The sequence below is a fragment of the Winogradskyella ouciana genome, from assembly GCF_009709615.1.
GTDB classification, from domain to species: Bacteria; Bacteroidota; Bacteroidia; order Flavobacteriales; family Flavobacteriaceae; genus Winogradskyella; species Winogradskyella ouciana.
This window is the reverse complement of sequence record NZ_WJYA01000008.1, coordinates 1-57,671: the sequence shown is the minus strand read 5'-3', so window position 1 is coordinate 57,671 and position 57,671 is coordinate 1. Positions and strand designations below refer to the sequence as shown.

The following is a 57,671-nucleotide window of genomic DNA, read 5'->3' as shown; positions in this document are numbered from 1 at the left end:
TATATCTCATTGTCATAAGCCTTTTTTATCAATTCAGCTTTACTGTTAATCTTAAGGGCTTTATAGGTGTTTTTGATATGACTTCTTACTGTGTCTAGTGAAACAAACAAATCATCAGCTATCATTTTGTAACTTTTTCCTGCAACGATACCATCAACGATTTCTTTTTGGCGTGGCGTTAAAATCTCAATTTTGTTTCGTTTTGGTGCAAACCGGTTAACTATTTTTCGGGCAATGGAAGGAGACATATAAGAACCACCTTTATGCACAACCTCAATAGCTTCCTTTATTTTTTTTAGTGGTGTTTTTTTGGATAAATATGAACAGGCGCCAGCACATAATGCTTTAAAAATACTGTCATTATCTTCAAAAGTCGTTAGCATAATAATATCGGTGTCTGGCAATTTATCCAATAGCAACGGAATACCTTCAATACCAGATATGCCCAATAGATTTATATCCAAAAGGATAATTTCCGGTTGATGTTCTAATTCTGAAATGTATTCTAAAAAGTGCTCAACGGAAGCAGAGGTCTGTATGCAATTGATATTATCTTGGGCATTAAAAAAGTCGTTCAAGCTATCTTGAATCAGTAAATCATCTTCTATAAGTGCCAATCTTATCATATTTATTCTCTCGGAAGTAGAGATCTTTTTAGGTTCTAGCTTTAGGCTTGGATGCATTGAGCTTGTAAAGGCATAAAGTTAGTACATTATACGATACTTAAAATCACATTAAGATGTGATATTACATATTAAAAGGTAAATCCAAACAGACTTCAAAACCATTACCGTTTTTTAAATTAAGTGTTCCTTTTAATTTTTCAGCACGCATGGCCATATTAGATAAGCCTAATCCAGAGGATTTATAAGTCGTTTTTTCGCTACCATTATCCTTAATAATAAGTTGACAGCCTTTTGAGCGATTAGTTAAGTAAATTTCAACAAAATCAGCATCAGAATGTCTAACGATGTTATTGATGGCTTCTTTAAAAATTAAAAAAATATGCTGTTTGGTTTGGGCTGGTAGTTTCTTGTCTAAATTTTTGATGCTAGATGCGTCTATCTCAAAGGCAATGTCTTTAGGCAACAATAATTCCTCGGCCAATTCTCTCATACGCTCAATTAAATCAGCAATAGTTTCGCGTCTGCTGTCAATACTCCAGACCAGATCGCGCATTTGTGACACGGCATTTCGGCTTATCGTAGCTATTTTATGGAGTCTGGTTCTATCAGCCTCGCTTGCTGTAGCCTCCATAAGTTCAGTTTGCATAGCTAGACCTGAAAGTAACGAACCGACATCATCATGTAAATCGCTAGAGATTTTTGTGCGTAGACGTTCCATAGCCAATGCTTGCTGTAAGCGGTATCTAAATATGGCATAAACAAATGCGGAGACAACCAGCAGTACTAAAACAATGAACCACCAACGTTTATAAAAAATTTGTTTTACAGTTATAGGAATGGACAAAATATTTGCACTTTCACTTCCTCTAGAATCTGCGCCTTTCACTTTTAATACATAATCACCAGCGGGTAACTTATTATATCGGACTGAGGTTGCATTGCCTTGATAAAACCAACGATCTTCAAAACCTTCTAATTTGGTACTAAAGGTATTTTTATTATTCTGAAAATAACTTGGTAAAGACCAACTAACCTCAAAATATTGATCGTATGGTGATGCTGTAAACTCTTGTAATTCCGTTTGGGCAAAATCCTTTTCATAACTTTCTTTGGTTCTGCTGTTATAACCTGAAATACCCAAGAATTGTATAGCTGGTGGTCTTACCGATTTTTCCAATGTTTTAGGGTTAAAAACGTTGATGCCATTCATACCACCAAAATAGTAGAGGCCTTCACTATCTTTAAAAAAGGACGAATAGTTGAACTCATTATGCGATAACCCATCTTCGGTATAAAAATTCTTAAATTCTTTGGTGGTTTTATCAAATAGGGCTAATCCGTTGTACGTGCTAATCCACAATTTATTATTTCCATCTGGAATGATACCAACAACGTTGTCATCTGGCAAACCATTAATTTTGGTGAAGTTGGTTAACGTTTTTTCATCGGTAGAAATATGGCTAAGTCCACCACCATAAGTCCCAACCCAAATACTACCATCGTTATCTTCTTTTAGGCAAAGCACATGGTGTTTGCCGAGTTTTGGCGTCGTATTGGAATTGTAGGATTTTAAGATGGTTCCGTTGAGGTTTATTTTTAAAATACCGTCGTTCTTGGTGCCAATCCAGATGCAATTCTCGTCCCTACTTTCTTCAAAAAATTGAAGATCTGCGATATTGTTTTGTTCATTGAGATTCTTAAAAACGGAGTGACTTTCTTCAGTTTTTGGATTAAATACTGTGAGAAATTCTAAAGTATATCCAAACAACAAACGTCCATCATTCAGTTTTATTAAAGCATTGGGTCCGTAGACTTTATTATGGTTGCTAAATTGACTGTATACTTTAGTTTGACCTGTTTTTAAATTTATCTTATAAATACCTCTGCCAGCTGCATAAGCATAGGTTTTTGTATTATCCGTAAATAAAAAACTGGAGTCGTACATTAGTGACAACGGCTTCCCGTTTTCAGTTTTTAAGGGTAAGGAATCTATTTCACCATTTTTTGTTTGATACCAAAGTTGGTGCTTGCTTTCACAAAGGCTAAAAATACGTCCATCTGCACCCTCAAAAATACCTCGCATGGAATTTCCCCAGCCTTCCTTTTCTGATTTAAAAAGATTGGAAAACAACTGTTTTTCGGTTTTTACCTTAAACAAACCATTGTCGGTTGCCACCCATAACAATCCGTTTTTGTCTATAAACAGATTGTTAATTGTTGAATAGTCTAGTTTTGATTTGAGCAATTCGGTATAATCGCCAAAATGTCCTTTGGTATCCATACGATACAAGGTCTTGTTGCCAGCAAACCAGATATTATGGTCTTGATCCTCAATAGCACGCCTAATGATATCGTCCGTATTGAAAATAAATTTTGAGGTTTTTAAAGTCGAATCAAAAATAGCGATACCACCTCGTGAGGATGGAAAATAATAATGGGTATTATTACTACTAACAAACTGTGGAACGTAATGTATGAGGTCACCATTCCAGTTGTAGGTGTCCAGTACATGACTTTCAAGCAATTCGCCTTCGAGTGTGTATTTATTGGTGCCTCTTGTGGTTGTCCACCAGATAAAACCTTCAGCATCAGAAATTAATTGATTAAAGCCACGCTTATACCTATCCACTGAAACCACAATTTTAAATTTGCCATCTTCAAACTTTTGAAGGTATTGCTTAGCCTTTCCTTTTTCAACATTCCAGTAATCATCGGTAATCGCCCAAATGGAATCATCTGGAGCTTTAAAAATATCCAATACCTGCCCTTTTAGGTTATGATTCCCATTATAGGAATGTATGGAATCTGTGGCTATATCAAGTTGAAATAATTTGTCGTTGGCCAAAAACCATACAGAATTGTCCAATTCGTTGTAGAGCATATTGGACTTTATAAAATCTTCTTCAATAAAAAACGGATTCTGTATATCGCTGGTGTAGGCTTTAAAATGTTGGCCATCATAGCGATTCAGGCCTTGCGCTGTGCCAATCCAGAGCAGTCCCTTATTGTCTTGTACTACATCAGAAACGTCTCTAAATAACAACCCATCTTCTGTTGTGAGCACATCGATTTGTGATGGGTTTTGAGCATCAATCTGCAAATGTATTAAGCACAGAAAAAGACTCAAGAGTCCATATAAAGAATTTAAAAATGACCTCAAGGTATTGATGTTGGTTAATAGCTAATACCCAAATATACAAAATGATAGCGTTGGATTTCACATTAAGATGTGATTGACTACTATGATGATAGACGATATCTTGCTGATGCTAAAAAAATAATAAGAATCAAAGTGGTTATGAAAATCATTGGTGTATTGCTTGTAAGTCTTCTCATGCTGGTTTCAAACGTTGCGTATTCGCAAGATGTAACCGTAAAGATTGGTCACAAAGACAGTTTGTATTCAAGCATCTTAGATGAGACTAGAAATCTTGTTGTTACACTTCCAGATGACTATGAAGCAACAGGCAAAAGTTATCCTGTTCTATACCTTTTGGATGGCACTGAGAATAATCTTATCGATGCACGACTAGTAGCGTATAATTTAAAGCTAGAATTTATTATCGTAGCCATCGCTAATACCAATCGGGATAGAGATATGATGCCATTGAGCAGGCCGTCTTATAAAGTTGAAAATCCACAAGCACATCACTTTTTGTCGTTTTTGGGTGAAGAATTGATTCCATATATCGAAACTAAATATAGAACTTCCGAAGAACGCACCATACGTGGTAGATCCCTTAGTGGCCTATTTGTGATGTACGCTTTTTTGGCAAAGCCAGAACTGTTCAACAATTACATTGGTACATGTGCTGGTTGGTTTGCAGATATGGGTGATTATTTTACTGAGTTGTCAAACAAAGCCTTTAAGGATAAAAATAGTTTTAATGGTAGGACACTGTTTGTCGCTAATTCTTTGTCCGATCCATTGGACCCGAAACAAGAAATTCATCAGTCTTTGGTAGATTTTTCAAAAAAAATAAAATCTGCTTTGGGAGATCAGGTGAGATTTAAATATAAAACCTATGAGAATGCAGGACACGTACCATTTGCAGCTTTTTATGATGGCATGAAATTTATTTCTGAATCTGAAAAAGATGAATAAAACAATAATCTGAAAATTCTATTAACCAATTAAATATAAATATTATGAAACCATTAAAAACCATTATTGTAATGCTATTACTGTTGAGTATATCAACATATAATTGCAATGCCCAAGATGTAAAAGCTGATGTAGAAAAGATGCATCAACTGTACATAGAAATGATTAACAATTCTAATCTTGAAAACATAGATAAATTGTACACGGCGAATGCTTCTATTAGAAATTCTGATGCAACAATGATTAATGGATTGGAGAATATTAAGAATCAATATAAAGCAACTTTTGATTCCGGAACCTTTACTATTTCGTTAGAAACAACTGATGTATCACAGTTAGATGATAATCATATGTTTGTCAGCGGAACATTTGTTTACAGTAAAACTGATGAGCCTAAAGGCGTGTTAAAAGGAGAGTTTGTAAATACACTTAAAAATGTTAATGGAGACTGGAAAATCTTAAAAAGCTATCGCTACCTCGAAACAACAGATAATGCTAGTATTATTAATTCTGTTTATGAGCTGTTTTCAAAAGGAGATATTCCGGCAGTTTTGGCCTTAATGGATGATGAGATTGTGTGGAACGAAGCTGAAAGTAATTCACTGGCAGATGGTAACCCTTACATTGGTCCTGATGCTGTATTGAACGGTGTTTTTGCTCGAATTGGAGAACGCTACAAATCCTTCACTTTAAAAGATGTGAAACTTCACGAAATGAGTAACAATCAAGTGTTGGCAACTTTACACTATGTACTTGAAATGAAAAATGGTAAGACTTATACCATACAGGCAGCCCACCATTGGACGCTTAAAGATGGAAAGATTGTTGGATTTCAACAATATGCTGATACCAAGAAATTGGCAGATTCTGAGAAAATATAAATGAACTAATTATTACTGTGCGTCATTCAATTATTTGGCTATCAGTAAAATATAATGACTATATTTATAACAGTTAGTAGTTTGAAAACCTACTAACAAGCTATAACCAATAACCAACCATTATGCAATTAAAAACTTCATTACTGGTTGCACTTGTTCTAAGTGCAATTGGGTTAGTTTCTTGGGAACTCTACTGGCGTTCTCAAGGCTATGAACCAACATTAGATGACAATAAACATCTATGGGCAGTAGAACGTGACAAGGTCAATTCACTGACAGAAAACGACGTCGTTTTAACCGGATCTTCACGTGTGCTTTTTGATATTCAATTAGATGAATTTGAAAAAGTTACAGGTATTAGACCAATTCAATTGGCTTCGGCAGGAAGTTCTCCATTACCAATTTTTCATGACATTGTGGAGAATACGGATTTTAATGGAACAGTCATCGTAGGTGTGACTCCACCTTTGTTTTTTTCAACTACATTTCCTCAGGCAGGTCCATGGAGACGTCCACAACTTCGAGTGGACCACTACCATAAGCGAACTTATGCCAATCGCGTTAATCATTGGCTGTCCATTCCACTTCAAGAAAATTTAGTCATGATGTCTGGTCATGAAGAAGAAGCGGATGAAAACATTGACCTTAAAGGTCTATTAAGGCGCATTAAACTTGCCGAACGTACTGGGAAACCACAATACCCACCTTTTTTTGAGTTCGGCACGATTGATAGTGATAGAAACACGAGAATGACTGAGCGTACAGCAACAGATACGGCATTTGCTAATGTGATTACAAACGCATGGAAATTCATAATAACCAGTGACGGACCTCCTCCAGATGTAGAAGGAACCACCAAATTCTTTGCTGCAGATGCCAAAAAGTTTATGGAACGTGGTGGCAATCTTATTTTGGTGAGACCACCATCTAGTGGGATGTTTAAAGGTGGCGAAAGTAAATTTTTCCCCAGAGACAAACTCTACGATGAACTAGTGAAAATTACGGGAGCCAAAAGCTATCATTACGAAGATTACGATGAGCTTAAGGATATGGTATGTCCGGAATGGTCACATTTAAGTGCGGAAGATGCGGATATATATACACGTGTTTTGGCACAAGAGATGATAAAAGATAATGCACTAACTAAACCAACCAACTAATTATGTTATTCAATTCTTTAAGTTTTATCGTCTTTTTAGCGATAGTACTCGTGTTGTACTATGCTAAACTATTCAACTGGACCAATAAAAAACGAATGTTGCTTTTAGCGAGTTATTTGTTTTATGCCATGTGGAATCCACCTTTGGTCATTCTACTTTGGATTTCAACAATCGTAGATTACACAGCAGGTAAAAAATTAGCGGTATTAGAAAATCAACGTCAGCGTAAAATGTGGTTGCTGTTGAGTATGTTTGTCAACTTAGGCTTCCTTGCTTTTTTTAAGTATGGCGATTTTCTACTAGAGAATTTTGTCACGGCATTGAATGCCGTTGGAATGGATTTTCAGGCACAACCCATGGATATTATTTTACCAATGGGTATTTCATTCTACACCTTTCAAACCATGTCTTATACCATAGACATGTACAAAAGGAAAATAGAACCAGCACGTACATTTTTGGACTTCGCTTTATATGTAACCTTCTTTCCACAATTGGTTGCTGGTCCTATCGTAAGGGCAAAAGAACTCATCACTCAGTTTTACGAGGAAAAAAAGGCAACGACACAGCAATTTCTTTGGGGAACCTTTTTGTTGACTATAGGATTGTTTCAAAAAATTGTATTGGCAGATACGCTATTGGCTGGCACATCTGATGACGTTTTCGGATCACGAACCATTTTACACGGTTTGGATGCCTGGACGGGAACCTTGGCATTTTCAGGACAAATTTTCTTTGATTTTGCTGGGTACTCTACCTGTGCTATCGGTATCGCTTTGATGTTAGGCATCATATTACCAGATAACTTTAGATATCCCTATGCAGCCATAGGATTTTCAGATTTATGGAGGCGTTGGCACATTTCACTTTCAACTTGGCTTAGAGACTACCTCTATATTCCATTGGGTGGAAATAGACACGGCATCACCAGCATGTATGCTGCATTAATGATAACGATGTTGTTGGGTGGTCTTTGGCACGGAGCCGCTTGGACCTTTGTTATTTGGGGAGCACTTCATGGTATTTATCTGGTTATAGAACGCTTGCTGCGTAACAAAATTCGCATAAAAATAAATACCTGGAATGGTGTTCTACTCGCATTGCTCACTTACACCTGTGTTAACATTACTTGGGTGTTTTTTAGGGCACGAGAATTCGAAACCGCGAAGAATATGTTGGCATCGATGTTTGGGTTGAATGACGGTGCAAAGATTCTGCAGTCTTTTGATATTATAAAAGTATTCACGGTGATTACCATTTTATTTATTTGTCATTGGGTAATGCGAAATACCTCTATGAAAGCCGTTTCCCTAAAAACACCACCAATAGTTTTGGGAATAGTTTGGGCCATATTGTTTGTACTGATATGTATAGCACAAGGCAGTGGAGAGCAGTTTATTTATTTCCAGTTTTAAATGGAACAAATTATATAGAGTAATGTGATAAAGTTTTTTAGACATATCCGCCAACGTTTAATAAGGGAAAACAGTTTCAGCAAATATCTGCTCTACGCCATTGGAGAAATATTTCTCGTAGTGATTGGTATCTTGATTGCATTGCAAATCAACAATTGGAATGACAATCGCAAAACTGAACGCGATGAAAAAAACTTTCACAGTAATGTTTTAGTGGATTTACAAAAGGATGAAGAAAAGTTAAAGTATTATGAACATTTTCACTTAAAACGGATTGAATATTTAGATACACTACTCACTTACGTCCGTAACCCACAAAAGACCATGGGTATAGAGAAATTCGGGAAATACGTAGAACCGATTTTTTATACTTCTAATCCAACATCGTATTCCACCACATTTGATTCGGCTAAATCCTCAGGTGCTTTTAATGAATTTAACGAGAAAGAACTTTTGAAGGAACTTGCACAGTATTATGCCGATTTTGTTTTGATTGAAAACACATTTGAGTCTTTAACCCGATTTGTAGAAAACCAGTATGAACCTTTTATGTACCAATTACCAGAAAATTATATGACAGCAGAAACTGGCGCTTTAGTGATAAACGAAGAAGATGTCGATGGTTTTTATCAGAAAATCGCATCAGTTGAAGATACACGGAACATTTCTGCCGATTACAATTCGTTGCTCAGAGCACCTAAAATGGAAAATTATATCATAGGAGATTTAGGTCGGAGCTATAATATTTTGGGGAAAATAAAATCGAGGCAACAGGTTGCTAAAAAACTCATGCATAAAATTAAAAACAATGATTAAGTTTTTTAGGCATATTCGCCAACGCTTCATTTCCGAAGGTAAAACTAAAAAGTATCTACTCTATGCTATAGGCGAAATTATTCTTGTAGTTATTGGGATATTGATTGCGTTGCAGATTAATAATTGGAATGAAAGCAGAAAAGAGCGTTTAGCCGAACAAAAAATACTAAAGCAGCTACATAAAGAATACACACAAAATCTAAAACAATTAGATGAGAAGATTTCGATGCGCCATAAAATGACGCACGCGAGTAATGTATTGCTGAACTATATAGATAATCCCAAAGAAATAGAAGATGATTCGCTGTTATACTGTCTTTTTAGATTGTCCCAAGATCCTACCTTCGATCCACTTGAGAACGATATCATAGTTAACGGGAAGCTAAGGCTAATTACCAACGACAGTATTTCTGAAATGCTTTCCAACTGGACGTCCGATGTTTACCAAGTTCAAGAAATTGAAGACAATTGGCAAATGTTCCGTAATCAAAATTACTACCCAGTATTAATTAAAGAGAGATTAATCCGAAATGTAGGCGCTTATATATTAAATAGCGGTTATTCGCCTGAGCATGCATTAGATAAAAATGATACTATATCTTTTGCTATTCATAAAAACAACATTGATTTACCTTCGATTATTATAGAAAATGCAACTGAAATCGAAGGAGTTGCAAGCACATGTATTATTTACAACAGTGTAATTAATGTACAGGCGTATGCGCTGAGGAAACGTATTGTAAGATTACTTAAGTTAATAAATAAAGACTTAAATCATGATTAAATTCTTCCGTCATATACGTCAATCTATGATAAATCAAAACAGAACCAAAAAATATCTGCTCTACGCCATTGGTGAAATTATCCTTGTGGTTATAGGGATTCTCATTGCACTTCAAATTAACAATTGGAATGAAGACCAAAAATCCCGGAAAGATGAACGCTATGTATTAACTGAAGTATTAAAAAATCTTGAAGAAGATGCAATTCTAGTCAAGGAAATTATCGCTCAGCGGCAAAAGGCAAAAACAGCTATAATCGAACTACAAAAATTTGTTAGCTCTGAATCTAAAGATACTGATTCCTTGAAATTTTATTTGGTAGACATACTCACCTTTGAAAGGTATTTTCCAATTAACAATGCATATGAAATACTTAAATCTAAAGGATTACAGCTCTCCAATAATGAGCTGACTACCGAAATCTCGAGATATTATGATTATGAACAGCCAAAAATGAGCAATAGTATTCTGGATATTGAAGTAACAATCCTCAAAGTTTTTAATGACAGAAACGGTTTAGTTCGATTTTTATCGCTTATAGAAAAAGATGAGCAAATGGTTGTAAAAAACCCTAATGATCCAAACTTTATAGAAGAATTATCTTTTTTCTTAATAGCCTTTCAAGATAACAATGGTGGCACTTTAAATAAATTATTGGTCTTTGAGGATATTAATAATAAGCTACGCGAGCAAATAATGAATGGATTAAAAAAGCTAAGCTAAATAGTGCATAATATGATAAAATTCTTCCGCCAAATAAGACAATCTATGATTAACCAAAATAGAACAAAAAAATATCTGCTCTACGCCATTGGTGAAATCATTCTTGTAGTAATTGGGATTCTCATTGCACTTCAAATCAACAATTGGAATGAAAATCGAAAATCAGCAAAACAAGAGAACCTTTACCTAAAAAGACTTCTATCAGAAAACAAAGAAGATATCAACACCTTTAAAAGTAATATTGCTGACTTAGAAAAAGGGATTGAAACGATAGAGAGCCTTTCTTTTGCTTTAAACTCTGTAAATTCTAGTGATGAAAAGCTGGTATTAGCAGCTAACGATTTTTTCGGTTACGGAAGCATATATCCCATTTTTACGTCTTCAACCTCAACGTTTGATGATTTATCCAGTACTGGTAATTTAAAGGATATACGTAATTCTAACTTGCGTGATGAATTGGTAAAACATTATGCCAAGCACAAACAAGTTGCAGAATGGATAAGAATTGGTACGGAATGGGCACTCCCTAATGATGCGCCATTTACTTACAACAATAGTATTATGAGGTTTGAGCCTGCATCAGCTTTTTTATTTGGAGAACAAAACCAATCAGAACTCGCTGTTCATTTGAAGGAAAAAAAAGAAGAATATATAAACAACGCAGCAGTTCATTATTGGATTAATAAAGATGCTATTGGCAAACTAGAAAATTTGATAGCAGATACAAATAGAATTATAGACTTAATACAACAAGAATTGAAAAACTAACACATGATTAAATTCTTTAGATTATCGAAACATCATTTTGCTGTCACATTGAGCGCAGTCGAAATGAAGCAAAATCAAAGGTCTGGTAGGCCTTTGGTTGAGATAGCCGCTTGCGGAAAAATCAGAAACTATGATTAAGTTTTTTAGAAAAATTAGATTCAAACTTATGAGTGAAAACAAAACAGGTAAGTACCTTAAATACGTTATTGGCGAAATAATCCTTGTAGTGACAAGGTAGATTCGACTATGGTGTTAATTGAACAAGAGATTAAAAATTAACGAAAGTAAAACCATAAAAAACGGGAAAGCCAAAAACCGAACAACCCAGGCACTAAATACAATTATTATGAAAACACTTAGCAAACAAATTAGTTTAATTACACTTTTTATCGCTTTAGCTTTTACAACTCAAAGTTGTGAGCAAAAAGAAAAAGAAACAACCAAAGAAGTTGAAAAGGAGGTCATTATCGAAGCAGAAAACCCTGAGTATTTTTTACTGCGCCCAGAGGTAGAAAAAGCCTATGGTTATTCGCACGCTGTTAAAATAGGCAATAGCATTAAAGTTTCTGGAGCTGTAAGTATGGACGATGAAGGCAACCCAACTGCCATTGGTGATTTAGAACAACAGATGAAAAATTGCTATGCAGATTTAGAAAAAATCCTAAAGCATTACGGTTGCACATTTAACGATGTGGTAAAAGAAGACATTTTCACAACCAATATGCCAAAGATGCTAGAGGTTGCAGGCTACAGAGCAGAAATTTACAAAAATCATTTTCCAACAGGTTCTTGGCTTGGTGTAAAGGAATTAGCGCTTCCGGAATTTATGATTGAAATAGAGTTGGAAGTGCATAAATCTAACTAAATGCATTTTTAAACAATTATTATAAAAAACATATAACCATGGGAATCTTCTGGGATTTATTACAACAAGACGAATTAGAGAAACAACAAGAACAAGCCGATAGTGTTGAAGAACGCGTAGATCAGTTAGAAACAGAATTAGCCAATACAAAGGCATTACTTAAAAAAACACTAATTGCCTTAGAAACGCATTTATCGCAAGATATAGATGGTGATGGTAAGGCAGGATAAATATAAAATTCAATTATAACAAAGCATATGGAAACTAATACAATAATCTATTTGGTGGCTTTCGCGCTCATATTAAGAATCATTGTGCGCTTGTTTGTTAAGTACAAACGAGAGCAAAAAAGTGATATAGATACCAATGATTAAATTCTTCCGTCATATACGTCAATCCATGATCAACCAGAACAGAACAAAAAAGTATCTGCTCTATGCCATAGGCGAAATTATACTTGTGGTTATTGGTATTCTCATTGCGCTTCAGATTAATAATTGGAATACGAATAAAAAAGATATAGATAAGGAATATCGTTATCTAATAGAAATAAGGGAAAATCTAAATGAAGACCTGCAGAAGATACAAGATGTATTGGATAAAAATAGATCTAAATTACAGAGTATCGATTCATCATTTTATTATTTATCTCAAATGGATAAATACCCCAAATTAGGTAAGGAATTTTCTCAATTTCTTCCCATCGTTACCAATTATTCATTATTTGAGCCTACAAACGTGGCTTTCAGCAATATCACATCAACAGGAAATATCGATATTATCAGATCTGATAATTTGAGAAAAGAAATTTCTCGATATTACTCAGATAATATGCTAGATGGTGTTCAAAATCAGCTAATAATAACTTCTCAAAGTTTTCTCGATAACGTCGCTCCAAAAATGATAAATAAGTCTATGCTTAGGTATGTAACAAAAAAAGAATTTGATGTTATCGCATTGGAAGAAATGGAGGTACATAAAGATCCCAAAGTATTATCTGGACTTTTTGTGATGTTAAATAAAACAAAGGAGCACAATCAGTTGGTAAATAAAATGAAAACTAAAATTGAGTTGTTAATTGAAATCATTGATAAATATATCGACGAATCATGATTAAATTCTTCTGCCATATACGTCAATCTATGATCAATCAGAACAGAACAAAAAAATGTAAAGATATTATAAACACGAAAGACAAAGAGTTAGCATCAGATGATTAAATTCTTTATACATACCGTTTAAAACATATTAATGTAATAATAAAAACCAACCTATTATGCTCACAAAATTCGGAGAAGTATCAACAAAACTATTTGAGAAATATATGCCAAATGCATTTGTATTCGCTATGTTACTTACCATTTTTACAGGATTTATTGCTTTTATCTGGCTAGATGCTTCACCCATGGAAATCATTAAAGGTTGGTACGATGGTTTTTATTCGTTGTTAGAGTTTGGGATGCAAATTGTATTGATTATAATCACAGGGTTTGCCATAGCACTTTCTCCATTTATAAATAAAGGCATAGACAAATTGACCATTCGCCTCAAAACACCAAGGCAAGTTTACCTCATGGTGGTATTAGTAGGGACACTGTTGTCACTTATAAGTTTTGGTTGGATTGTTATTACATGTGTGTTAGCGAGAGAATTAGCAATCCGAGTTAAAGGTGTAAACTACCCTTTTTTAGTAGCCTGTGTTTACTTTAGTGGTGGAAGCTGGGTAACAGGTCTTTCTAGCTCTATTCCATTACTGTTGGGAACAGAAAATAATTATCTAATTGAAGCAGGAATCTTAACAGATATAATTCCAACCACTTTTACATTGGGCTCTGCTTTAAACTTTGCTATGATGGCATTATATGTAATATTTGCGCCTTTAATGATTATTCTTCTTATTCCGAAAACGAAAAACATCAAACAACTCGAGGATATGTTAGAGGATAAAACGGCCCAAAAAGAACTTTCCATAAAGGATGAAGCAATTGGTTTAAACTTATCATATAAATCCGTTTCCGATAAATTAAATAATGGTGTTTTGCTCCTGTCTTGTATTGTTTTAATGGGATTGAGCTATATCATCTATCACTTTTACACCAATGGTTTTCAATTGAATTTTAATATTATGATTTTCATTTTCTTGATGATTGGCCTGGCATTGCATAAAACACCGATGCGATATGTCATTGCTATGAAACGATCTAGTAGTAATGTATCAGGTATTTTATATCAATATCCTTTTTATGCAGGTATTATGGGTATTATGCTGTACACAGGTTTAGGGGAGAAGTTGGCAGAAATTTTGGCCTCTGTTGCAACCATTGATACCTACCCCTTTTTCGCTTACCTCACTGGTGGAGTAATCAACTTTGCTATACCATCTGCAGGTGGCGAATTCGCTGTAGTTGGTCCAAGTATTATTGAAGCCGTTAAAGTAATTGGTGAAGGTTTGCCAACTAACGAAGTTACAGCAATGGTATCAAGAGCGTCTTTGTCCATCGCCTATGGAGAGAGTCTATCTAATGTGTTGCAACCCTTTTATTTATTGCTTGTATTTCCCATCATGGGAAAAGGCATTAAAATTCAAGCACGCGATGTCATGGGCTATTTGGTCCTTCCATTTATAGTTTTTTTTATCATCCAATCTATTTTAGTCATTTGGATGCCATTATAAAATTCACCAACAAAACAGATATAACTGAAACTAAAATCAATCGCAAGGGAATTGTTTTTGGTAACTCAAAAAAAATAAAGACCTATTAATGATAAAATTCTTCCGACATATACGTCAATCCATGATTAAACAGAACAAAACTAAAAAATACTTGCTTTACGCTATTGGCGAAATTATCCTAGTCGTGATTGGAATTTTGATTGCACTACAGATCAATAATTGGAATAATGACCGCATTAACGCTAACCGAGAAGCTAGTTATGTAATCAACATAGAACGTGATCTTAATAATCAAATAAAAGCTATCGATTTGCAAATTGACTTTGAAAAAGAAATTACAACCTCTTGTAGAATTGCTCTAAAACCCTATAACGAAACCAATACCTTTAAAATTGATAGTATTACAGCAAGAGCTTTGGGGACTATAACCAGTAGACGAACCTTTCTAAACACTAATCCTACATACACCGAGCTCATTTCGTCTGGCAATATTGAGTTATTAAAAAACGAAAACTTTAAGGATCAGCTTATTAATTATTACCAAGAGTTAGAGCGCATCGAAAAAGTTATCGATAAGAATAATACCTATTTTACAGATCAACAATTTATACCAGTCATATATCGATTAGGCACTATGGATTCCAGTAAAGAATGGGATAATATCTTTAGAGGGTTTATGAGACAATACAAAAGTGAAAATCCTTTAACTACTAAAAATTTAAAACGCTTAACAGATATTAGCAACACGCTTTTAAAACAAGACGAAAATGAATTGATATTTGCCAATTACCTGTCTGAAAGGGAAGGAATAGCCATATTACATATTTTTTTCTTACTAGAGTTTAAGGCCCAAACTAAACAATTATTAAAGGCTATAAAAGTGTATTAAATGAAAAAAAAATTCAGATTATCGAAACATCATTTTGCTGTCACATTGAGCGTAGTCGAAATGAAGCAAAATCAAAGGTCTGGTAGACCTTTGGTTGAGATAGCCGCTTGCGGAAAAATCAGAAACTATGATTAAGTTTTTTAGAAAAATCAGATTCAACCTTATGAGTGAAAACAAAACAGGCAAGTACCTCAAATACGCCATTGGCGAAATTATCCTTGTAGTCATTGGGATTCTCATTGCGCTTCAGATTAATAATTGGAACGAAGTACAAAAAGATAGAAACAGAGAACAAGCCATTTTAAAAAGCCTTAAAATTGACTTCAATACTAATATTAATAATGTTAATGATGCTTCTTCTAGTTTTATGGAAGCCTATGAAGCTTCAGTAAATTTACTCGAAATCATTAGGAATCATGATAGTATTGACGGTTCAGAAATTGAACAATTAGTAGATGATATTATTAATAAAACAAAATCACTTGATATCATAACCGGATCAATTGATGAAATGCTAAATACAGGATCCATTAACTTGATAAGAGATAAGAATTTAAAGAATAAATTATCTAATTGGTCTTATTTTCAGACTGATACAGAGGATGATATTGTAATTTATAGAGACTATTTATTTGACTTCTTTATTCCATCATTAACTAATAAAGCCCTTTTGAGAAATATGGCAGTTCCAGATTTTTTTGAAGACGATTTGAACTTAAAAAAAATTGCCAAATCAAATTTCAAAATTGATTATAATAAAACTATTCGGACCATTGAATTTGAAAATGAAGTTTACAACAATGCCTTAAATTATATGTATGCAATTAATTCTTACAAGGTGTTTAATGATTATTTAACCGATACTTTAAAACTAATTGAATCAAACATTAATGATTAAATTCTTCCGCCATATTAGACAACGACTTGTAAAGGAAAACAGGACTTCAAAATATCTGCTCTACGCCATTGGCGAAATCGTTCTTGTGGTTATTGGAATTCTCATTGCCCTTCAGATTAATAATTGGAATGAACAATCTAAAACAGAACAATCTGCGAAAGAACAATTAAAATTGTTGACACAAAATGTATCTGATGATATTCAAAAACTAAAAGAGCTTAATCAATCCATTACAGCTAAAATATCGGCAGGCGAACTATTATCTCATCAATTTCAGGAAATAAAACCTTACGATAGACTCACCACTAATTATTTGGTCGAAATATTATTTGAACAAAATTTTTATAATGACAGAACGGCCTACGATAAATTAATTTTAAGTGGAGAATATTCGGTTTTTCCCACTGAACTTCAAAATCAAATTTCTGAATATTATAGCTTATTAGACCGAGTAAAAGAGCGTGAAGAAATATCGAATACCTTTATAAAAAATGAAATAGAACCACACTATTTTAATACTTACAGTAAATATATTAGAAAAGGAAGCAATTTACATCCTTTAGTGGTTAACTATTATAAGAATGATAAGAGACAGCCTATCTCGTTAGATGTTGAGCAGATTAAAAATGATAGTAAAATGGAGGGATTGAATTTTGGTAGTCTATACCAATCGCGAACGCAGCAGGAGTTTTATGAAAAAGCAATTGAAAAAGGAAATCTCATCAAGAAATTAATAGATAATTATTTAAAAACTAATGTGAAAATATAGATGATAAAATTCTTCCGCCATATACGTCAGTCCATGATAAACCAAAACAGAACCAAAAAATACTTGCTTTACGCCATTGGCGAAATTATCCTTTTGGTGATTGGGATCTTGATTGCCCTTTCTTTAAATGGGTGGAAAGAAAAAAACGAGCTGAAGACCCAGGAATTAAATACATTAAAGCAACTTAAGGAAGAATTTAAAGCAAATCTAGAACAGCTGGATGAAAAAATATCGATGCGTACAGCAATGATCCACTCAGGAACAACCCTCTTAAAATACCACGACAACCCCAATCTTAGCAACCTCGATTCTGTGGCTATATATTTAGCACGTTCCTCGGTATCACCAACGTTCGATCCAATTACAAATGATCTTATAAGCGGGGGAAGATTATACCTTATCCAAAATTTAGAATTAAGAAGTAAACTTTCAAAATGGCCTAGTGATCTTGTACAGGTTACTGAAGAAGAGGTGGCATGGATTTTCATATTACGAAACACTTACATGCCCTTTTTATATGAGAATTATCCCGTTAGGGATTTAAATGCCGCAAAATGGAACAAACTTGATGTGGTACAAACACTGTTATTGGACAAAAATAATACCACTACCAAAGATTTTGGCCAATCGAAACATCCTTTTGATGTAAAGGCATTTCTTGCCAATCCTAAACTCGCAGATCAATTATCGACAGTTATTTCCAGTTCCATGTTTGCAAAAATACAGAGTGAAGCCCTTCGTAAAGATATCGTTTCCATCATTAAACTTATTGATAAAGAATTGCAGGATGATTAAACTCTTTAGAAATATACGAAAACGCTTAGTTGCTGAAAGTAAGTTCAGCAAGTATCTACTCTACGCCATTGGCGAAATTATCCTCGTGGTTATTGGGATTCTGATTGCGTTACAGTTTAACAACTGGAATACCGACATGCAAACCAAGGAGGTACAAATAAAGTATCTCCATGAAATTGCCAATAATTTAAAAGCAGATTTAGAAGATGTAAGATTTAATATAGGTTTTAATGAAACAAGGCTTAATGCAAGTCGAATTGTTTTAAATAGTCTTAATCACAATGTTACATATTCAGATTCATTAGATGTCTATTATGGGAGCTTACTTTATACAACAAGATCTGTGGTTAACTATAGTGCCTATGAAACGTTAAAATCTAAGGGGTTAGAAATAGTTACTAATGACAGTTTAAGAAAAGCAATTACAAAACTTTATTCTTTCTATTACCAAAATGTAATTGACTTTGAAATCCAAGATGACCATGCTATGCAATATCAGATTGTAATGCCAACTGTTTTAAGCAGAATTGAGGTCAGAAAAAAAGATAATAATTCCATAACTGGCGAACAGTTAGGACAACCAATCAATTTTGAGACACTTAAAAATGATGTAGAATTTAAAAATGCCATTGTAATGAATGAAGACCTGAGAGTGTATATGCTTAATAACTATAGGCAATTAGAGCAAAATATACTAGAATGTACTGCGCTAATCAATGATGAATTAGAAAATTTAAGATGATAAAATTCTTTCGACATATTAGACAACGACTCGTAAAAGAAAACAGGACTTCAAAGTATCTGCTCTATGCCATTGGAGAAATCGTCCTTGTGGTTATTGGGATTCTCATTGCGCTTCAGATTAATAATTGGAACGAAGAAAGAAAAACAAATGCCAATTTAAATAAAGCCCTCAAGGCTTTAAAAACAGATTTGGTTCAAGATTCACTTTTAATTGCCAATCATCTACCAGATGTAAATTATCAATATCAGCTCAATGAATCACTTAGAGAGCGTATGGCAATGCCAAAAGCAACGGTTGATACACTGTTGAAAATTACCCGAAATGAATTCAACCCAAATTGGAACAATCCAATCTTTTACAACACCAACGCCTATAAAAGTTTAAATGACACAGGACTCATTGATGTAATGAATGATTCCCTTAAAGCCCATATAAAAGATTATTACAATGGTAAATTTTACCGAGAAGGTATGGTTGAGAGCATTACCAAAGATTACAGGGCAAAGTTGGCGCAGTATGTCGATACATACACTTTTGGCTCTACCGACTTGCACGACCAAGGTAAGCTTATTGATTCGTTAGTTTGGAAAGATATTGACTTAGCGCATTTGGCTGCAGCATTTCAAGGAATTAGCAATTTTAAGCGAATTCTTTTTAGACTGACCAAAGACGAAATGGAATATTCCTTAAGTAACTCAAAAGGGTTAATTCAACATATTGATCAAAACCTAGATGCTAATGATTAAATTCTTCCGTCAAATACGATACAAGCTTATGAGTAAAAATAAAACAGGTCGATACCTCAAATACGCTATTGGCGAAATCATCCTGGTAGTAATAGGAATTCTCATTGCTTTGCAGGTTAATAATTGGAATGAGGAAAGAAAAGCAAATAACGAATTGCTGAATATTAAAGAAAACCTTTTACAAGAATTTGAAGCTAACCGTAATGAGTTACAAAACGTATTAAAGTCTGTAGACTATACAAAAAATGGAGGATTAGACATATTGGCTGTCATAGGTGAAGAAAAAATTAATGTTTCGGAAGAAGAATTTAATAAGATGATTGAGAAGTCTCTTTTTTTTCCTACTTGGAAGCCAAAAAATTTCACGCTTAATGAACTAAAAAACACAGGTAAATTAATATTGATTAAAAATGATACACTTAAAAGACTACTATTTAATTGGGAAAAGCATATAAGTATCATAGAAGAATGGAATCGAAGAGTAGAAAAAAGTTCTCAAGACATTATAGATTATATAAAAGCGTATGGCTCTATACGTAACATAAACCACAAGCGTATAGAAACCGAAGCATCCTCATTGAATGTGAGTAATATGGCACTGTTTGATGACGTGAGGTTTGAGAATCAAATAGACGAAAAAGTTTTATATGCACAATTTATGAAACAATATTTAGAGGAAGCTGACGACATTATTTCAGAAATTTTAGAAAAAGTGACACAACAATGATAAAGTTTTTCCGCCATATTCGCCAATCCATGATAAATCAGAACAGAACCAAAAAATATTTGCTCTATGCTATTGGTGAAATCATTCTCGTGGTCATTGGGATTCTTATTGCGCTGCAGATTAATAATTGGAATGAAAACAGAAAGCTCGTAAAGGCCGAAATAAAAGCGCTAAAAGAATTACAGGAAGGGTTCAAGGCAGATACTTTAGATTTGAATATAAATATTGAAGCCCTTACCAAGGCATCTAGATCTGGTACTATAATTTTAAAACAATTAAAATCCAATGCGCCTTATCACGATTCTTTAAGTCTCCATTTTGCATCGGCATTACAGCTCACCCGACTTATTAGCAATGATGGACCCTACGATATGTTAAAAACAAAAGGTTTAGATTTAATTTCGAATGATTCATTGCGAAAAAAAATTATCAATATGCACGATAACAGATATGAATCCTTGCGTATCTGGGAAAAAGGTTTCTTCGTCTCGGACCGCTACATTCAAGAACAATGTATCGAATTGTTTGATGTAGTCCAGTTTTTCGATTTAAGCCACGAAGGCATCATTGATGCAAGAATGGTTCCACACGATTATGAAGCGCTAAAAACCAATAAAAGGTATCAAACAATGATTAGAACGTATGCCACCCAAAGCAGATTGTTCTTGATGTATACAATGAGTATCAAGGCAAAATTAAAAGCCATAATAAATGATATTAATAACGAATTGAAAGCACTCTCCCAATGATAAAATTTTTCCGCCATATACGTCAGACTATGATAAACCAGAACAGAACCAAAAAATATTTGCTCTATGCGATTGGTGAAATCATACTCGTGGTTATTGGAATTCTCATTGCGCTGCAGATCAACAATTGGAATGAAAATAGGAAAAATCAAATTATAGAAACAAGCTATCTACAGAACTTATTAAAAGATCTAAAAAGAGATAGTGTTAGTTATGTTAACGGATGGGTATTGCGGTATGATTCTAAGCTCAATGGACTCCGTTTGGCAAAAGACTATTTTTATGGCGATTATAAGCCTAAGGACACTATTGAATTTGTTGGTTCGATAGGTAAAGGCGGTATTGGTAGCATAGGCGGAATACCCATGAATGACAACACATTCAGGGATCTTATAAGTACTGGTAATCTAAGCCTCATCCAAAATGAGGCTATTCGCAATAGCATTTCTGGTTATTATAGTTACATCGAATTTTCAAGATCATATCTTGATAATCTCAAAACAGATTATGCAGGCAGAATAAATTCTTTAATTCCATACGTTCCCTCTGATCCTAAAAACATGGATCCAAGAGATTTGAAATTAGTTTTTAAATCATTAAAACAACCAGACTTTATTGGACTTATAAATCAAGAAATTACCTATGGCCACGCACTAAACAGAAGATACGTCGTTCAATACAAAGAATCATTATCAATAAGAGACTCAATTGTAAACTATTTAAATAAAAATCGATGATTAAATTCTTCCGAAACATACGTCAAAGTCTCCTGTCTGAAAATAAATTCAACAAGTATTTAATTTACGCCATCGGCGAAATTATTCTGGTGGTTATTGGGATTTTAATTGCATTGCAGATTAATAATTGGAAAGAACAGCGTAATAATAGTGAGTTAGAAAATGAGATGCGAGCAAATTTTAACTCAGAGTTTAGCAATAACTTAATAAAAATTAAGAAAAGCATTCGCCAATATGAGGAGACAGAAGAGGCTATTCGGTATCTAATGTCAAAAATGAAGGCAGATGAAAAGGAACTTCAAAAAGAAAATATAGACAGCTTACTGGCAGCTGCAGTAGACGTTTTTGAATATCACCCAACACAGAATACCTTGACAGAAATCTTATCCACAGGCAACCTAAACCTTATTACAAATGATTCCCTTAGACACGAGCTTCTTAATTGGTCTGCTGAGTTTGACGAATTAGATGAGGCCTGGAAAACTTTAGATGACTTTAACCAGCATATGGTAATACCATATCTAACCGAAAATGCATCCATGAAAAATATTGACAAGTATTCTCTAATGGCTTGGGAAGAATCATCCAAGTTTAATGTGGATTATGTAAAGCTATTTAATGATATTGAATTTGAAAACCAATTAGATAACTTAGGATGGGCAGTAGTAAATTATAGATTGGTATTGAGCCGATTAGAGAAGTTGATAAATAAAATAATTCTATTAACGAATGATTAAATTTTTCCGTCAAATAAGATATAACCTCATGGAACAAAACAAAAAAGGAAAGTACCTTAAATACGCCATTGGCGAAATTATACTAGTGGTCATTGGTATTCTTCTAGCACTCCAAATCAATAATTGGAATACCAACAGGCTAGAAAGAAATGAAGAACAACAAATTCTTAAATCCCTTAAAGATGATTTTGAAGAGACCAGTACCAATTTAGATGAAACCATAAAGAAACAAACAAGAGTGGTTGAATATTGCCGACAACTTATTAGTGAGATGCGAAGAGGTAATACAGAAATTGACTTAAATACACTGGGTGAGTATATCTATAGAGGTGCTTTTTCCTATTGGCGGATAGAACCCGTTAATGGTACTTATGATGCCATGATAGGTTCTGGTAAAACGGGAACCATACAAAATCAAAACCTTGTACAACTGTTGGCAAAATTTTCCGCAGAAGTAAAATTTGGCTTTGAGGACGAAACCATGGCTGTGGCTCTTGCCACCGCATTGGTAGATAAATCCAGTCATTATTCAACAAAACTGTTTCCAGAAGTTTTGCATGGTTATCTTAAGTGGGAAGAACAATCAATTAGTGAAAGTGAAAAGCTAATGGTAATTGAGCAGCATATGAACAACGAAACATTTTTGGGTAATTTAATAATGAAGTTTGGTTTAGAGCAAAACAGGCTAGATTACCAAAATGCTATAAAGGAATTAACTAACAATATTCTCGCGGAATTGAATGAAGAATTAGCAAAATAACATGATTAAGTTTTTTAGATTATCGAAACTAAATTTTGCAAAGCAAAATCAAATGTCCTGTGGACATTTGGTTGAGATAGCCGCTTGCGGAAACAATAAAATAAGATAATTATGATTCAATTCTTTCGTAAAATCCGCAATAACATGATTAAAGAAAATCGTTTTTCAAAATACCTGCTCTACGCCATCGGAGAAATCATCCTTGTGGTTATTGGGATATTAATAGCGCTACAAATCAATAATTGGAATAATAACCGCTTAAACAAAAATCTTGAAAAAAGAACCTTAATTAGTTTAAAAAGCGACCTTAATCTTCAAGAGAAAATAATTCAAAGACAAATAGATAAGGAAAACTTTTTTATGGCCTATGCAGACTCTTGTCTTAATATGCTTAATTCTAATATTGAGGTTAAGAGACTTGCAGTTCTGCTAGACACCCTTTCTGTACGTCTAACGTTTGTGGCCAACAAGGCCACTTTTAATAATATGGGTACTGGAGGAAAGACAGCCGTAATAAGCAATCCGCAATTACATAAAGATATAGTGGAGTACTATCAGTTTTTGGATTATACCGAGTCGGTTGTAAATCATAACAATCTATATAGAGTGAATAGTCAGTTTGGGACCTATGTGCTAAATAATAAATTGGGAATTAATCTTAGGGATAACGGTACGCTTTATCTTAAAAACGATTTAATGCCAGATCAAAAATATGAATTGTTTAAGCAATTAGAGGGTAGGAGCTATAGTGCAGAAAATAGTAGAAATAAATGCGAACTTTTATTAGAGCGCACCAAATATTTAATTGATTTAATAGATAAAGAATTAGAAAACCGTGATTAAATTTTTTAGACATATCCGTCAATCCATGATAAATCAGAACAGAACCAAAAAATATCTGCTCTATGCCATTGGTGAAATTATTCTCGTGGTCATTGGGATCCTTATAGCTCTTCAAATTAATAATTGGAATGAAAACAGAAAGCTCGTAAAGGCCGAAATAAAAGCGCTAAAAGAATTACAGGAAGGGTTTAAGGCAGATACTTTAGATTTGAATATAAATATTGAAGCCCTTACCAAGGCATCTAGATCTGGTACTATAATTTTAAAACAATTAAAATCCGATGCGCCTTATCACGATTCTTTAAGTCTCCATTTTGCATCGGCATTACAGCTCACCCGACTTATTAGCAATGATGGACCCTACGATATGTTAAAAACAAAAGGTTTAGATTTAATTTCTAATGATTCATTGCGAAAAAAAATTATCAATATGCACGATAACAGATATGAATCCTTGCGTATCTGGGAAAAAGGTTTCTTCGTCTCGGACCGCTACATTCAAGAACAATGTATCGAATTGTTTGATGTAGTCCAGTTTTTCGATTTAAGCCACGAAGGCATCATTGATGCAAGAATGGTTCCACACGATTATGAAGCGCTAAAAACCAATAAAAGGTATCAAACAATGATTAGAACGTATGCCACCCAAAGCAGATTGTTCTTGATGTATACAATGAGTATCAAGGCAAAATTAAAAGCCATAATAAATGATATTAATAACGAATTGAAAGCACTCTCCCAATGATAAAATTTTTCCGCCATATTCGTCAATCCATGATAAACCAAAACAGAACCAAAAAATATTTGCTCTATGCGATTGGTGAAATCATACTCGTGGTTATTGGGATACTCATTGCGCTTCAGATTAATAATTGGAATGAAAATAAAAAATTGCGCAATCAGGAAATTACATATCTACACAATTTAAAGGGCGATTTAAAAACTCAGATAAGTATGTTAGATGTCTATATTGATTATGAAAATATTATAATCGACCATTCAAATGATATTATTGAGCATTTCGAATTGAATGGAGGTTTTGATGATATGGACAGTGTTTTTCCAAAATTGAATGATCTAACAACACGCTGGACATTTTCTAATGCAAACACAACGCTTTTACAGATGTTGAATTCTAATCAAATTAATATCATTCAAAATACAGAGTTAAAAGAGGAGCTCATAGCCTTTAATCAACAAATAGACTTATTTGCCAAAAACACAAATATCAACAACACCAATCTCGTAGATAACTTAACAACTGACACTTTTGTTAAAGTAGGTGGATTTGCTTCTTATGGGAATTCTGAGAGAATGGTTAAAAAATTCAATGACTTTTATCCTTTCAAAAATAAAACAGTCAATGATAATGAGCTTAAAGCGCTAGCAATTCAAATCATAAACCAACCCAAAAACAAACTAGAGATTATAAACAAAGTGTCGTATAGGAACACGATATCTAGTTTACAAAAATCAGGTAACGAAGCTTTAAGAGTGAGAACAGAACAAATCTTAAAAATGATTAATAATGAAATTGATATGAGTAACTAAGATGATAAAATTTTTTAGACATATTAGATATAAACTTATGGAAGAAAACAGAACCAAAAAATATCTGCTCTATGCCATTGGTGAAATCATTCTCGTCGTAATAGGGATTCTCATTGCACTACAAATCAATAATTGGAATGAAAATAGAAAAATTAATTTAGAAGAAGATAAAATTCTTTTAAATCTCACAACAGATTTAAAGCAGGCCTTACAGGAATCTAAAAGTCAAATTATCAGAGAGCAAACCATATCAAAAAGCCTTCAAATTATTTTAACCGATTCACCAGAAAGAGAACGATATTTTGACCATTCTAAGGCAGATTCTCTTTTTTATGAGTCTTTTTTAAGTTTACAAACTACTTCACCAATTATTCAAACCTATAGTGATATTAAATCTTCGGGCAAGGTATCGCTAATAACAAATCAACAAATTAAGGATAGACTAACTAAACTGGAAAACTCAATGACTGATCTTCGTTTTCAAGTCGATGATAACATGACCGTCCAACAACTTAATGTCGATAAGGTTACTATAAAATACCTTGATATCGTAAAAATGCTAAATGAAAGAAACCCCAAATTTAAGCTTACTGAAATTGGCCAAAATGATTATCGGACATTATTGCAAAACAAAGAAATAACGAGTACGCTTGCACTGAAACTATTAGTTGTTGACAATTTGATTGGTGAACGTATAGTATTGCATAATGATATTAAAAGCTTAATAAGCTTAATTGAGAATGAACTTTAAAACCAATGATTAAATTTTTCCGTCACATACGTCAATCTATGATAAACCAAAACAGAACCAAAAAGTACTTGTTGTATGCTATAGGCGAAATCGTCCTTGTGGTCATTGGGATTCTTATTGCGCTTCAAATCAACAATTGGAATGACGAAAGAAAAACAAAAAATCTGGAAGAGAAAATACTCAAAGAACTTCATGTTAATTTAAGTATGGATCTCGAAGAATTACAAGACGATGTGTCCTATATGGACAATATAAATAGTGCAAGTTTAGATGTTAGAGAATTTATTAAGAATAATGAATTCCCTAACGATTCGATTTTTAAAGTCATTTCTATTCTTAGAGTTACACCTCATTTTGATCCTAACAAAAGTGGATATCAATTATTGCAATCTAAAGGTGTAGAAGTAATTTCAAACGATAGTTTAAGAAATGATATTTCTCTGCTTTACGAAAGGTCTTATCCTTACTACAAAAGGTACGAGGAGGAGCGTTTGCGTTTTCATGCATTACATAGCGAACCACTATTATTGAAATATTTCACTATGCAATTCAATTTAAGCAGAAAATACTATGGAGATTTTAAAATTTCTCAGGAAGATTACAACAAAATAAGAACTGATGATGCTTTTCTGAAATTATTATCTGCAATAGCTTTTGAGAATGCGGCAGTTCAAAACAGAGGTGAGGGAGTAATAAAAAATATTGAATCGCTTTTAAATTCTATTGAAAAGGAACTCTCTGATTAAATGTAATAATGAAGGACAACCAATGATAAAGTTTTTTAGACATATACGTCAATCTATGATAAACCAAAACAGAACCAAAAAATACTTACTGTACGCAATAGGCGAAATCATCCTAGTGGTTATTGGGATTTTAATTGCGTTACAAATCAATAATTGGAATGAATCAAGGAAAAACAGTATAACAGAAGATGAATATTACTGTAGATTGCTCGAGGATTTTGAATTAGACCGCCAAAATATAAAGCGATTGTCTGAAGAATCAGACTATAAAATCAGAACCAGCAAAGCACTTCTTTTAGAATTGCCAAAAAAGGAAAAATCCAAAGAATACCTTATCGATAATTATATACAAGGCTTAAGAACCAACGCTTTTGTGCCTAGTAAAGTAACGATATTGGATATTACCTCTTCGGGTAAATTAAATCTCATAAAAAACGAATCGTTAAAAAAGACACTAATTAGATATTATGCAGAACTAGACAATCTCATATACCAACTAGATTTAAATAGAAACCATAGTATAGAACGCGCTTTTGCTTATGAAGATGATAACCAGGTAGGGTTTCAATATGCAGATTATGCCAAAGCATCCTTAGGAGATGAAATTATGGCCACTTTACCTATAGATAATTGGCATTTAGATGAAAGTTCTAAAGTGTATAAACAATTTCAGAACGATCTTGTGTTTTTTGTGCTGATGAGCAATAGGGAAAAACAACATTTTCAAAAAATCCTTAACGAAATGCAACCAGTATATGAACAATTACAGAAGCTGTGTCATCATAATTGATTAAATTTAGTATTCATATAATCAATCCAATAGAATAGTATATATAATAATGTACTATTAGAACTAATGAGTAACATCAAATAAAAACCAATTAAAAATTTATAGTCATGAGCGAAGAACAATATAAGTGGAGCAAAGAAGAATTGCAGACCTATATCCTTTTACTCTGCGCCAATGCAGATAATAATGAGTCTGAAGAAGAAATTAATATGATACAATCTAAAGTACCGACCAAAACATTTTTAAAAATATATGCTGAGTTTAAAAATGATTCAGAAGAAGAGCAATTAGAGAAAATAGAAAATGCAGTAAATAAAAATACCTACACGGAGATGGAGTTGGCAGCTTTTAGAAGAGAAATCTATCATGTGTTCTTTTCTGATTGTAATTTCACTATGATGGAGAAAAGACTAGATTGGACTTTAGATAATATTTTGTATTAACATGTTGATTTTTATAGAGGTTATGGATACTCAATTTAGCAATGCGAAATAAAAAAAACGTAAGGTTTTTGATAACGGCAGCCAACATTAGACTAAAAAATAGTTCAATACATGATTAAGTTCTTTCGTCATATCCGCCAGTCCATGATCAACCAAAATAGAACCAAAAAATACCTTCTCTATGCCGTTGGAGAAATCATCCTTGTCGTTATCGGTATTCTTATTGCACTTCAAATAAATAATTGGAATGAAAACAGAATAAATAGAAATGCCGAAAAAGATATTATAAGAAAGTTAAACAAGGATTTTAAGATTAACAAAAAAGCTATAGAAGAAAATTTATTACGTCTCGAAAATCAAATGGATGCCAATAAGATATTGATGACTTTAATTGGCGCTTCTGATGAAGAACTTTCGGTTCATAATTTAGATAGTCTATTTAGCGTCAGCATGGGGGATAGTGATATTGCATTTGCTGATAATACTTTAAACAACTTAATACAAACTGACCGACTTACTTTAATACAGAATGAAGCATTATCCGATTTATTGTATCAATGGGGCGTTATAAAGGAGATAAGAGCCAAAAGGGTAGATAGAATAGATAATTGGGTCAATGAACAGTATTTACCCTATTTGCTTTCTAAAATTTCGTTTAAGGAAATGGATGCATACAGTGGTTTTGAATGGGCCGGAAAGTCTAAGGTAAAGCCTAGTTACTACTCGTTATTTCAAGAAATAAAGTTTGAGAATTTTTTGGATAATGTTCTGTGGTATAATCAAAAATTATTAGAGAGAAACTTGGAGACTAAAACTTTGATTAATGAAATTATAGTGCAAACAAAATCGTCTATTAATGATTAAATTCTTCCGCCATATCCGTCAATCCATGATCAACCAGAACAGAACCAAAAAATACCTTCTTTATGCCGTTGGAGAAATCATCCTTGTCGTTATCGGTATTCTTATTGCTTTACAGATTAATAATTGGAATGAGTTGAATAAAAACCAAAAGGAAGAACTAAAGTTATTAGAGGAAATGCATAGAAATCTCACTACCGATTTTGAAGACTGTTTATGGAATATTAATCAACAGAAACAGCTAAAAGCTTCAAACCAGGAAGTGCTTTTTCATTTAGAACAAAAAACATCGCTTACGGATTCATTAAAACATCATTACGGCAACTTAATTTATTCAACCACCCAAAGAAGAAACATGGCAACGTATGATCATTTAAAATCTAGGGGAATAAATCTGATTAGCGATGATAGTCTGCGAACACACATAACCCAGGTATATTCTGAACGCTATTATTTTATTGAGAAAATGGAATTAGAGTATGACAATCCATACCAGTTACAAACACTTATTCCGCTTATAAATAAAAATATTGTTATAAACACAAACACATCTACGGCAGAGCCCTTTGATGTGCAAAGGCTGTATGTAGATCACGAATTTAAGGGAGCTTTGCGCATGAATATTAAGATAAGGGAGAAAATGATGCGACACTATTTCAGTCTAAAAAATGATTTGGAAGATCTGATTATACATATCCAATCAGAAATTGAGCAACCAAATTAATCAAAAGATGATTAAGTTCTTCCGCCATATCCGTCAATCCATGATCAACCAGAACAGAACCAAAAAATATTTGCTCTACGCCATTGGCGAAATCATCCTCGTAGTCATCGGTATTTTAATTGCGTTACAGATTAACAATTGGAATGAGCAAAGAAAAATATTAAAATCAGAGAAGGAAATATTAACCAATCTAAAAAGTGAATTGATTATCAACAGAGATCAATTAAGCACCATTCTCAATATTCATAAAAATGAATATCGGATAGGCCTAAAATTAATAAGTATGTTTAATACCGATATTTCTAATAGTACCGAATTGGAATTAGACTCACTTATCGGCAAAATAGAATCTGTTTATACTTTTGAAGCCAATGATGGCTATATCAAATCCCTTATCGCTTCAGGTAAAATAGACCATATTCAAAACAAAGAAATAAAAGGTTTTATAACGGCATTCGATGGTTTGGTCATTGATGCCACGCAAGAAACAGGAATGCTAGAAAGGTTACTTAATGAGCGTTTTTGGCCTGCCGTTGACGGAAAAATAAATTCTTCCAACAGAATTAGACGTTACGAAGACTACACTGATTTCCCTAAAGGCTCTTACACATCGGATTATAATTGGTTTTTTAGTAATCGCGAATTAGAGGATATAGTCAGTAATATGACTAGTTGGAAGAACGCAATTATTTTAGATGAACAAATCTTAAAAGAAAGCATAAACCATATGATACGGTTAATTACTAACGAATTGAACAATTAACAATGATTAAATTCTTTCGTCATATCCGCCAATCCATGATCAACCAAAATAGAACCAAAAAATACCTTCTTTATGCCGTTGGAGAAATCATCCTTGTCGTTATCGGTATTCTTATTGCACTTCAAATAAATAATTGGAATGAAAACAGAAAGACTGATGCTGAATTTAGAGATAAATTAATTTTAATCAAATCAGAATTAAACCAAGATATAGCCTTTTATCAGGAGTTAAAATTATTGTCAGAGGAGCGGATTAATTTTTTTACTTCCTTATACAATAAAGAATATCCAGATTTGGACCTAACAACAACTGCAACCAAAATAAGTAAGAATTTCAACCCCAGAAAATTTGGAACAGGCTACAGTTCCATAAAGAGTCAGAGTCAGCTAAAAAAAATTAATAATCAGGAACTTAAAAATAGCCTGATTAAATATTATGAAGAAACCGCTTTAAATTACAATGACCTAAGTGAGTGGCACAAAGAGTTTGTTAAAGATAATATTGACATTTACATACTTAAAAATCTGCAGATGGATATTCAGGGAAAAGTTAAACCAGAATTGATAATTTATGAAATGGAAGATAAAATACTACCCAGTATTCTTAGCTTTCAAGTCCTTATTATGAAACTGTTCAAAGAAATGGCCGCTGTGAATATTACAAATGCCAAAAAATTAAATGAGCTCATAGATCAAGAGCTCAAAAAAGCATAAAATCAGAAAAGAAGAGGATAAAATCTTGCAAACAGATGATGAAATTTTTCCGCCATATCCGCCATTATCGCAACAAAATTTTGCTTTTGCAAAATCAAAGGTCTGGTAGACCTTTGGTGAAGATAGCCGCTAGCGATAAAAATTGAAACTAAAAATATGATCAAATTCTTCCGTAAAATACGATACAATGTCATGGAAACTGGAAAAACAGGTAAATACCTCAAATATGCCATTGGCGAAATCATACTAGTGGTCATAGGGATTTTAATTGCATTACAGATAAATAACGCCAACGAAGCCAGAAAGGAACGTGCAAGAGAAGTGAATTATCTCAAAAATTTAAAGTCAGATTTAATTAGTGAAATAGATAACAATTCAGCGTTTGCAACATATAGGTATGAAAAAGCTAAAGCCTGTACAGTATTACTCAGCGCAAAAGAACCCACTACCATAGAGGATGTAGAGGAATATACAGATAGGTACGAACAAGTTTTCATTTGGAGCGTCTTTGTGCCCAACAACAATACCTTTAAAGAACTCCTGAGTTCTGGTAACCTCAGTCTCATAAAAAATGATTCCATAAAAAATGCTTTGTTAGAATTGGATAAGCACTATGCGGCCCTAGCCACAGGTGAAGAACATATGAGACGAGAACACCAAGACTACCTTTACGATCAAAACATAGAAAATATTGAGGCTTTGGGATTCTTTGATATGACGACACCTGCTTACGGTTTTCCTGAGCGATTAACTGCAGCAGACATCCCTGAATCCAAACACCAAAAACTGATTGAAGATGCCCAGTGGCAACATAATGACGAAATGTTTAAAAACGGTCTTCGACTCGCAATGATGAACAATAGTTTTTTAGCAGGAATTCATAAAGATATGGTAGATAATATTAATCAGTTAATCCAGATGATTAATAACGACATTTCTAATTAATTGTGTATGAGAATACGCTGAAAAGAACGCTACATTTACCGAATCCATAATTGAAAATTTGGCTTCTTAGACATTTTATTATTTTTACATTTCTTGGTGGTTTAGAAAAATCCCAAAATCCATTTTAAAGTACTTTTTAGCCGTTTTAAGACACTTTTGGGTTTTTAACAATTGTTAATAATTAATGCTTTCAATCGATAAAAAGCTTTTAAAAAGGCTCATTATTTTGTATCTTTGATAGTACTCAAAAGAGACGCGCAGGCGTCTTTTTTTGTGACGTTATTTAGAACTAAATTTATTAAAAATAATGAGCGAAAAGAAAGAAGAATTTAACAAGCACAATTATTCTGCAGATAGTATTCAGGCACTAGAAGGTATGGAGCACGTGCGTATGCGTCCTTCCATGTATATTGGAGACGTTGGTACAAGAGGTTTACACCACTTAGTGTATGAGGTTGTGGATAATTCTATTGATGAAGCTTTAGCTGGTCATTGCGATAATATTACGGTAACCATAAACGAAGATAATTCTATTACAACAGAAGATGATGGTCGTGGTATTCCGGTTGATTTACACAAAAAAGAGGGCGTTTCTGCACTAGAAGTTGTAATGACTAAAATTGGTGCAGGTGGTAAGTTTGATAAAGATTCTTATAAAGTTTCTGGTGGTCTGCATGGTGTTGGTGTAAGTTGTGTAAACGCTTTATCAGAACATTTAAAGGCAACTGTACATAGAAATGGTAAAATTTGGGAGCAAGAGTATGAAAGAGGAAAAACCATGTACCCTGTAAAGCAAGTTGGTGAAACCGACAAAAGAGGAACTATAGTTACTTTTAAGCCAGACCCAACAATATTTACACAAACCTTAGAGTATAGCTACGATACGTTAGCGAGTCGTTTACGTGAATTGGCGTATTTAAATAAGGGTATCACTATTCATTTAATAGACAAACGTCACAAGAAAGAAGATGGAACATTTGAAGGCGAAACATTTCATTCTGAAGAAGGTCTCAAAGAATTTATCAAATTTTTGGATGGCAACCGTGAGCCGTTGATGAAAGATGTCATTTCATTTGAGGGTGAAAAGAATGGTGTGCCAGTTGAGGTGGCTATGGTGTATAATACGAGCTATGCTGAGAATTTACACTCGTACGTAAACAATATTAATACACACGAAGGTGGAACGCATTTAACAGGTTTCCGTCGTGGATTGACCCATACATTGAAAAAGTATGCGGACGAATCTGGAATGTTGGATAAATTGAAGTTTGATATTGCAGGTGATGATTTTCGTGAAGGTCTAACAGCCATTGTATCTGTAAAAGTACAGGAGCCACAATTTGAAGGACAGACCAAAACCAAATTAGGAAACCGTGAGGTGTCGGCTTCTGTAAGTCAGGCCGTTTCGGAGATGTTGTCTGATTATTTAGAGGAGCATCCAGACGATGCAAAAATCATTGTTCAGAAAGTAATCTTGGCTGCACAGGCACGACACGCTGCACAGAAAGCGCGCGAAATGGTACAGCGTAAAACCGTAATGAGCATTGGTGGTTTGCCAGGGAAATTATCTGACTGTTCTGAGCAAGATCCAGCAAAATGCGAAGTATTCTTGGTCGAGGGAGATTCGGCAGGTGGAACGGCAAAACAAGGTCGTGATCGAAAATTTCAAGCCATTTTACCGTTAAGAGGTAAAATTCTTAATGTTGAAAAAGCCATGACGCATAAGGTGTTTGAAAACGAAGAAATTAAAAATATCTTTACAGCACTTGGTGTTACTATTGGTACGGAAGAAGATAGTAAAGCGCTAAACCTTTCAAAATTAAGATACCATAAAGTAGTGATTATGTGTGATGCCGATATTGATGGTAGCCACATTGCAACATTAATTTTAACCTTCTTCTTTAGATATATGAAAGAGTTGGTTGAAAACGGTCATATTTACATTGCAACACCACCTTTATATTTAATAAAGAAAGGTGCAAAAAAACAATACGCTTGGAGTGATAAAGAACGTGATGCTATTATGAAGGAATTCGGCGATAATGCAAAAATTCAGCGTTATAAAGGTCTTGGTGAGATGAATGCTGAGCAACTTTGGGACACAACAATGAACCCAGAGTTTAGAACTATGCGTTTAGTACAAATAGACAATGGAGTAGAGGCAGATAGAATTTTTTCTATGCTTATGGGTGATGAAGTACCTCCACGTAGAGAGTTTATTGAGAAGAATGCTATTTATGCAAATATTGATGCATAATTAATATTCGTGATGATAAAAGTAAAAACCGCACATTTCTGTGCGGTTTTTTGGTTAATAGCACATTCCTCTTTCACTAAAAAGGAATATTTTAAATAGGGTTTATATTATTTAGAAATCAAAACCAATTGAGAATTGCCACATTCTATTTTTAGGGCTTCCCTCATCATAAATATCTCCTAAGCCTAAATGGTATCTCACACCTAAACTTACGCCAGAATCGGTTTTGAAGCCTCCACCAAAGTTTACTCCCCAATCAAAACTGCTTGGCTCAAATTCTTGTGAAGTATCAAATAGATTAAAGTTACTGTCAAATTCTTCCTCATGAGAAATTGCCAAGCCAACTTGTGGACCAACTTCTAAGAAAAAGTTGTCGTCTGGATACATTTTAAACATCAATGGCATGTTAATATAGTCTAGCTTTTGCGTAAAAGTACCACCATTATCCTCTATTTCGTAACCTTGTTGAGAATACATTAGTTCTACTTGTAGCGCAATGCTTTCCGTTAGAAATGATTCACCATAAAAACCAATATGGAAACCATGACGTTGTCCTGTTTCGCTATCTTCATCAAAACTTACAGCTGCCAGGTTATAACCACCTTTAATACCAAAGTTTGATGCGTTAGTATTTGTATCGTTCTGTGCAGTTATACTTAAAAGTGCACAAAAAATCATTGAGATTGTTAAAATTCTAGTTTTCATCGTTTTATATATTTGGGTTAATTTTAATTATTTTCCTCCATTAGCTTGCAGATCTGCAATACATTGGCTGTCGAGTTCTGGAGCAGAGTTCATGTTTAGCATGTCATCTAAGCCAGCTGATGATTCCGTTGCCCAGAACATTAAACAGTCCTCTACATCGCAATGTTTTGGGTGCTCGTCATCTTCATGATCTTCAACCATATCAGAGCCTAAATTTGTTAAGCCGAAAATATGACCAAATTCATGATGGATAACTGTGGTTTCCAATAGCGTTCTGTTAGGTTCAAAAGTGCTATTACTAAAGTTTTGTACGGTTTCTTCAAATATCACAAAAGATGTATTCCAATATGCAGATCCTAAGGTTACATTATTGTTGGTATTGTTTTCTGATTCACCATGAATAAACAATGCCCAAACAGCAATGGTATCTTCAGTATTATAGTTTTGTCTTTCCGCAATTTCTATATTAGCAATATCTTGTATAGAATATATCGTCTCGCCAGGTGATGGAATCGATCGTTTTTCAACTGTAATTCCATTTGGTTTGTTAACTCTATTCTGAAGAAAGTTCATAAAATTACTTACTGTCGTTTCGTTTGGTTCGTAACCTTCAACATATACAAGTTCAATTATCATTTCATTAAATGTGTTATCAGATAACAAATCATTGGCGGAACTGCCAACGGCTTGTCTATTAAGGTTGACATCTACAGGATTATTTCCTTCGTCGTTACCTGAAACGGAATCGTCTTTAGAACAACCAACAATAACTAATAGCAATAAAACTGTATATAAGATTCTGAACTTCATTTTTAAATTTTTGCAATAATATTAATGTTCTACGATTTAATTATATTGGTTGGTAATATTTTTTTAAACCAAATGCCCATACACTTGTCTATTGACAGATTATGGGCTTTTAGTAAGTGTAATTTTTTAAAAAACAGCCGCTGTTAACAACGGCTGTTTACCCTAACATACGTAACTAATGGCTATTTGGATTTAGATTTGGTCTAAAACCAAAGTCACGGCAGCATTAGTAGTACTTTGTAGTGCAATTGAGCTTTCAGAATAGCTTGTTACTTCCCACGTACCATTAACCAATTCGAAAGTTGCATTTCCAGAAAATGTAAGGGAGAAAAATACATCCATCTCTGAAGTGACTTCGTATGTTCCTTGAACATCTTCTACAGTTGCATCAACTGTGTTTTCTGCAGTACAGGTTAAGTCATTTGCAAAGTCAATAGTGAATTCAGCATAATCACTGGCAGTATCTACACCAGCAGTTACAAAAGCTTCTACTGTAAATAAACCATCGACTAAAATATCTGTTAAGTTATCAGCTTCTTCTTCGGCTTCGTCCATCTCATCTTCAGTTGCTAAGCACTCATTAATTTGAGATTGCAAATCAGCATCACTAGAAATTTCTACTGTACCACTACCATTTAATGTAGCAGTGATAGGATAATTTACAGAGAAGAAAGCATCGTCTCCAAAATTATTTATATAGCCGTATAATTGTTGTTCAGATTCAATAACAACACTACCGGTTTGCTCTAAATTAGCATCATAGGTTAAAATTGTTATCGGAAAATCAATATCTAAACAATTGATAGCATCTTCTGCTTGTTGCTCAGCATCTTCACATGCGTTCATTAACTGATCAAACTCGGTTTGATTTGCAATAACCACTTCCGTGTAGTTGCTAAGTCTTACTGTTAATGGAAATTGAAATTGTACAGAATCGTCATCGTTAGTAAACTCACCTAAAATGTCTAATACCAATTGATAATCAGATTGACTCACAATAGTTACTTGTTGGTCATTTACAGTTGCTGTTACAGGTAACAACACTGAAGAACAAGATATACCATCTAAAAAGTCGTCAAAGCTACCATCGTACATAGACGTACGTTCTAAATTTTGAGCTGTTGGTGAATCGGCCGAATTAGTATTTGGGTTATCACCATTTTCGTTATCTATTTCGTCTTGACAAGATGTAAATGCTAAAACTGAAACAAATAAAAGTGCGGTTAAGAATTTTAAATTTTTCATAATATTAAATTTTTGGGTTAAGATTTTTTCTTTATTCATGATTGCGATTATTCGCTTTCTATACTTAAGACGTTCATAACGCAATTTACCCTACCGAAATTTTAATTTTTTTTCTATAATGCCTCTAATGTATTGAATTACAAATGAATAAATTTGAATTTTTTTATTTCTATTTTTGCAGTGAATATTTGATGAATAGCAAATGGCAAGCCCAAAATCTAAACTTTGCGAGGAAGAACATTTTAACGTGTTTTATTTAGAGCATATACAAGCAGTAAATAATTTCGCTTATTATAAATGTGGTGATAAAGCGACTTCATTGGACCTGGTTCAGGATGCGTTTTCAAAAATCTGGGAAAATTGTTCTAAAATAGATTTTAGTAAAGCAAAAACCTACCTATTTACCACTGTAAATAACTTGTTCCTAAATATAGTAAGGCATCAAAAAGTGGTGTTGACATATGCTAAAAAGTCTCCATATTTAGATAGAACAAATCAGAACCCTGAATATTTATTGGAAGAAGAAGAGTTTAAGAATAAGCTTCAGGCCGTTATTTCAGATTTAAGTGAAGAACAACGAGAAGTTTTTTTATTAAATAGAATTGAAGATAAAAAATATAGAGAAATTGCGGAAATGTTAGACATATCACAAAAAACGGTAGAAAAACGTATGTCTGGTGCACTTAAAATATTAAGAGAAAAATTAGATAATCAAAATATTTAAGAAAACCGTAGGGTAAAAACAAAACCGAGTGTCTTAAAGTTGAATAGCATAAAAAATGAACAAGGACAATGACATATTAAAATGGTTTAATGGTGAGATTTCTACTGAAGAGATCAAAGCCATGTACCCAAATGAGGACTTTTCTACATTAGATAAGGCGGCATTTTATGCCAAACAGTTTGAAGTGCCTCAAATTGATGCAGAAAAGGCTTTGGCTGACTTTAAAACGAGATCGTTTAAGAAGGACGAGCCAAAAGTTATTCCATTAAACTATAAGACATTGTTAAGAGTAGCTGCTGTTTTAGTGTTGATGCTAACGTCTTCTTATTTTTTGTTTTTTAACGCTACAAAATCTTATTCCACAGACATTGCTGAGACAACCACATTTAATTTGCCTGACGATTCGGAAGTGATATTAAATGCAAAATCTCAATTATCCTACAATAAAAAAGACTGGAAAGCAGAGCGTACGCTTACATTAGATGGTGAAGCCTTTTTTAAAGTTACTAAGGGGGAAAAATTCACTGTAAATACTGATGTTGGTTCAATACAAGTATTAGGTACACAATTTAACGTAAAAGAAAGAGCCAATTATTTTGAAGTAAAATGCTACGAAGGATCGGTAAGTGTGAGTTATAAAGGTACATCTTCAGTTTTAAAACCTGGTAAAAGTGTAAGGGTAGTAAATGGTGAAATCAGTTCGGTTGAAGACTTTACAGCACAAAATCCGGCTTGGCTGAATAAAGAATCCAGCTTTGCTAATGTGCCTCTTTGGCAAGTTATTGATGAGCTACAACTGCAATACGATATGAAAATTACAGTTGCAAAAGGTGTTAATACATCAGAATTATTCTCAGGAAGTTTTACGCACAATGATAAAAACGTAGCTTTACAGGCGGTAACAATCCCATTAAAACTCAGTTACAAAATAAATGGTAGTGAAGTAGAGTTTTATAACTATGAAGCTAACTAGAATTCTTCATTTAATCATAATTCTGTTTTTCCCTCTGTTCATTTCAGCTCAGGAGAAAGCATCGCTTTTAGACCTAATTCCAGAAATAGAAACGAAGTTTGATGTTAAATTCTCGTACTCGGCAAATGAGGTGAAACCTGTTTTTGTAGAACGACTATCTGACACTGAAACACTTTCTGCTATTATCGATAGGTTTAATACAACGACCCTATTAAACTTTAAATTCTTAACTGAACGTTACATCACTATTTCGTCAATAGATAAAACGATTTCTGTTTGTGGAACCATAGTAACAGAGGTAAATGAACCGCTATTTGGAGCATCGGTTGTGGTTTTTAATACTACCAATGGCGCAGTTTCAAGTGAAAATGGTCAATTTTCGTTAAATGAGGTTCCTGTTAATGCTAAAATTGTGATTTCGTTTATAGGTTTTGAAGCTAAAGAGTTCAATGCAGTTGACCTATGGAGCCATAAAGAATGTAAAACTGTACAACTAAAGGAGCAATCCGAGTTACTCAATCAAGTGCTAATCACTAAATTTTTAACTACAGGCTTACAAAAAAGCATTGATGGGAGTACAGTCCTAAATACAGAGAAATTTGGTACGTTACCAGGTTTAATAGAGCCAGATATTTTACAGACCATTCAAGTTTTGCCAGGTGTTGAAAGCGTTAACGAAAGTATCGCCAATATAAATGTTAGAGGTGGTACAAACGATCAAAACCTTATGCTTTGGGATGGTATTAAGATGTACCACTCAGGCCATTTTTTTGGTTTAATATCTGCGTATAATCCGTATTTGACTGAAAAAGTTGTAGTTTCTAAAAACGGAACGTCCAGTGAGTTTAGCGATGGAGTATCTAGTACTGTTGATATGAAAACCAAAAACGAAGTCAACGATAGTTTTTCTGGTGGATTTGGTGCCAATTTACTACATGCTGATGCATTTTTAGAAGTTCCTATAGGAGATAAGTTGGCATTCCATTTTTCAGGAAGACGTTCTTTTACAGATGTATTTACATCACCTACTTACGAAAATTATTTTGAGCGTAGCTTTCAGGATAGTGAAATTGAAACCAATAGTGAAAGTATTAGCGAGAGCAACCGATCTTCCGACTTTTCATTTTATGATTTTACAGCAAAACTATTGTTCGATCTTAATGATAATCATCAATTCAGAGCCAATCTAATAGGTATAAACAATGATCTTGATTATTCCGAAGTCAATACGAATAATTCCAATGAAACTGAATCGAAAACCAGTAATCTAAAACAAGAGAACCTAGGTTTTGGTGGTAGTTGGAAAGCCTCTTGGAGTGATAGATTTACAACACAATTAAGTGGTTATTACTCTAAGTATAATGTTGACGCCACAGATTTAAGGGTAGAAACCAATCAGCTACTAACACAATCTAACGAAGTCCTTGAGACGGGTTTGAAATTTAAATCTGATTTTAGAATAAGCAAAACCTTGAATCTGCTAAGTGGTTATCAGTTTACAGAGGTTGGTATTCTTAACGAGACAACGGTGGAAAATCCAGATTACGAACGTACTAAAAAGGATGTATTACTTAATCATGCTGGATTTTTAGAAGTAGAATTCAACAATGGTAAAACCTATGTAAGAGCGGGTGTGAGAGGTAATTATTTTCAAAAATTCAGTAAACTAATAGTAGAGCCACGATTAAATGTCAGACAGAAACTCTCTAACAGCTTTGCGTTAAAGCTTCAAGGTGAGTTTAAGAATCAATCCGCAACCCAGATTATAGATTTTCAAGATGATTTTTTAGGAGTTGAGAACCGTCGTTGGATCTTGGCAAATGAAGAAAATATCCCGATTTCAGAAAGCAAACAAGGTTCTTTCGGTATAGAATATAATAGAAACAATTTCGTCTTTGATGTAGAGGGATTTTACAAACACGTTGACGGAATTACGGTTTCTAATCAAGGGTTTTATAATAATTTTCAATTCCTAAATGCCATAGGAAGCTATGATGTTAAGGGGGTTGAAGCTATGATTAGCAAAACTGCACAACAATTTAGTACTTGGTTGAGTTATACTTATAGTATTAATGATTATGAATTTAAAACACTGACACCTTCGGTTTTCCCTAACAATGTAGATATAAGGCACTCTGTGACTTTGGGCTTTAATTATAATGTGTTGCGAAATCTTGAACTGTCTGTTGGTGGTATTTGGAGGTCTGGACAACCCTTTACTAAACCCGTTGAAGGCAATGAAACAGTGCAGGATGGTAATAATACGTTTGTGAATTACGATACACCAAATAGTAATAACCTAGATGACTTTATGCGATTGGATACTTCGTTGAATTATAGTTTTAAGCTCACAAACAAAGTTAATACATCAATAAGAGTTGGTGTTATCAACCTGTTAGATAGAAAAAACAGTATTAACACCTATTACGAAGTAGATCCAGAAGATTCTAATAGAGCCGTTAAAATAGAAAATAAGTCTCTAGGACTAACTCCTAATGTAAGCCTAAGGTGTTCTTTTTAATCCGATTAAAAGCATAAAATAACGATAAAATACATTTTTTAATGTTATTTTAATATATTTGTTCCACGATAATAAACTTAACCACAATGAAAAAAATAGTATTATTTATAGCCCTTTGTATTTCGGTATCAGCCGCTAAGGCACAAAACGATATTGATGTATTACTTGCCGCAGGCGTTGAAGATGCAGAACGATTTGCAAACGATTATTTAGCACCTGGAACCAATGGTATGATGTACAGTCTCAATGCCAATTGGTTTAACTCAGCAAAAGTAAAACCCTTAGGAGGTTTTGAAATTTCTGTTATTGCCAATGCTTCTTTGGTCAAGGATGAGGATAAAATGTTTAGTATGGATACTGCAGATTATAATAATGTGCAGTTTGTAGAAGGGCCAAGTGTGCAAAATGTTGCATCTGTTCTAGGAGAAAATAATCCAGATATATATGTTGAAGTAGAATATGACGATCCAATTTTTGGTTCACAAACCGTAGAATTGGAATTGCCACAAGGAATAGGTGATCAAAGTAAAAATTTATTGCCAACGGCTTTTGTCCAAGGTGCTATTGGTTTGGGAAGTGGTATAGAGGTGAAAGCACGTTACTTTCCAAAGGTTGATACCGACGAAGTAACATTTAACCTATATGGAGCAGGTTTGCAATTAGAATTCACGGAATGGCTTCCTGCTGATAAACTTTGGCCAGTGGCATTATCTGCTTTAGTCGCTTATAACCATTTGGATGGTTCTTATGATATTACAGACTCTTCAGGTATTGAAGGTGAAAACCAAAGATTGGAAAACGATACCAATACGTGGTTATTTCAATTAGCGGTTTCTACAAAGCTTCCGGTATTTAATCTTTATGGAGGTTTAGGTTATATCACAGGTAAATCAGATTCTGATTTATTGGGGAATTACAGAGTTACCAACGGCCCTTTGACATCAGAAACCATAACAGATCCATTTTCAGTTTCAAGCGAAGTGTCTTCTGTAAGAGGAACATTAGGAGCAAAACTTAAACTAGGGTTTTTCAGAATAAACGCAGAATATCATCTCTCTGAGTTTGATGCCTTTTCTGTAGGTGTTAACTTTGGGTTTAGGTAAATAAGATATCACATCTTTAAAATATTGGAAAGCACAAGAGTAAATCTTGTGCTTTCTTCGTTTACCATTATTTTATTCGTAATTTTGCAATCGTTTTTAACACTAAGTTTCACATAAAAAATTATAAAAATGAAAGTTACAGTAGTTGGTGCAGGTGCAGTAGGTGCAAGTTGTGCAGAGTATATTGCTATTAAAAATTTTGCTTCAGAAGTGGTATTGTTAGACATTAAGGAAGGTTATGCAGAAGGTAAGGCAATGGACTTAATGCAAACCGCATCTTTAAATGGGTTTGATACCAAAATTACAGGAAGCACTAGCGATTATTCTAAAACTGCAAATAGTGATATTTGTGTTATTACTTCAGGTATTCCTCGTAAACCAGGTATGACGCGTGAAGAGCTGATTGGTATCAATGCTGGTATTGTAAAATCTGTATCTTCTAGCTTAGTGGAACACTCACCTAATACAATTTTAATTGTGGTGAGTAATCCAATGGATACAATGACCTATTTAGTACATAAAACTACAGACTTGCCAAAGCATAGAATTATTGGTATGGGTGGAGCCTTGGATTCAGCACGATTTAAATATAGATTGGCAGAAGCACTTGAAGCTCCAATTAGTGATGTAGATGGTATGGTAATTGGTGGACATAGTGACAAAGGTATGGTACCTTTAACATCCCATGCGACTAGAAACAGTATTAAAGTGTCTGAGTTTTTATCAGAAGAACGTCTTAATCAAGTAAAAGAAGATACTAAGGTTGGTGGTGCTACACTAACAAAATTATTAGGAACATCTGCTTGGTATGCACCAGGTGCTGCAGTAAGCGGATTGGTACAAGCCATTGCTTGCGACCAAAAGAAAATGTTCCCATGTTCTACATTGTTAGATGGTGAATACGGATTAAACGACCTATGTATCGGTGTGCCAGTTATTTTAGGTAGAAACGGTATTGAAAAAATAGTTGACGTACCTTTAAGCGATGCCGAAAAACAACACATGGCAGAAAGTGCAGAAGGTGTTAAAAAGACTAATGGACTATTAGAGTTATAAACTCTAACATTTTATAAATGAATAAAGACTGTAGAAATGCAGTCTTTTATTTTTTATATTTGCGGGATGAAATCCAAGTTGCATTTTGGTATTCTAATTATTTTATTGGCCTTTTTAGGAAGGTACATAGAAACTTCCGTTGCTCCTAATCAGCAGATTGTTGTTCAGTTTTCCGATGCTGAGATTACCGAAAATGATGCTCAAAAAACTATTGAGGCCATTCAGCTAAAGCTTAAGGCTATTGGAGTAGAGCAGATACAAATTGGACAAGATCAAAATGGGCAACTCAAGATTACGTATTACAGTAATGCAGATGTTGAACAAATTCAAAGTATTCTCGCTGATGATGCAAGCTTTAATATTGCACATAACAGCAATAAAGATCATTCCAGCAATCTTCCTAAGCACAATAATCTAAAAGATTACCAACTCAATATTTCAGAAATTCAAGAAAGTGGTCAACCTACTCATTGGGACTTTGAAGGTGTTGAGGTTGTAGAGCTTAATCAAAAAAGCGATCGCTTTAATAACTTTAAAGTTGATACCTCCGTTCCAAATATAGAAATGGAATTGACCAATTTATGGGTTAAGGTTGCACTTAGAACAAACATTACTACCACATTATTAGTAGATAACCACTCTTACAAAATTCCTGAAGTAAGGGCAGGACCTATAGCTTAAGGGAATAAAATCTGAAACATTCCCACTCTTTTCACAATCGCTTTTATCAATTGAAAAGCAAAAAACTATTTATATAAAAATCAATTGTCTGATTAGGGTGTAAATTCTATATTTGCGCGTTAAAAATTAGACATAAAACAATAATAAAATGCAAAACAAAGGAATAATTAAATTGTTTGCACTCTTGTTTGGTTTGGTAAGTATTTACCAATTGTCCTTCACGTTTAAGGCCAACCAAATAGAAGATGAAGCCCAAATGGCTGCTGTAGCAAAATATGATGAATCGGTAGAGAATTATCAAGACTTAAGAGCACAAGCTGAGATTGATTACTTAGATTCATTAAAGACATCAAAAATTCAAGTAGGTGATGAATTTGAGCCTATTGAAGTATATAACTTAGGCTTGTCGCAATACACCTATAGTGAGGTTGAAAACAATGCCATGAAATTGGGTCTGGATCTGAAAGGTGGTATTAATGCCATTATCCAAATTTCTGTTAAGGATATTTTAAAAGGATTAGCTAATAACAGTAAAGATCCTGTTTTTAATAAAGCTTTAGCTGATGCTGAAGAACTACAGAAAGATGCACAAGAGTCGTATTTAGAATCATTTTTTAGAGCATTTGATGCCATAAAAGGAGATACCAAATTAGCGTCGCCTGATATATTTGCGAACCGAGATTTAAGTGACGACATAAAATTTGATATGTCTGATGATGAGGTGAAAACTGTATTAGAGCGTAAAATAGATGAGTCTATCGTTTCCGCTTTTGAAGTATTGCGTAATCGTATTGATGGTTTTGGTGTATCGTCTCCAAACATTCAACGTTTAGGTAACTCTGGTCGTATTTTAATTGAATTACCAGGTGCTAGAGATAAAAAGCGTGTTGTAGATATCATCACCAAAACAGCACAATTACAGTTTTGGGAAACGTATAAGGCAGAAGAAATGTTCCCATACGTTTTACAGGTTAACCAAGCTTTGGTAGAGGCTGCTCAAGAAGATTCTGAAGAAACTACTGAAACTGCTGAGGTTGAGCAAGATTCCGTAACCAATACTATTGATGAATTAACGGGTCAAATAGAAACAGATTCAACTGACGTTGCCGATGTTAACCCACTAGGTATTCAATCTCCAGGTAATGGACCTGTGATTGCAAGATTCTTGGCAAAAGACAAAGAGGAAGTTATCGCAGCTCTTAACGCGCCACAGAATAGAGCTCAGTTACCTGCAGAAATGCGTTATGCTAAGTTTGTATGGGGAATACAAGAAAAGGATTCTGAGTTTGCAGAGTTATATGCCATTAAAGGTAATAGAGATGGTGTACCTCAATTGAGTGGTGCGGTGATTACGGATGCAAGACAAGATTACGACCAAATCAGTAGACCAGCTGTAAGTATGCAAATGAATGCGAAAGGTGCTAAGATTTGGGAAGAGATGACCAAAAAAGCAAACGAAGAAGATGGTAATATCGCTATTGTTTTAGATGATATTGTGTATTCTGCCCCTGGTGTGTCTCAAGTAGGAGGTATTGCTGGTGGTAACTCTCAAATTTCTGGAGCGTTCTCACTAACAGAAGCAGTGGATTTAGCAAATGTTTTAAGAGCTGGTAAATTGCCTGCGTCTGCTGAGATTATTCAGGCAGATGAAGTAGGGCCTTCGCTTGGACAAGAAGCTATTGATAGTGGGATGAAATCATTCCTTATCGCCTTGGCTTTCGTATTGCTATGGATGATATTCTATTATGGTAAGGCTGGTATTTTTGCCGACGTTGCTTTATTGCTCAATATCCTATTGATTTTTGGTGTACTAGCAAGTTTAGGTGCCGTGTTAACATTACCTGGTATTGCTGGTATTGTTTTAACCATTGGTATCTCGGTGGATGCGAACGTACTTATATTTGAGCGAATACGTGAAGAGATTGCTAAAGGTAAATCGCAAAAAGAGTCTATTAAAGACGGTTTTGCCAATGCCTTATCTTCAATATTAGATGCAAACATTACTACAGGTTTAACCGCCTTAATTTTATTTGTATTTGGTACAGGGCCAATTAAAGGTTTTGCAACAACCTTAATCATAGGTATTTTAACATCGTTGTTCACTGCAATATTCATCACTCGTTTATTAATTGACTGGTGGGTAAATAGAGGAGGAAAATTAGATTTCTCTACGGCAATGACCAAGAACCTTTTCAAAAATGTAAACATCAACTTCTTAAAGAAGCGTAAGATTGCTTATGTTATTTCTGGTGTTTTAATTTTAGCAAGTTTAGGTTCACTATTCACAACAGGATTAGACCAAGGTATTGATTTTGTTGGTGGTAGAACGTATCAAGTGCGCTTTGAGCAGCCCGTAAGTACTGAGGAAATTTCATCAGTATTGAATGATCCAGCGGTATTCGGAAGTGCAGAGATAAAGACTATTGGTACAGCGAATCAGTTAAAGATTTCTACCAAATATAAGGTTGAAGATAACTCTGTAGAAGCCGATGAGGAAGTACAAACTAAATTGTTTGAAGCTTTAAAGCCTTATTTACCAGATGGAATGAGCTATGCTGAATTCCAAGATGGTTCTGGTGATGAAAAAATCGGTAAAATGCTTTCGAGTAAAGTAAGTCCAACAATTGCAGATGATATTAAGAAGTCATCACTATGGGCAGTTTTAGGATCGTTGGTAGTTGTATTCCTTTATATCTTATTCAGGTTTAAGAAATGGCAATTCTCATTAGGTGCGGTAGCTGCTGTTTTCCATGATGTATTAATCGTATTGGGAATCTTCTCATTAACATGGAAGTTTATGCCATTCAGTATGGAAATTGACCAAGCCTTTATTGCGGCAATCTTAACTGTAATTGGTTACTCGCTGAATGATACGGTTGTTGTGTTCGATAGAATTAGAGAATTCTTAAATGAGCACACATCTTGGGAATTTGGTAAAACCATTAATGCCTCATTAAACAGTACATTAAGTAGAACATTAAACACGTCTGTAACGACCTTAGTGGTATTATTGGCAATGTTTATGTTTGGCGCAGACTCATTAAGAGGTTTATTATTTGCATTAATCATTGGTGTGTTGGTAGGTACATATTCATCTATGTTTATCGCTACACCATTAATGTACGATACGGCTAAAAAAGGTGATGCTGCAGAATCTTTAAAGAAGAAAGTTAAAGAAGAAGACGAGGAATAAGTCTTAAAGATAAAGTTAACGTTACACTGAGCGCACGCGTGTCGCTGAAGCTTTAGCGTAAGAACAGCCGAAGTGCGATTATAAAATAAAAATGCCTTTCAGAAATGAGAGGCATTTTTTGCTTACATAATGTATTGTAGCTTATTTTATAAAAAGGAATACTAATTCCTTATTTTAGTGATTCAATTAAGTTAAATGGCAAATACTTCAAAAGCACTCTTATTGAAATATGGTATTCCCTGCGTTGCAATCGTTGTTATAGTGGTTCAGCTTTATAATGTTCACATAAATAATTTGAGTAGATGGAAAGGTGGCGGTTATGGCATGTACACAGAAATACATTATCAGGGTAATCAAATCTATATAACAGGTATGTCTGTAGATTCTTTAATTGCTAACAACAGCATAAATGAATCATTTCGGTATCTGAAACTAATGCCCAATGAGAAAAACTTAGAGGAAGCTGCTAAGCAGGTCTTAAATTCAACTAATAAAGATAGTATACACATTCAAGTTTGGAAACCAACTATTAATTCAAAAGATGGTAAGTACACCAGAGTTTTATTAGAAGAACTTTATTATAAAAAATAAGAGCACTGAAAAAGTATTGGTCATATATAGGAGATAAATTGAGCAACCACATTACGTTGGCTATTCAGCTATTACTTTTAGTGCTTGGTACTTATGTTTTTATTATGGCTCAGAGACATGTTTTATGGAAGGTGCCATTGCTTTTTGTAGGACTATTGAGTTGGTTTTTGTTCCGTGATAAAATAAAATATCCAATTGTTTGGATAGTGCCATTGATGTTTCTCTTCATTGACCTTATATTTTCATATATATGGATGGCTAACCACCATTTTATGTTAGTTTTTATGGTGCTAGCGGTCATATTTTACACGTATCATAAGAGACGTGATATTCTTCAAAAAAATATTCAGATTCTTTTAGTTGTTGTAATATTAGCTTCTGTTGTTCAAAAACTAGAGTCTAGCCAGTTTATGAGTGGCGAATTTTATTACTATATGATAAATAGAGGCACTCTATTCAGCTTTTTTATTAATTTCTTTTCAGAAAGTTTAGAGGTAACAAAAAGCAATTATGAACTCTTAAAGACGCTACATAATACAGACCCAAATATGGGCAAAAGTGTTGTTATGAAAGATGTAATTCCAAACTTAGGTAAGATTAGTATAGTCTATGCATGGCTTACTGTTATCATGGAGTTTTCTGTAGCAATATTGTTATTGCTTAAACCCAAAAGTGCATTAACGCATATCCTTTTTTCTATAATGATTCTAGGTATTTTGTGTGCTAGATTTGAGACAGCGTTTATGGCTTTACTTGCTATATGTGGAATAATATTATGTAAAAATCAGAAGTTAAGGTTATTATTTACCATGATTGTTATAGGATGTGTAACCTTAATAGTTACTAAAATAGGATATCATTAAGGTGATAAATTTTAAAATCGCTACAACGTTTTAAAATCTATCACATCACCAACATTAAGCATCCACTTATCTGAAAGGCCACCATTGATTTCCAAGACATATTTAGCAGGTGCATTAGAAGGAAGAGAAGTTTCATCATAAGGCTTAGCATTTTTTTGAAAGCTTACAATGGTCTTATCTTCGTTTATATAAATAATGTCAAGTGGAATCTTGGTGTTCTTCATATAAAAACTTCGCAATTGAGAATCCGGAAATATAAATAACATCCCTTGATTGGTACCAAGTTCAGTTCTATACATTAAACCGGTTTGGGTTTCGTAGTCGTTATCTGCAATTTCAATATCCAAGGTTTTTACAATGGAATCAGAATTTGCTTTTATGAAGTCTAAAGTGCCTTCCTTTTTAAAATTAAGAACAACCTTGTCTTTGGTCTTGGTTGTTTTCTCTTCTTTACAGCCAAACACCATTATAAATGAGATAATCAAGAACGTATATATGATTCTCTTATTCATTATTTCAATTCTCTTTTCGGTTTATAAGAAAACATAAAATACAAACCAATCAGTATGAATGGAATACTTAATAGTTGACCATTGTTAAGGATATCACCAAAAAACGCGGCTAAATCTTCATCACCTTGCGGCTCCTTTAAAAATTCAACGAAGAACCTTACTGTCCAAAGTAGAACTAAGAATAACCCAAAAAGGAATCCTTGTTGTTTGGATTTGTTAGTTTTCCAATAGAAATATAAAAGGATTAAAAACACAAAAATGTAACAGAATGCTTCGTACAATTGTGCAGGATGACGAGCAAAATTTTCACTGTTTTGTAGAAATATAACTCCAAAAGCACTATCCGTTTTTATACCTACAATTTCAGAATTAATAAAGTTTCCTAGTCGCACAAATACCGCGCCTAATGCTACGGGAATAACCACGCGATCTAAAATCCACATCACAGACTTCTTCAATACCTTTTTGTTGTAGAGATACATGGAAATTATCATTCCTATGGCTGCTCCATGACTCGCTAATCCTTGAAAGCCTGTAAACCTTATGCCGTCTTTAAAACTAAAAGGCAAAAAGATGCTAAAGAAATCTTCAGAAATTAATTCAGATTGATAAAAGATAACATGGCCCAATCTGGCACCAATCATAATACCCAAAACGGAATAAATAAATAGAGAATCGAGTGAGTCACTAGATTCGTTTTCGTTTTTCCAAATACGCTTGGTAACGTAAAACCCTAAAACAAAGGCAATAATCCACATTACACTATAAAAATGCAGTTCAAAAAAGCCTAAATCAATAGATTTTATAGGGTCCCAAGGAGTTTGTAGTGAGTACATATGAGTTTTTCTTTATGCTGTAAATATACTATTTTGAATACGATTGAAAATGAGATTAACGTAATATTAATCCTCTTTCGGTGGTACTGGGTCGTAACCTTTTCCACCGAATGGATGACAACTAAAAATACGTTTCAGTGCTAACTTCCCACCTTTAAAAAAACCATGAACCTCTAATGCTTCTTTTGCATAATGAGAACATGTTGGTTGATACCTGCATGTAGCAGGAGTAATTGGTGAGATTAGTGTTTGATAAACTTTGATGAGAAAAAGGAATGGATATGTGAGAATCTTCTTGATGTTTAGTTGTTTAGATGTTAAGTTGTTAAGAAGCTATTGCGAAGTGCATTAATTTTATTAGTGACAGATTCTATATATTTTCTGATCTCTAAAAAGGAGGTTTCAGAAATAAAATTCAGTTCTTTGGAAATTATAGCTTGATTCAATAATTCTATCGCGGAACTATAGGCAATTGTCATAAAATGCGCTTTATCTTTTTTCGTCAGTCTTGAAGTTCCTTCTGCTAAATTCGATGAAACTGAAACCGAGCACCTTCGCATTTGTGAGGTTAAACCAAATTTTTCTTCATTAGGAAACAAATCAGTGGTTTTGTAAGTCTTAATGGCAAGTTGAATGGACTCTTGCCATACCGTCAATTTTTCAAATGAGTAAACATGCATGATCAATGGTTTTTGTGATAATTATGCCAATTTACAATTAAAAAAAGTACTTATATAAATCGGAACAAACAACTCAACAACAAACAAATCAACAGCTTAACATCTAAACAATTAGCTTCCAACTGTAAACGTAGTACCTTCTCTACTATCATTGAGTTGAATACCAACTTCAGCGAGTTCATCCCTGATTTTATCAGATAAAGCAAAATCTTTATTTAGTCTAGCCTCTTTTCTAAGCTTTATCAAAATCTCAACAGCCGCAGTAAGCTTGTCTGAACTAGAACTGTCTTTAGTGGCCGTCGTTAAACCTAAAATATCAAAGGTGAATGTATTGAGGGTGTTTTTTAGTAACTCCAAGTCATCCGAAGTAACAGTAGCGTTTCCACCTTTTATCTGATTTATAAACTTAGCGGCGTCAAACAAATGGGCTATTAAAATAGGAGTATTAAAATCATCATTCATAGCATCATAACATTTCTGTTGCCATGAAGACACATCAAATGAAGATGAGCTACTAGTTGTTAATTTATCAATGAGGTTAATGGCATCCATCAATCTATGGAATCCTTTTTCGGCAGCTTTTAGGCCAGCATCAGTCAAGTCCAACACACTTTTATATGACGCCTGCATCATAAAGAAACGAACAACCATAGGGCTGTAGCCTTTAGACATTATATCATTGTCACCAGATAATAGCTCAGCCGGATTTATATAGTTACCTGTCGATTTGCTCATTCGGGATCCATTAAGCTCTAACATATTGGCATGCATCCAATATTTAACGGGATCTTGTCCTTTGGCAGCTTGGTTTTGTGCAATTTCACATTCGTGATGCGGAAATTTTAGATCCATTCCTCCACCATGAATATCAAATCGTTCTCCCAGGTATTTGGTGCTCATAACAGTACATTCTAAATGCCAACCAGGAAATCCGTCGCTCCAAGGGGATGGCCAACGCATAATATGAGCTGGTTCGGCTTTCTTCCAAAGTGCGAAATCTTGAGGGTTCTTTTTATCACTCTGCCCATCAAGCGTTCTTGTATTATGAATTAAATCTTCTAATTTGCGCTTGCTTAAAATTCCGTACGTATTGGATTCATTGTATTTGTGAACATCAAAATAAACTGAGCCATTGACAACGTATGCAAAACCATTATCGATAATGGTCTCTATTAATTCTATTTGTTCAATGATATGGCCAGTTGCCGTGGGCTCTATACTTGGTGGTAAAAAATTAAACGTATTAAGTACATTGTGAAAATCTACAGTATATCGCTGTACAATTTCCATGGGTTCAATAGCTTCTAACCTGGCTTTTTTTGTAATCTTATCTTCACCAACATCATCATCATTCTCTAAGTGCCCAGCATCAGTGATATTTCGTACATAGCGCACCTTGTAACCTAAATGCTTAAAGTAGCGAAAAATCATGTCAAAAGACATAAAGGTTCTTACATTACCTAAATGTACATTGCTATAAACCGTTGGTCCACATACATACATGCCTACATGACCAGCTGTTATTGGAACAAAACCTTCTTTTTCACCAGAAAGAGAATTGTAAATTTTTATGTGTTGATTTTCGTATAGAGGCATGTTGTGCAAATTCAAAAAAAGTGAATAAACAAATCTAAAGAACTACCCTAGATAAAACAAACTAAAAGTGGGTATCTAAGTTTATATAGTCTAAAAATTCGCGTCGTGTTTCTTTCTCTTTAAATTGACCACCAAACTCTGAAGTTACAGTACTACAGTCAACATCTCTAATGCCACGAGAGTTAACACAAAGATGCTTGGCGTCTATAACACAGGCTACATCCTCAGTGTTTAATACCCTTTGGAGTTCTCTAACAATTTGAATGGTTAAACGCTCTTGTACTTGAGGTCTCTTGGCAAAATAATCGACTATTCTATTCATCTTAGATAGTCCAACAACGCTACCATTAGAAATGTATGCGACATGTGCCTTACCTACAATAGGCAATAAATGATGCTCGCAAGTAGAATACACCGTAATATTTTTTTCTACAAGCATTTCACCGTATTTATACTTGTTGCTGAACGTTGAAGCGCTTGGCTTTTTTTTAGGATTTAAGCCACCAAAAATTTCATTTACAAACATTTTTGCAACTCTTGAAGGTGTACCTTTAAGACTATCATCATTTAGATCCAATCCTAAGGTTTCCATAATGTGTCTTACGTCATCTTTAATGATATCAACCTTTTCTTCATTAGAAAGCTTAAAAGCATCCGATCGCATAGGTGTATCACTAGACGAACCAACGTGGTTGTCTCCCAAAGCGTCTATATCATTAAAATCGTTATCGATTTTCATAGTTAAATAATTATTAATCAATCTCTAAAATGAAGTTGCAAAGATACGTAATAAATATAGTACTAAAAGGGTAGGAGTTTTATAATTACACTTGTTATATAAGTAAAACCGTTAAAATGCCAATAACATTGACGAATTAACAACGGTTTTCCTAAAATTTTCTTAATTTTCGAAACTCTAAAAATTACGGTTAAGCTATGAAGAAATTACTAACTATTCTTGTTGTAATACTTTTGCCTATGTCCATACTTGGGCAGCAAACAAAACAAAAAAATCCTCTACCTCTAGCAAAGTTTGAAGATAATGTTAAACTACCACTAACAGCTAAAGAACGCGCTCAAATAATTGAGGTGTATGGCGAGTATGCCGACAAATATATTTTTAGTAAGCCTCATAGACTAAAAAGTATGAAGCAGCTTCTTAGGAATAGAATTGTCATTAAACTTATTACTGATGAAGGCAGTATAAAACAATGTGCAAAACTTTCTGAAGTCTCATTGTGTGATGGTTTTGTTTCGGATTTAAAAAGAGACGAAACATTTAACCCTAGCACCTTTAATCCATTGAAATATAATTTCGAGTTTTATTCTCGGGCATCGGCAATGTATCACGTGGATAATACCAACTATTACATTATTATAAAGTCCCAATATCAATAAAAAAATAAATATGAAGTATATAATTACTATAACCTCCTTAATGTTTTCATTGCTAGTGATAGCTCAAGATGTAAATATGCAGACGGGAACAGTTAATCAATGTAGTGGCGTTTTTTATGATTCGGGTGGTGAATTCGGCAATTATGGAAATGATGAGGATTTTACCTTAACCATTTGTCCAGAAAACCCAGGTCAAAAGGTTCAACTAGATTTTACGGAATTCAATACGCAGTTAAATCAGGATGAAATGACCATCTTTAATGGTGATTCAACTGCGGAACCACAGTTCGGGATTTTTTCAGGCGGTACAGGACCAGGAATGGTTGAAGCTACCCAAGATAACACTTCTGGGTGTATAACCATTCAATATACCTCTAACGGAAGTGGTAATGCAAGTGGGTGGGCAGCTACGATTTCTTGTTTAACTCCTTGTCAAACTATTAATTCTCAAATAGATACCGCATCACCAGCACCAAATGGTGATGGTTATATTAGAGTATGCCCAAATGAGGATATTACATTAACAGGTAGCGGTACGTTTTCTGTTGATGGTACAGGTGCAACATACGAGTGGGATTTGGGTGATGGTAATACAATTGCAGGTCAGACAGCTACATTTTCTTACCCAACACCAGGAGTTTATATTGTGAATTTAAATATTAATGATGCTAATACTTCACAAGATCCAGAAGGATGTTCTAATAATAATTTAATTAATCAGGTGATTCAAGTGGCTACTGAACCTGACTTTACAGGTACAGCTGCAGCGCAATCGACGTTATGTTTTGGCGAAACTACAACAATTGATGGTGTGGTTGCTCCTACAGAATTTATAAACGATTGTACACCTCCCGTAAGTGGTGTAACCTTTCTACCTGATGGCAACGGAGTGACTTATGAAACTTCTGTCACTGTCGATTGTTATGATTCTGCTCAAACACTAACTGATGTAAATCAATTAGTAAGTATATGTCTAAATATGGAACATTCATATTTAGGAGATTTAGATATTGAAATAATTTCACCTAATGGTCAAACTGTTAGAATGCATGATCAAGGAGGTGGTAGTGCAAACTTGGGCGAACCTTGGGCTACTGGAGGAGTTGATGGGAATAGTGCCAATACCACACCTGGTATAGGGTATGACTATTGTTTTGTGCCTAACGGTGGTTTTCCAACCTTAGTAGGTGGCGTGCAAACAGGTGGGACTTTTACTAATGGGGATGGACCAGGTACATATACAGATTCTTTTGTGCCTGCTGGTAGTTACAGTTCAGTTAATCCGTTAAATGGCTTACTTGGATCACCACTAAATGGCGACTGGACTATTCGCGTTGTGGATAATATTGGGTTGGATAATGGTCACATATTTTCGTGGAGTATTGAATTTGATCCAAATTTACAGCCGCCAGAATTATCCTTTACACCAACAATTACTTCTGAAGCTTGGGATCCCGATCCAACAATTACAAATACTACCGGAAATGTTATTACGGTTGAGCCTCCAACAGCCGGTCAATTTTGCTATACGTATCGTGTTACTGATGATTTTGGATGTGAATACACAGAACAAGTATGTATTGATGTACTACCGGAAATAGTAACAGAAGCACCAAATAATTTGTTTGTTTGTGATACAGGTTCACCACCTTATATTTTTGATTTAGAAACCAATACTGCTGTTGTAACAGCTAGTGCAACCAATGCAACCGATTTAGTTGTAACATATCATAATTCTCAACCAGATGCGGATGCTGATACAGGTGCAATAACAGGATTAAATAATTACTCCGGAACTGATGGAGAAATCATTTACATCAGAGTAGAGTATTTAAATTCAGGATGTTATGAGGTTTTACCTTTTACGTTAAATGTAGCAGGTCAACCAGATATTAATCCGGTTCCAGATTTAGTGCTTTGTGATGATGCTTCTAATGATGGTTTTGAAGAGTTTGATTTAAGTACACAAACAGCAGGAATCTTAGGTCCACAAGCAGCTTCAGATTTTAACGTGACCTATCATTTAAGCTTTGCAGATGCAGACGCTAATACTGGATCCTTAGCATTAAATTATACTAATACAGTTAATCCTCAACCAATTTATGTGAGGGTCGAAAGTGTAGGAGATTCTAATTGCTATAATGCCTCAGCTAATCCCGTTTTTAATTTAATTGTTGACCCAAGGGATGATGCGTCTTTTAACGTTACTCCAACATGTGATGGCGCAACCGCAACTATAACAGGAGCAACAGGTGGAACATTTACATTTAATCCTGCGCCAACAGATTCAGCGGTGATTGATCCTAACACGGGACTTGTAACTGGCGGAACTTCTGGTGCAACCTATACAATAGAATATACTACTAACGGAACATGTCCAGCTACAAGTGCTCAAACCTTCAGTGTTATTTCTGAAGATGATCCTTCATTTACGGTAACACCAAATTGTGATGGTGGTACAGTGACGATTACTGGTGATATGGGAGGAACATTTAGTTTTAATCCTCCGCCAACAGATGCTGCAATGATTGACCCAAATACAGGTGAGGTCACTAATGCAACTCCTGGTGATAGCTACACTATAGAGTACGTAACCTCAGGAATATGTCCTTCATCTAGTACTCAAGTACTAAATGTATTAACATTAGACGATCCGAGTTTTACGTTAACGGCAACATGCGATGGTGCAACAGCTAATATTACTGGCGATGTTGGTGGTACTTTTGCTTTTAACCCTATACCTGCGGATACTGCTATAATAGATGCTAACACAGGTACAGTAACAAATGGAGTTTCTGGCAGTACCTATACAGTTGAATATACCACAGCTGGTAACTGTCCACAATCTTCAACTCAAAATGTAACGGTAATTACTGCAGATGATGCCTCTTTTACGGTAACTCCAACTTGTGATGGTGGTACTGTGACAATAAATGGAACAACTGGTGGAACATTTAGTTTTGATGTAGTACCTACAGATGCAGCTGTAATTGATCCAAATACTGGTGATGTAACCAATGGTACTCCTGGTGCTCAATATTCTATTTCATACACAACTGCTGGAACTTGTTCTGATACAGAAGTAGTTTCTTTTAACGCTTTACCAATTGATGATGCAAGTTTTACCGTAGATCCTACCTGTGATGGAGGTATCGTGACGATTACGGGCGCAACAGGAGGAACTTTTAGTTTTAATCCGGCACCTACAGATGCTGCAGTTATTGATATTAATGCAGGAAATGTAACTAATGGTACACCAGGTGAGACATATTCAATAGAGTATGTCACTTCTGGAGCATGTCCTAATAGTAACATTGTACAGTTTACAGCTCATCCCCTCCCAACCTTAGTGGCACCGACGCCACTTGAGGTATGCGACGACGGTGTGCCAGACGGATTAACAGAGATCGACCTGGGCATCAAGAACGCG

Annotated in this window: 58 protein-coding genes (1 of these 58 running past the window's edge); 47 read left to right on the top strand and 11 right to left on the bottom strand. The window is 34.2% G+C overall.

Annotated features, from left to right (window positions below):
• A protein-coding gene (locus F1003_RS13150; RefSeq protein ID WP_155089902.1) for a response regulator crosses the window boundary here: on the bottom strand, nt 1-683 show its 5' portion. It extends 1 nt beyond the left edge of the window; only the first 683 of its 684 coding nucleotides appear in the window; its start codon is at nt 681-683; its stop codon straddles the left edge of the window (only 2 of its three bases are visible, at nt 1-2).
• Between the two features lie 64 nt (nt 684-747).
• Nucleotides 748-3,786 (bottom strand): sensor histidine kinase, encoded by a 3,039-nt coding sequence (locus F1003_RS13145; RefSeq protein ID WP_155089901.1) that lies wholly within the window; start codon nt 3,784-3,786, stop codon nt 748-750.
• Between the two features lie 69 nt (nt 3,787-3,855).
• Between F1003_RS13145 and F1003_RS13140 the strand changes: the two genes are divergently transcribed.
• The 36 genes from F1003_RS13140 to gyrB all read left to right on the top strand — a co-directional run bounded on the left by F1003_RS13140 (nt 3,856) and on the right by gyrB (nt 34,754).
• On the top strand, nt 3,856-4,731 hold the full coding sequence (locus tag F1003_RS13140) for an alpha/beta hydrolase (RefSeq protein ID WP_155089900.1): 876 nt from the start codon (nt 3,856-3,858) through the stop codon (nt 4,729-4,731).
• Nucleotides 4,732-4,775: 44 nt separating this feature from the next.
• A complete protein-coding gene (locus F1003_RS13135) occupies nt 4,776-5,612 on the top strand; it encodes a nuclear transport factor 2 family protein (protein ID WP_155089899.1) in 837 nt (278 codons plus the stop codon).
• Nucleotides 5,613-5,734: 122 nt separating this feature from the next.
• Nucleotides 5,735-6,772 carry a hypothetical protein gene (locus F1003_RS13130; protein WP_155089898.1) on the top strand — a complete coding sequence of 346 codons (1,038 nt, stop codon included), beginning with the start codon at nt 5,735-5,737 and terminating at the stop codon, nt 6,770-6,772.
• 2 nt (nt 6,773-6,774) lie between these two features.
• Nucleotides 6,775-8,187, top strand: a complete 1,413-nt coding sequence (locus F1003_RS13125) for an MBOAT family O-acyltransferase (RefSeq protein WP_155089897.1) — start codon at nt 6,775-6,777, stop codon at nt 8,185-8,187.
• Nucleotides 8,188-8,211: 24 nt separating this feature from the next.
• Nucleotides 8,212-9,003, top strand: a complete 792-nt coding sequence (locus F1003_RS13120; protein ID WP_155089896.1) for a DUF6090 family protein — start codon at nt 8,212-8,214, stop codon at nt 9,001-9,003.
• Nucleotides 8,996-9,787: a DUF6090 family protein gene (locus F1003_RS13115; RefSeq protein WP_155089895.1), complete on the top strand. Its 792-nt coding sequence runs from the start codon at nt 8,996-8,998 to the stop codon at nt 9,785-9,787. The genes F1003_RS13120 and F1003_RS13115 overlap by 8 nt, the downstream gene beginning before the upstream one ends.
• Nucleotides 9,780-10,508, top strand: a complete 729-nt coding sequence (locus F1003_RS13110; protein ID WP_155089894.1) for a DUF6090 family protein — start codon at nt 9,780-9,782, stop codon at nt 10,506-10,508. The genes F1003_RS13115 and F1003_RS13110 overlap by 8 nt, the downstream gene beginning before the upstream one ends.
• A 12-nt stretch (nt 10,509-10,520) precedes the next feature.
• A complete protein-coding gene (locus tag F1003_RS13105) occupies nt 10,521-11,276 on the top strand; it encodes a DUF6090 family protein (RefSeq protein WP_155089893.1) in 756 nt (251 codons plus the stop codon).
• A gap of 346 nt (nt 11,277-11,622) precedes the next feature.
• On the top strand, nt 11,623-12,141 hold the full coding sequence (locus F1003_RS13100; protein ID WP_155089892.1) for a RidA family protein: 519 nt from the start codon (nt 11,623-11,625) through the stop codon (nt 12,139-12,141).
• A 38-nt stretch (nt 12,142-12,179) separates the two neighbouring features.
• Nucleotides 12,180-12,371, top strand: a complete 192-nt coding sequence (locus F1003_RS13095; RefSeq protein ID WP_155089891.1) for a hypothetical protein — start codon at nt 12,180-12,182, stop codon at nt 12,369-12,371.
• Nucleotides 12,372-12,507: 136 nt separating this feature from the next.
• Entirely contained in the window at nt 12,508-13,254 is a 747-nt protein-coding gene (locus F1003_RS13090) for a DUF6090 family protein (RefSeq protein ID WP_155089890.1), read from the top strand.
• 163 nt (nt 13,255-13,417) lie between these two features.
• A complete protein-coding gene (locus F1003_RS13085) occupies nt 13,418-14,815 on the top strand; it encodes a short-chain fatty acid transporter (RefSeq protein ID WP_155089889.1) in 1,398 nt (465 codons plus the stop codon).
• 88 nt (nt 14,816-14,903) lie between these two features.
• On the top strand, nt 14,904-15,704 hold the full coding sequence (locus tag F1003_RS13080; protein WP_155089888.1) for a DUF6090 family protein: 801 nt from the start codon (nt 14,904-14,906) through the stop codon (nt 15,702-15,704).
• Nucleotides 15,705-15,831: 127 nt separating this feature from the next.
• Nucleotides 15,832-16,602 (top strand): DUF6090 family protein, encoded by a 771-nt coding sequence (locus F1003_RS13075; RefSeq protein WP_155089887.1) that lies wholly within the window; start codon nt 15,832-15,834, stop codon nt 16,600-16,602.
• Complete coding sequence (locus F1003_RS13070) at nt 16,595-17,371, top strand: DUF6090 family protein (RefSeq protein WP_155089886.1); 777 nt, start codon at nt 16,595-16,597, stop codon at nt 17,369-17,371. Before F1003_RS13075 ends, F1003_RS13070 begins: the two co-directional genes overlap by 8 nt.
• A complete protein-coding gene (locus tag F1003_RS13065; protein ID WP_155089885.1) occupies nt 17,372-18,166 on the top strand; it encodes a DUF6090 family protein in 795 nt (264 codons plus the stop codon).
• Nucleotides 18,159-18,908 carry a DUF6090 family protein gene (locus F1003_RS13060; protein WP_155089884.1) on the top strand — a complete coding sequence of 250 codons (750 nt, stop codon included), beginning with the start codon at nt 18,159-18,161 and terminating at the stop codon, nt 18,906-18,908. Before F1003_RS13065 ends, F1003_RS13060 begins: the two co-directional genes overlap by 8 nt.
• Nucleotides 18,905-19,657, top strand: coding sequence for a DUF6090 family protein (locus F1003_RS13055; RefSeq protein WP_155089883.1), 753 nt, complete (start codon nt 18,905-18,907; stop codon nt 19,655-19,657). The genes F1003_RS13060 and F1003_RS13055 overlap by 4 nt, the downstream gene beginning before the upstream one ends.
• Nucleotides 19,650-20,384, top strand: a complete 735-nt coding sequence (locus tag F1003_RS16860; RefSeq protein WP_202913898.1) for a DUF6090 family protein — start codon at nt 19,650-19,652, stop codon at nt 20,382-20,384. Before F1003_RS13055 ends, F1003_RS16860 begins: the two co-directional genes overlap by 8 nt.
• Complete coding sequence (locus F1003_RS13045; protein ID WP_155089882.1) at nt 20,381-21,133, top strand: DUF6090 family protein; 753 nt, start codon at nt 20,381-20,383, stop codon at nt 21,131-21,133. Before F1003_RS16860 ends, F1003_RS13045 begins: the two co-directional genes overlap by 4 nt.
• Entirely contained in the window at nt 21,130-21,870 is a 741-nt protein-coding gene (locus F1003_RS13040) for a DUF6090 family protein (protein WP_155089881.1), read from the top strand. Before F1003_RS13045 ends, F1003_RS13040 begins: the two co-directional genes overlap by 4 nt.
• The gene (locus F1003_RS13035) at nt 21,867-22,607 is read left to right on the top strand and encodes a DUF6090 family protein (protein ID WP_155089880.1); all 741 of its coding nucleotides are present in this window, start codon (nt 21,867-21,869) and stop codon (nt 22,605-22,607) included. The genes F1003_RS13040 and F1003_RS13035 overlap by 4 nt, the downstream gene beginning before the upstream one ends.
• Nucleotides 22,600-23,367 carry a DUF6090 family protein gene (locus F1003_RS13030; RefSeq protein WP_155089879.1) on the top strand — a complete coding sequence of 256 codons (768 nt, stop codon included), beginning with the start codon at nt 22,600-22,602 and terminating at the stop codon, nt 23,365-23,367. Before F1003_RS13035 ends, F1003_RS13030 begins: the two co-directional genes overlap by 8 nt.
• 144 nt (nt 23,368-23,511) lie before the next feature.
• Entirely contained in the window at nt 23,512-24,210 is a 699-nt protein-coding gene (locus tag F1003_RS13025; protein WP_235898384.1) for a DUF6090 family protein, read from the top strand.
• Complete coding sequence (locus F1003_RS13020) at nt 24,203-24,955, top strand: DUF6090 family protein (protein ID WP_155089877.1); 753 nt, start codon at nt 24,203-24,205, stop codon at nt 24,953-24,955. Before F1003_RS13025 ends, F1003_RS13020 begins: the two co-directional genes overlap by 8 nt.
• The gene (locus F1003_RS13015) at nt 24,952-25,761 is read left to right on the top strand and encodes a DUF6090 family protein (protein ID WP_155089876.1); all 810 of its coding nucleotides are present in this window, start codon (nt 24,952-24,954) and stop codon (nt 25,759-25,761) included. The genes F1003_RS13020 and F1003_RS13015 overlap by 4 nt, the downstream gene beginning before the upstream one ends.
• A 37-nt stretch (nt 25,762-25,798) precedes the next feature.
• On the top strand, nt 25,799-26,512 hold the full coding sequence (locus F1003_RS13010) for a DUF6090 family protein (RefSeq protein WP_155089875.1): 714 nt from the start codon (nt 25,799-25,801) through the stop codon (nt 26,510-26,512).
• Between the two features lie 5 nt (nt 26,513-26,517).
• Nucleotides 26,518-27,258 carry a DUF6090 family protein gene (locus tag F1003_RS13005; RefSeq protein ID WP_155089874.1) on the top strand — a complete coding sequence of 247 codons (741 nt, stop codon included), beginning with the start codon at nt 26,518-26,520 and terminating at the stop codon, nt 27,256-27,258.
• A gap of 22 nt (nt 27,259-27,280) precedes the next feature.
• Nucleotides 27,281-28,048 (top strand): DUF6090 family protein, encoded by a 768-nt coding sequence (locus F1003_RS13000; protein WP_162306981.1) that lies wholly within the window; start codon nt 27,281-27,283, stop codon nt 28,046-28,048.
• A 107-nt stretch (nt 28,049-28,155) separates the two neighbouring features.
• Nucleotides 28,156-28,491, top strand: coding sequence for a hypothetical protein (locus F1003_RS12995; protein ID WP_155089872.1), 336 nt, complete (start codon nt 28,156-28,158; stop codon nt 28,489-28,491).
• Between the two features lie 111 nt (nt 28,492-28,602).
• Nucleotides 28,603-29,355, top strand: coding sequence for a hypothetical protein (locus tag F1003_RS12990; RefSeq protein ID WP_155089871.1), 753 nt, complete (start codon nt 28,603-28,605; stop codon nt 29,353-29,355).
• Nucleotides 29,348-30,076 carry a DUF6090 family protein gene (locus F1003_RS12985; protein WP_155089870.1) on the top strand — a complete coding sequence of 243 codons (729 nt, stop codon included), beginning with the start codon at nt 29,348-29,350 and terminating at the stop codon, nt 30,074-30,076. Before F1003_RS12990 ends, F1003_RS12985 begins: the two co-directional genes overlap by 8 nt.
• A 7-nt stretch (nt 30,077-30,083) precedes the next feature.
• Nucleotides 30,084-30,839, top strand: coding sequence for a DUF6090 family protein (locus F1003_RS12980; protein ID WP_155089869.1), 756 nt, complete (start codon nt 30,084-30,086; stop codon nt 30,837-30,839).
• A gap of 35 nt (nt 30,840-30,874) precedes the next feature.
• Nucleotides 30,875-31,552, top strand: coding sequence for a DUF6090 family protein (locus F1003_RS12975; protein ID WP_162306980.1), 678 nt, complete (start codon nt 30,875-30,877; stop codon nt 31,550-31,552).
• A gap of 156 nt (nt 31,553-31,708) precedes the next feature.
• Nucleotides 31,709-32,497: a DUF6090 family protein gene (locus tag F1003_RS12970; RefSeq protein ID WP_155089867.1), complete on the top strand. Its 789-nt coding sequence runs from the start codon at nt 31,709-31,711 to the stop codon at nt 32,495-32,497.
• Between the two features lie 307 nt (nt 32,498-32,804).
• Complete coding sequence (gene gyrB, locus F1003_RS12965; RefSeq protein WP_155089866.1) at nt 32,805-34,754, top strand: DNA topoisomerase (ATP-hydrolyzing) subunit B; 1,950 nt, start codon at nt 32,805-32,807, stop codon at nt 34,752-34,754.
• Between the two features lie 111 nt (nt 34,755-34,865).
• Here the strand turns inward: gyrB and F1003_RS12960 are convergent, their stop codons facing one another.
• From F1003_RS12960 to F1003_RS12950, 3 genes are all read right to left on the bottom strand, one after another.
• The gene (locus F1003_RS12960; RefSeq protein ID WP_155089865.1) at nt 34,866-35,459 is read right to left on the bottom strand and encodes a porin family protein; all 594 of its coding nucleotides are present in this window, start codon (nt 35,457-35,459) and stop codon (nt 34,866-34,868) included.
• Nucleotides 35,460-35,486: 27 nt separating this feature from the next.
• Nucleotides 35,487-36,269, bottom strand: a complete 783-nt coding sequence (locus F1003_RS12955; protein ID WP_155089864.1) for a membrane metalloprotease — start codon at nt 36,267-36,269, stop codon at nt 35,487-35,489.
• Nucleotides 36,270-36,461: 192 nt separating this feature from the next.
• Entirely contained in the window at nt 36,462-37,514 is a 1,053-nt protein-coding gene (locus F1003_RS12950; RefSeq protein ID WP_155089863.1) for a hypothetical protein, read from the bottom strand.
• A gap of 202 nt (nt 37,515-37,716) precedes the next feature.
• Here F1003_RS12950 and F1003_RS12945 point away from each other — a divergent pair, with 202 nt between their 5' ends.
• From F1003_RS12945 to F1003_RS12905, 9 genes are all read left to right on the top strand, one after another.
• Nucleotides 37,717-38,238 carry an RNA polymerase sigma factor gene (locus F1003_RS12945; RefSeq protein ID WP_155089862.1) on the top strand — a complete coding sequence of 174 codons (522 nt, stop codon included), beginning with the start codon at nt 37,717-37,719 and terminating at the stop codon, nt 38,236-38,238.
• Between the two features lie 55 nt (nt 38,239-38,293).
• Nucleotides 38,294-39,211, top strand: a complete 918-nt coding sequence (locus F1003_RS12940; RefSeq protein ID WP_155089861.1) for a FecR family protein — start codon at nt 38,294-38,296, stop codon at nt 39,209-39,211.
• Nucleotides 39,198-41,732 carry a TonB-dependent receptor gene (locus F1003_RS12935; protein ID WP_155089860.1) on the top strand — a complete coding sequence of 845 codons (2,535 nt, stop codon included), beginning with the start codon at nt 39,198-39,200 and terminating at the stop codon, nt 41,730-41,732. Before F1003_RS12940 ends, F1003_RS12935 begins: the two co-directional genes overlap by 14 nt.
• Before the next feature lie 86 nt (nt 41,733-41,818).
• A complete protein-coding gene (locus tag F1003_RS12930; protein ID WP_155089859.1) occupies nt 41,819-42,835 on the top strand; it encodes a DUF6588 family protein in 1,017 nt (338 codons plus the stop codon).
• 129 nt (nt 42,836-42,964) lie between these two features.
• Nucleotides 42,965-43,891, top strand: coding sequence for a malate dehydrogenase (gene mdh, locus F1003_RS12925; RefSeq protein ID WP_155089858.1), 927 nt, complete (start codon nt 42,965-42,967; stop codon nt 43,889-43,891).
• 66 nt (nt 43,892-43,957) lie between these two features.
• Nucleotides 43,958-44,572: a hypothetical protein gene (locus tag F1003_RS12920; RefSeq protein WP_155089857.1), complete on the top strand. Its 615-nt coding sequence runs from the start codon at nt 43,958-43,960 to the stop codon at nt 44,570-44,572.
• A 148-nt stretch (nt 44,573-44,720) separates the two neighbouring features.
• Nucleotides 44,721-47,765, top strand: a complete 3,045-nt coding sequence (secDF, locus tag F1003_RS12915) for a protein translocase subunit SecDF (protein WP_155089856.1) — start codon at nt 44,721-44,723, stop codon at nt 47,763-47,765.
• Between the two features lie 195 nt (nt 47,766-47,960).
• On the top strand, nt 47,961-48,356 hold the full coding sequence (locus F1003_RS12910; protein ID WP_155089855.1) for a hypothetical protein: 396 nt from the start codon (nt 47,961-47,963) through the stop codon (nt 48,354-48,356).
• 56 nt (nt 48,357-48,412) lie between these two features.
• The gene (locus tag F1003_RS12905; RefSeq protein WP_155089854.1) at nt 48,413-49,219 is read left to right on the top strand and encodes a hypothetical protein; all 807 of its coding nucleotides are present in this window, start codon (nt 48,413-48,415) and stop codon (nt 49,217-49,219) included.
• Between the two features lie 20 nt (nt 49,220-49,239).
• On the opposite strand, the gene F1003_RS12900 is transcribed toward F1003_RS12905, so the two are convergent.
• From F1003_RS12900 to folE, 6 genes are all read right to left on the bottom strand, one after another.
• Entirely contained in the window at nt 49,240-49,731 is a 492-nt protein-coding gene (locus F1003_RS12900; protein ID WP_155089853.1) for a DUF192 domain-containing protein, read from the bottom strand.
• On the bottom strand, nt 49,731-50,567 hold the full coding sequence (gene lgt, locus F1003_RS12895) for a prolipoprotein diacylglyceryl transferase (RefSeq protein WP_155089852.1): 837 nt from the start codon (nt 50,565-50,567) through the stop codon (nt 49,731-49,733). Before lgt ends, F1003_RS12900 begins: the two co-directional genes overlap by 1 nt.
• Before the next feature lie 66 nt (nt 50,568-50,633).
• On the bottom strand, nt 50,634-50,867 hold the full coding sequence (gene yidD / locus F1003_RS12890) for a membrane protein insertion efficiency factor YidD (protein ID WP_162306985.1): 234 nt from the start codon (nt 50,865-50,867) through the stop codon (nt 50,634-50,636).
• 17 nt (nt 50,868-50,884) lie between these two features.
• Nucleotides 50,885-51,247 (bottom strand): four helix bundle protein, encoded by a 363-nt coding sequence (locus F1003_RS12885; RefSeq protein ID WP_155089851.1) that lies wholly within the window; start codon nt 51,245-51,247, stop codon nt 50,885-50,887.
• Nucleotides 51,248-51,358: 111 nt separating this feature from the next.
• A complete protein-coding gene (gene cysS, locus F1003_RS12880; protein ID WP_155089850.1) occupies nt 51,359-52,843 on the bottom strand; it encodes a cysteine--tRNA ligase in 1,485 nt (494 codons plus the stop codon).
• 61 nt (nt 52,844-52,904) lie between these two features.
• On the bottom strand, nt 52,905-53,582 hold the full coding sequence (folE, locus tag F1003_RS12875; RefSeq protein WP_155089849.1) for a GTP cyclohydrolase I FolE: 678 nt from the start codon (nt 53,580-53,582) through the stop codon (nt 52,905-52,907).
• A 197-nt stretch (nt 53,583-53,779) separates the two neighbouring features.
• Between folE and F1003_RS12870 the strand changes: the two genes are divergently transcribed.
• Both F1003_RS12870 and F1003_RS12865 read left to right on the top strand, forming a co-directional pair.
• Nucleotides 53,780-54,241, top strand: a complete 462-nt coding sequence (locus F1003_RS12870) for a hypothetical protein (RefSeq protein ID WP_155089848.1) — start codon at nt 53,780-53,782, stop codon at nt 54,239-54,241.
• 10 nt (nt 54,242-54,251) lie between these two features.
• On the top strand, nt 54,252-57,671 hold a 3,420-nt coding region (locus tag F1003_RS12865), incomplete at its 3' end, for an FIDD domain-containing protein (protein ID WP_155089847.1).

What these genes read in the sequence shown, in the direction of transcription:
- F1003_RS13135 (WP_155089899.1), top strand. Translation starts at nt 4,776, where the DNA reads ATGAAACCATTAAAAACCATTATTGTAATGCTATTACTGTTGAGTATA.
- F1003_RS13130 (WP_155089898.1), top strand. Translation starts at nt 5,735, where the DNA reads ATGCAATTAAAAACTTCATTACTGGTTGCACTTGTTCTAAGTGCAATT.
- F1003_RS13125 (WP_155089897.1), top strand. Translation starts at nt 6,775, where the DNA reads ATGTTATTCAATTCTTTAAGTTTTATCGTCTTTTTAGCGATAGTACTC.
- F1003_RS13115 (WP_155089895.1), top strand. Translation starts at nt 8,996, where the DNA reads ATGATTAAGTTTTTTAGGCATATTCGCCAACGCTTCATTTCCGAAGGT.
- F1003_RS13110 (WP_155089894.1), top strand. Translation starts at nt 9,780, where the DNA reads ATGATTAAATTCTTCCGTCATATACGTCAATCTATGATAAATCAAAAC.
- F1003_RS13105 (WP_155089893.1), top strand. Translation starts at nt 10,521, where the DNA reads ATGATAAAATTCTTCCGCCAAATAAGACAATCTATGATTAACCAAAAT.
- F1003_RS13100 (WP_155089892.1), top strand. Translation starts at nt 11,623, where the DNA reads ATGAAAACACTTAGCAAACAAATTAGTTTAATTACACTTTTTATCGCT.
- F1003_RS13095 (WP_155089891.1), top strand. Translation starts at nt 12,180, where the DNA reads ATGGGAATCTTCTGGGATTTATTACAACAAGACGAATTAGAGAAACAA.
- F1003_RS13090 (WP_155089890.1), top strand. Translation starts at nt 12,508, where the DNA reads ATGATTAAATTCTTCCGTCATATACGTCAATCCATGATCAACCAGAAC.
- F1003_RS13085 (WP_155089889.1), top strand. Translation starts at nt 13,418, where the DNA reads ATGCTCACAAAATTCGGAGAAGTATCAACAAAACTATTTGAGAAATAT.
- F1003_RS13080 (WP_155089888.1), top strand. Translation starts at nt 14,904, where the DNA reads ATGATAAAATTCTTCCGACATATACGTCAATCCATGATTAAACAGAAC.
- F1003_RS13075 (WP_155089887.1), top strand. Translation starts at nt 15,832, where the DNA reads ATGATTAAGTTTTTTAGAAAAATCAGATTCAACCTTATGAGTGAAAAC.
- F1003_RS13070 (WP_155089886.1), top strand. Translation starts at nt 16,595, where the DNA reads ATGATTAAATTCTTCCGCCATATTAGACAACGACTTGTAAAGGAAAAC.
- F1003_RS13065 (WP_155089885.1), top strand. Translation starts at nt 17,372, where the DNA reads ATGATAAAATTCTTCCGCCATATACGTCAGTCCATGATAAACCAAAAC.
- F1003_RS13060 (WP_155089884.1), top strand. Translation starts at nt 18,159, where the DNA reads ATGATTAAACTCTTTAGAAATATACGAAAACGCTTAGTTGCTGAAAGT.
- F1003_RS13055 (WP_155089883.1), top strand. Translation starts at nt 18,905, where the DNA reads ATGATAAAATTCTTTCGACATATTAGACAACGACTCGTAAAAGAAAAC.
- F1003_RS16860 (WP_202913898.1), top strand. Translation starts at nt 19,650, where the DNA reads ATGATTAAATTCTTCCGTCAAATACGATACAAGCTTATGAGTAAAAAT.
- F1003_RS13045 (WP_155089882.1), top strand. Translation starts at nt 20,381, where the DNA reads ATGATAAAGTTTTTCCGCCATATTCGCCAATCCATGATAAATCAGAAC.
- F1003_RS13040 (WP_155089881.1), top strand. Translation starts at nt 21,130, where the DNA reads ATGATAAAATTTTTCCGCCATATACGTCAGACTATGATAAACCAGAAC.
- F1003_RS13035 (WP_155089880.1), top strand. Translation starts at nt 21,867, where the DNA reads ATGATTAAATTCTTCCGAAACATACGTCAAAGTCTCCTGTCTGAAAAT.
- F1003_RS13030 (WP_155089879.1), top strand. Translation starts at nt 22,600, where the DNA reads ATGATTAAATTTTTCCGTCAAATAAGATATAACCTCATGGAACAAAAC.
- F1003_RS13025 (WP_235898384.1), top strand. Translation starts at nt 23,512, where the DNA reads ATGATTAAAGAAAATCGTTTTTCAAAATACCTGCTCTACGCCATCGGA.
- F1003_RS13015 (WP_155089876.1), top strand. Translation starts at nt 24,952, where the DNA reads ATGATAAAATTTTTCCGCCATATTCGTCAATCCATGATAAACCAAAAC.
- F1003_RS13010 (WP_155089875.1), top strand. Translation starts at nt 25,799, where the DNA reads ATGGAAGAAAACAGAACCAAAAAATATCTGCTCTATGCCATTGGTGAA.
- F1003_RS13005 (WP_155089874.1), top strand. Translation starts at nt 26,518, where the DNA reads ATGATTAAATTTTTCCGTCACATACGTCAATCTATGATAAACCAAAAC.
- F1003_RS13000 (WP_162306981.1), top strand. Translation starts at nt 27,281, where the DNA reads ATGATAAAGTTTTTTAGACATATACGTCAATCTATGATAAACCAAAAC.
- F1003_RS12995 (WP_155089872.1), top strand. Translation starts at nt 28,156, where the DNA reads ATGAGCGAAGAACAATATAAGTGGAGCAAAGAAGAATTGCAGACCTAT.
- F1003_RS12990 (WP_155089871.1), top strand. Translation starts at nt 28,603, where the DNA reads ATGATTAAGTTCTTTCGTCATATCCGCCAGTCCATGATCAACCAAAAT.
- F1003_RS12985 (WP_155089870.1), top strand. Translation starts at nt 29,348, where the DNA reads ATGATTAAATTCTTCCGCCATATCCGTCAATCCATGATCAACCAGAAC.
- F1003_RS12980 (WP_155089869.1), top strand. Translation starts at nt 30,084, where the DNA reads ATGATTAAGTTCTTCCGCCATATCCGTCAATCCATGATCAACCAGAAC.
- F1003_RS12975 (WP_162306980.1), top strand. Translation starts at nt 30,875, where the DNA reads ATGATCAACCAAAATAGAACCAAAAAATACCTTCTTTATGCCGTTGGA.
- F1003_RS12970 (WP_155089867.1), top strand. Translation starts at nt 31,709, where the DNA reads ATGATCAAATTCTTCCGTAAAATACGATACAATGTCATGGAAACTGGA.
- gyrB (WP_155089866.1), top strand. Translation starts at nt 32,805, where the DNA reads ATGAGCGAAAAGAAAGAAGAATTTAACAAGCACAATTATTCTGCAGAT.
- F1003_RS12960 (WP_155089865.1), bottom strand. Translation starts at nt 35,459, where the DNA reads ATGAAAACTAGAATTTTAACAATCTCAATGATTTTTTGTGCACTTTTA.
- F1003_RS12955 (WP_155089864.1), bottom strand. Translation starts at nt 36,269, where the DNA reads ATGAAGTTCAGAATCTTATATACAGTTTTATTGCTATTAGTTATTGTT.
- F1003_RS12950 (WP_155089863.1), bottom strand. Translation starts at nt 37,514, where the DNA reads ATGAAAAATTTAAAATTCTTAACCGCACTTTTATTTGTTTCAGTTTTA.
- F1003_RS12945 (WP_155089862.1), top strand. Translation starts at nt 37,717, where the DNA reads ATGGCAAGCCCAAAATCTAAACTTTGCGAGGAAGAACATTTTAACGTG.
- F1003_RS12940 (WP_155089861.1), top strand. Translation starts at nt 38,294, where the DNA reads ATGAACAAGGACAATGACATATTAAAATGGTTTAATGGTGAGATTTCT.
- F1003_RS12935 (WP_155089860.1), top strand. Translation starts at nt 39,198, where the DNA reads ATGAAGCTAACTAGAATTCTTCATTTAATCATAATTCTGTTTTTCCCT.
- F1003_RS12930 (WP_155089859.1), top strand. Translation starts at nt 41,819, where the DNA reads ATGAAAAAAATAGTATTATTTATAGCCCTTTGTATTTCGGTATCAGCC.
- mdh (WP_155089858.1), top strand. Translation starts at nt 42,965, where the DNA reads ATGAAAGTTACAGTAGTTGGTGCAGGTGCAGTAGGTGCAAGTTGTGCA.
- F1003_RS12920 (WP_155089857.1), top strand. Translation starts at nt 43,958, where the DNA reads ATGAAATCCAAGTTGCATTTTGGTATTCTAATTATTTTATTGGCCTTT.
- secDF (WP_155089856.1), top strand. Translation starts at nt 44,721, where the DNA reads ATGCAAAACAAAGGAATAATTAAATTGTTTGCACTCTTGTTTGGTTTG.
- F1003_RS12910 (WP_155089855.1), top strand. Translation starts at nt 47,961, where the DNA reads ATGGCAAATACTTCAAAAGCACTCTTATTGAAATATGGTATTCCCTGC.
- F1003_RS12900 (WP_155089853.1), bottom strand. Translation starts at nt 49,731, where the DNA reads ATGAATAAGAGAATCATATATACGTTCTTGATTATCTCATTTATAATG.
- lgt (WP_155089852.1), bottom strand. Translation starts at nt 50,567, where the DNA reads ATGTACTCACTACAAACTCCTTGGGACCCTATAAAATCTATTGATTTA.
- F1003_RS12885 (WP_155089851.1), bottom strand. Translation starts at nt 51,247, where the DNA reads ATGCATGTTTACTCATTTGAAAAATTGACGGTATGGCAAGAGTCCATT.
- cysS (WP_155089850.1), bottom strand. Translation starts at nt 52,843, where the DNA reads ATGCCTCTATACGAAAATCAACACATAAAAATTTACAATTCTCTTTCT.
- folE (WP_155089849.1), bottom strand. Translation starts at nt 53,582, where the DNA reads ATGAAAATCGATAACGATTTTAATGATATAGACGCTTTGGGAGACAAC.
- F1003_RS12870 (WP_155089848.1), top strand. Translation starts at nt 53,780, where the DNA reads ATGAAGAAATTACTAACTATTCTTGTTGTAATACTTTTGCCTATGTCC.